The organism is Blautia sp. MSJ-19, assembly GCF_018918125.1.
Lineage (GTDB): Bacteria > Bacillota > Clostridia > Lachnospirales > Lachnospiraceae > Blautia_A.
In genome coordinates this window covers 1-57,671 of sequence record NZ_JAHLQA010000005.1, presented here as the reverse complement: position 1 = coordinate 57,671, position 57,671 = coordinate 1, and the positions used below count along the sequence as shown (strand labels likewise).

At 42.9% G+C, this 57,671-nt stretch carries 48 protein-coding genes and 1 other annotated feature (1 of these 49 running past the window's edge); of the genes, 3 read left to right on the top strand and 45 right to left on the bottom strand.

Annotated features, from left to right (window positions below; translation table 11 throughout):
• The 13 genes from KQI91_RS02575 to KQI91_RS02515 form a co-directional block, all read right to left on the bottom strand.
• Nucleotides 1-1,537: the 5' portion of a formate--tetrahydrofolate ligase gene (locus KQI91_RS02575; protein WP_216391313.1), read on the bottom strand. 149 nt of this gene lie to the left of the window's left edge; only the first 1,537 of its 1,686 coding nucleotides appear in the window; its start codon is at nucleotides 1,535-1,537; its stop codon lies beyond the left edge, outside the window.
• 60 nt (nucleotides 1,538-1,597) lie between these two features.
• A complete protein-coding gene (locus KQI91_RS02570) occupies nucleotides 1,598-2,299 on the bottom strand; it encodes a DUF3786 domain-containing protein (protein WP_216391312.1) in 702 nt (233 codons plus the stop codon).
• A gap of 90 nt (nucleotides 2,300-2,389) precedes the next feature.
• Nucleotides 2,390-4,318 carry a corrinoid activation/regeneration protein AcsV gene (gene acsV, locus KQI91_RS02565; protein ID WP_216391311.1) on the bottom strand — a complete coding sequence of 643 codons (1,929 nt, stop codon included), beginning with the start codon at nucleotides 4,316-4,318 and terminating at the stop codon, nucleotides 2,390-2,392.
• 145 nt (nucleotides 4,319-4,463) lie between these two features.
• On the bottom strand, nucleotides 4,464-5,252 hold the full coding sequence (gene acsE / locus KQI91_RS02560) for a carbon monoxide dehydrogenase/acetyl-CoA synthase methytransferase subunit (protein WP_216391310.1): 789 nt from the start codon (nucleotides 5,250-5,252) through the stop codon (nucleotides 4,464-4,466).
• An 81-nt stretch (nucleotides 5,253-5,333) separates the two neighbouring features.
• Nucleotides 5,334-6,680 carry an acetyl-CoA decarbonylase/synthase complex subunit gamma gene (acsC, locus tag KQI91_RS02555; RefSeq protein ID WP_216391309.1) on the bottom strand — a complete coding sequence of 449 codons (1,347 nt, stop codon included), beginning with the start codon at nucleotides 6,678-6,680 and terminating at the stop codon, nucleotides 5,334-5,336.
• A gap of 25 nt (nucleotides 6,681-6,705) precedes the next feature.
• Nucleotides 6,706-7,647: an acetyl-CoA decarbonylase/synthase complex subunit delta gene (gene acsD / locus KQI91_RS02550; RefSeq protein ID WP_216391308.1), complete on the bottom strand. Its 942-nt coding sequence runs from the start codon at nucleotides 7,645-7,647 to the stop codon at nucleotides 6,706-6,708.
• Nucleotides 7,648-8,063: 416 nt separating this feature from the next.
• Nucleotides 8,064-10,193: an acetyl-CoA decarbonylase/synthase complex subunit alpha/beta gene (gene acsB, locus KQI91_RS02545; RefSeq protein WP_216391307.1), complete on the bottom strand. Its 2,130-nt coding sequence runs from the start codon at nucleotides 10,191-10,193 to the stop codon at nucleotides 8,064-8,066.
• Between the two features lie 17 nt (nucleotides 10,194-10,210).
• A complete protein-coding gene (locus KQI91_RS02540; RefSeq protein ID WP_216391306.1) occupies nucleotides 10,211-10,984 on the bottom strand; it encodes an ATP-binding protein in 774 nt (257 codons plus the stop codon).
• A 24-nt stretch (nucleotides 10,985-11,008) separates the two neighbouring features.
• The gene (gene cooS / locus KQI91_RS02535; protein WP_216391305.1) at nucleotides 11,009-12,901 is read right to left on the bottom strand and encodes an anaerobic carbon-monoxide dehydrogenase catalytic subunit; all 1,893 of its coding nucleotides are present in this window, start codon (nucleotides 12,899-12,901) and stop codon (nucleotides 11,009-11,011) included.
• A 164-nt stretch (nucleotides 12,902-13,065) separates the two neighbouring features.
• Complete coding sequence (locus tag KQI91_RS02530) at nucleotides 13,066-13,836, bottom strand: ATP-binding protein (RefSeq protein WP_216391304.1); 771 nt, start codon at nucleotides 13,834-13,836, stop codon at nucleotides 13,066-13,068.
• Nucleotides 13,837-13,918: 82 nt separating this feature from the next.
• Nucleotides 13,919-14,845, bottom strand: coding sequence for a methylenetetrahydrofolate reductase (locus KQI91_RS02525; RefSeq protein WP_216391303.1), 927 nt, complete (start codon nucleotides 14,843-14,845; stop codon nucleotides 13,919-13,921).
• 71 nt (nucleotides 14,846-14,916) lie between these two features.
• Nucleotides 14,917-15,099, bottom strand: coding sequence for a CooT family nickel-binding protein (locus KQI91_RS02520; RefSeq protein WP_216391302.1), 183 nt, complete (start codon nucleotides 15,097-15,099; stop codon nucleotides 14,917-14,919).
• Nucleotides 15,100-15,194: 95 nt separating this feature from the next.
• The gene (locus tag KQI91_RS02515) at nucleotides 15,195-15,596 is read right to left on the bottom strand and encodes a cobalt transporter (protein ID WP_216391301.1); all 402 of its coding nucleotides are present in this window, start codon (nucleotides 15,594-15,596) and stop codon (nucleotides 15,195-15,197) included.
• Between the two features lie 406 nt (nucleotides 15,597-16,002).
• Here KQI91_RS02515 and KQI91_RS02510 point away from each other — a divergent pair, with 406 nt between their 5' ends.
• Nucleotides 16,003-16,830 (top strand): aldo/keto reductase, encoded by an 828-nt coding sequence (locus tag KQI91_RS02510; protein ID WP_253288338.1) that lies wholly within the window; start codon nucleotides 16,003-16,005, stop codon nucleotides 16,828-16,830.
• Between the two features lie 116 nt (nucleotides 16,831-16,946).
• Here KQI91_RS02510 and KQI91_RS02505 read toward each other — a convergent pair whose 3' ends face one another.
• From KQI91_RS02505 to KQI91_RS02490, 4 genes are read right to left on the bottom strand one after another with little or no spacing between them, the layout of a single operon-like run.
• Nucleotides 16,947-17,954, bottom strand: coding sequence for an NAD(P)H-dependent glycerol-3-phosphate dehydrogenase (locus KQI91_RS02505; protein ID WP_216391300.1), 1,008 nt, complete (start codon nucleotides 17,952-17,954; stop codon nucleotides 16,947-16,949).
• Nucleotides 17,955-17,967: 13 nt separating this feature from the next.
• Entirely contained in the window at nucleotides 17,968-18,618 is a 651-nt protein-coding gene (gene plsY / locus KQI91_RS02500) for a glycerol-3-phosphate 1-O-acyltransferase PlsY (protein ID WP_216391299.1), read from the bottom strand.
• Nucleotides 18,619-18,623: 5 nt separating this feature from the next.
• Nucleotides 18,624-19,949 carry a ribosome biogenesis GTPase Der gene (gene der, locus KQI91_RS02495; protein ID WP_216391298.1) on the bottom strand — a complete coding sequence of 442 codons (1,326 nt, stop codon included), beginning with the start codon at nucleotides 19,947-19,949 and terminating at the stop codon, nucleotides 18,624-18,626.
• Nucleotides 19,912-21,294, bottom strand: a complete 1,383-nt coding sequence (locus KQI91_RS02490; RefSeq protein WP_216391297.1) for a DUF512 domain-containing protein — start codon at nucleotides 21,292-21,294, stop codon at nucleotides 19,912-19,914. Before KQI91_RS02490 ends, der begins: the two co-directional genes overlap by 38 nt.
• 200 nt (nucleotides 21,295-21,494) lie before the next feature.
• Between KQI91_RS02490 and KQI91_RS02485 the strand changes: the two genes are divergently transcribed.
• Nucleotides 21,495-22,667 carry a ribose-phosphate pyrophosphokinase gene (locus tag KQI91_RS02485; protein ID WP_216391296.1) on the top strand — a complete coding sequence of 391 codons (1,173 nt, stop codon included), beginning with the start codon at nucleotides 21,495-21,497 and terminating at the stop codon, nucleotides 22,665-22,667.
• Nucleotides 22,668-22,732: 65 nt separating this feature from the next.
• On the opposite strand, the gene pgeF is transcribed toward KQI91_RS02485, so the two are convergent.
• From pgeF to KQI91_RS02395, 18 genes are all read right to left on the bottom strand, one after another.
• Nucleotides 22,733-23,590 carry a peptidoglycan editing factor PgeF gene (gene pgeF / locus KQI91_RS02480; RefSeq protein ID WP_216391295.1) on the bottom strand — a complete coding sequence of 286 codons (858 nt, stop codon included), beginning with the start codon at nucleotides 23,588-23,590 and terminating at the stop codon, nucleotides 22,733-22,735.
• A gap of 18 nt (nucleotides 23,591-23,608) precedes the next feature.
• Nucleotides 23,609-23,959 carry a YraN family protein gene (locus KQI91_RS02475; protein ID WP_216391368.1) on the bottom strand — a complete coding sequence of 117 codons (351 nt, stop codon included), beginning with the start codon at nucleotides 23,957-23,959 and terminating at the stop codon, nucleotides 23,609-23,611.
• 99 nt (nucleotides 23,960-24,058) lie between these two features.
• Nucleotides 24,059-24,814, bottom strand: a complete 756-nt coding sequence (locus tag KQI91_RS02470; protein WP_216391294.1) for a ribonuclease HII — start codon at nucleotides 24,812-24,814, stop codon at nucleotides 24,059-24,061.
• On the bottom strand, nucleotides 24,811-25,668 hold the full coding sequence (gene ylqF / locus KQI91_RS02465) for a ribosome biogenesis GTPase YlqF (protein WP_216391293.1): 858 nt from the start codon (nucleotides 25,666-25,668) through the stop codon (nucleotides 24,811-24,813). The genes KQI91_RS02470 and ylqF overlap by 4 nt, the downstream gene beginning before the upstream one ends.
• A gap of 7 nt (nucleotides 25,669-25,675) precedes the next feature.
• On the bottom strand, nucleotides 25,676-26,269 hold the full coding sequence (gene lepB / locus KQI91_RS02460) for a signal peptidase I (RefSeq protein ID WP_216391292.1): 594 nt from the start codon (nucleotides 26,267-26,269) through the stop codon (nucleotides 25,676-25,678).
• 77 nt (nucleotides 26,270-26,346) lie between these two features.
• Nucleotides 26,347-26,694, bottom strand: a complete 348-nt coding sequence (rplS, locus tag KQI91_RS02455) for a 50S ribosomal protein L19 (protein ID WP_055055598.1) — start codon at nucleotides 26,692-26,694, stop codon at nucleotides 26,347-26,349.
• A 118-nt stretch (nucleotides 26,695-26,812) separates the two neighbouring features.
• A complete protein-coding gene (locus tag KQI91_RS02450) occupies nucleotides 26,813-27,790 on the bottom strand; it encodes an OmpA family protein (protein ID WP_216391291.1) in 978 nt (325 codons plus the stop codon).
• Between the two features lie 12 nt (nucleotides 27,791-27,802).
• Nucleotides 27,803-29,434, bottom strand: coding sequence for a MotA/TolQ/ExbB proton channel family protein (locus KQI91_RS02445; protein ID WP_216391290.1), 1,632 nt, complete (start codon nucleotides 29,432-29,434; stop codon nucleotides 27,803-27,805).
• 246 nt (nucleotides 29,435-29,680) lie between these two features.
• Nucleotides 29,681-30,295 carry a histidine phosphatase family protein gene (locus KQI91_RS02440; protein WP_216391289.1) on the bottom strand — a complete coding sequence of 205 codons (615 nt, stop codon included), beginning with the start codon at nucleotides 30,293-30,295 and terminating at the stop codon, nucleotides 29,681-29,683.
• Nucleotides 30,295-32,712, bottom strand: coding sequence for a phenylalanine--tRNA ligase subunit beta (gene pheT / locus KQI91_RS02435; RefSeq protein WP_216391288.1), 2,418 nt, complete (start codon nucleotides 32,710-32,712; stop codon nucleotides 30,295-30,297). The genes KQI91_RS02440 and pheT overlap by 1 nt, the downstream gene beginning before the upstream one ends.
• Nucleotides 32,713-32,870: 158 nt before the next feature.
• Nucleotides 32,871-33,890: a phenylalanine--tRNA ligase subunit alpha gene (pheS, locus tag KQI91_RS02430; RefSeq protein WP_216391367.1), complete on the bottom strand. Its 1,020-nt coding sequence runs from the start codon at nucleotides 33,888-33,890 to the stop codon at nucleotides 32,871-32,873.
• 47 nt (nucleotides 33,891-33,937) lie between these two features.
• Nucleotides 33,938-34,164, bottom strand: a binding site (T-box leader).
• A gap of 40 nt (nucleotides 34,165-34,204) precedes the next feature.
• Nucleotides 34,205-35,104 carry a YihY/virulence factor BrkB family protein gene (locus tag KQI91_RS02425; RefSeq protein WP_216391287.1) on the bottom strand — a complete coding sequence of 300 codons (900 nt, stop codon included), beginning with the start codon at nucleotides 35,102-35,104 and terminating at the stop codon, nucleotides 34,205-34,207.
• Nucleotides 35,105-35,164: 60 nt separating this feature from the next.
• On the bottom strand, nucleotides 35,165-36,304 hold the full coding sequence (locus tag KQI91_RS02420; RefSeq protein WP_253288336.1) for a SpoIID/LytB domain-containing protein: 1,140 nt from the start codon (nucleotides 36,302-36,304) through the stop codon (nucleotides 35,165-35,167).
• An 85-nt stretch (nucleotides 36,305-36,389) separates the two neighbouring features.
• Nucleotides 36,390-37,445, bottom strand: coding sequence for an aldose epimerase family protein (locus KQI91_RS02415; protein WP_253288335.1), 1,056 nt, complete (start codon nucleotides 37,443-37,445; stop codon nucleotides 36,390-36,392).
• Between the two features lie 386 nt (nucleotides 37,446-37,831).
• Nucleotides 37,832-39,322 (bottom strand): threonine synthase, encoded by a 1,491-nt coding sequence (gene thrC / locus KQI91_RS02410; protein WP_216391286.1) that lies wholly within the window; start codon nucleotides 39,320-39,322, stop codon nucleotides 37,832-37,834.
• Nucleotides 39,323-39,451: 129 nt separating this feature from the next.
• Nucleotides 39,452-40,297 carry a cell wall hydrolase gene (locus tag KQI91_RS02405; RefSeq protein WP_216391285.1) on the bottom strand — a complete coding sequence of 282 codons (846 nt, stop codon included), beginning with the start codon at nucleotides 40,295-40,297 and terminating at the stop codon, nucleotides 39,452-39,454.
• 266 nt (nucleotides 40,298-40,563) lie between these two features.
• Nucleotides 40,564-41,787, bottom strand: coding sequence for an ABC transporter permease (locus tag KQI91_RS02400; protein WP_216391284.1), 1,224 nt, complete (start codon nucleotides 41,785-41,787; stop codon nucleotides 40,564-40,566).
• A 12-nt stretch (nucleotides 41,788-41,799) separates the two neighbouring features.
• Nucleotides 41,800-44,340, bottom strand: coding sequence for an HlyD family efflux transporter periplasmic adaptor subunit (locus tag KQI91_RS02395; protein ID WP_216391283.1), 2,541 nt, complete (start codon nucleotides 44,338-44,340; stop codon nucleotides 41,800-41,802).
• Nucleotides 44,341-44,633: 293 nt separating this feature from the next.
• Here KQI91_RS02395 and KQI91_RS02390 point away from each other — a divergent pair, with 293 nt between their 5' ends.
• A complete protein-coding gene (locus KQI91_RS02390) occupies nucleotides 44,634-45,233 on the top strand; it encodes a cytidylate kinase-like family protein (RefSeq protein ID WP_216391282.1) in 600 nt (199 codons plus the stop codon).
• Between the two features lie 502 nt (nucleotides 45,234-45,735).
• On the opposite strand, the gene KQI91_RS02385 is transcribed toward KQI91_RS02390, so the two are convergent.
• The 10 genes from KQI91_RS02385 to KQI91_RS02340 form a co-directional block, all read right to left on the bottom strand.
• On the bottom strand, nucleotides 45,736-46,827 hold the full coding sequence (locus KQI91_RS02385; protein ID WP_216391281.1) for a DUF362 domain-containing protein: 1,092 nt from the start codon (nucleotides 46,825-46,827) through the stop codon (nucleotides 45,736-45,738).
• Nucleotides 46,828-46,951: 124 nt separating this feature from the next.
• Entirely contained in the window at nucleotides 46,952-50,296 is a 3,345-nt protein-coding gene (locus KQI91_RS02380) for a DEAD/DEAH box helicase family protein (RefSeq protein WP_216391280.1), read from the bottom strand.
• Entirely contained in the window at nucleotides 50,286-51,422 is a 1,137-nt protein-coding gene (locus KQI91_RS02375; RefSeq protein ID WP_216391279.1) for a restriction endonuclease subunit S, read from the bottom strand. The genes KQI91_RS02380 and KQI91_RS02375 overlap by 11 nt, the downstream gene beginning before the upstream one ends.
• A gap of 38 nt (nucleotides 51,423-51,460) precedes the next feature.
• Nucleotides 51,461-52,429, bottom strand: coding sequence for a site-specific tyrosine recombinase/integron integrase (xerA, locus tag KQI91_RS02370; RefSeq protein WP_216391278.1), 969 nt, complete (start codon nucleotides 52,427-52,429; stop codon nucleotides 51,461-51,463).
• Between the two features lie 48 nt (nucleotides 52,430-52,477).
• Nucleotides 52,478-52,939, bottom strand: coding sequence for a hypothetical protein (locus KQI91_RS02365; protein WP_216391277.1), 462 nt, complete (start codon nucleotides 52,937-52,939; stop codon nucleotides 52,478-52,480).
• Complete coding sequence (locus KQI91_RS02360; protein ID WP_216391276.1) at nucleotides 52,939-53,397, bottom strand: DUF3990 domain-containing protein; 459 nt, start codon at nucleotides 53,395-53,397, stop codon at nucleotides 52,939-52,941. Before KQI91_RS02360 ends, KQI91_RS02365 begins: the two co-directional genes overlap by 1 nt.
• 12 nt (nucleotides 53,398-53,409) lie before the next feature.
• Entirely contained in the window at nucleotides 53,410-54,522 is a 1,113-nt protein-coding gene (locus KQI91_RS02355; RefSeq protein ID WP_216391275.1) for a restriction endonuclease subunit S, read from the bottom strand.
• Nucleotides 54,523-54,764: 242 nt separating this feature from the next.
• Nucleotides 54,765-56,267, bottom strand: coding sequence for a class I SAM-dependent DNA methyltransferase (locus KQI91_RS02350; RefSeq protein WP_216391274.1), 1,503 nt, complete (start codon nucleotides 56,265-56,267; stop codon nucleotides 54,765-54,767).
• Nucleotides 56,268-57,317 carry a Fic family protein gene (locus tag KQI91_RS02345; RefSeq protein WP_216391273.1) on the bottom strand — a complete coding sequence of 350 codons (1,050 nt, stop codon included), beginning with the start codon at nucleotides 57,315-57,317 and terminating at the stop codon, nucleotides 56,268-56,270.
• Nucleotides 57,318-57,460: 143 nt separating this feature from the next.
• The coding region (locus KQI91_RS02340) for a hypothetical protein (RefSeq protein WP_216391272.1) at nucleotides 57,461-57,671 on the bottom strand (211 nt) is incomplete at its 5' end.

Below are 57,671 nucleotides of genomic sequence, written 5' to 3'. Positions count from 1 at the left end.
CTTCGAAGTCTGTCGGTGCACCGAGTTTTGTCTGATCGTCTGTCAGGCTGTACTGTGTCTTAGCTACACAGATCGGGCAGTTGCCAAATCCAAGAGCTTCGAGCTGTTTTGCCTGTTTCTGAGCATTTGCTGTCAGGACAACTCTCTTACCACCGTAGATCTTCTGAACGATCTGGTTCAGTTTATCTTCGATGGAGCCTTCCAGTTCATATGCAAAGGAGAAGTCGTTTGGTTCTTCAACCAGACGAAGAACTTCTTCAGCAAGTTTGATTCCGCCTTCGCCGCCTTTTGCCCATACTTCAGAAAGGGCTACGTTTACGCCGAGTTCTTTACATTTTGCTTCTACCAGATCAAGCTCTGCCTTGGTATCTGTCGGGAATGCATTGATAGCAACTACGCAAGGAAGTTTGTATACATTCTTGATATTGCTTACATGTTTCAGAAGGTTCGGAAGTCCTTTTTCCAGTGCCTCCAGGTTTTCGTTGTTGAGGTCAGCTTTTGCTACGCCGCCATTGTATTTCAGGGCACGTACAGTAGCTACGATAACAACTGCGCTTGGGTGCAGTCCCGCCATACGACATTTGATGTCGAGGAATTTCTCAGCACCGAGGTCAGCGCCGAATCCAGCCTCTGTGATGGTATAATCAGCAAGTTTCATACACATCTTGGTTGCTGTTACGGAGTTACATCCATGAGCGATGTTTGCGAATGGTCCGCCATGAACGATTGCCGGAACATGTTCCAGAGTCTGAACGAGGTTCGGTTTCAGAGCATCTTTCAGGAGGGCTGTCATAGCGCCTTCTGCATGAAGGTCACCAGCTGTTACCGGTTTCTGTTCGGATACTTTACCATATGTATATCCGATGATGATTCTGGAAAGTCTTTCTTTCAGGTCTGTGATATCACTTGCCAGGCAGAGAACGGCCATGATCTCAGATGCAACAGTGATGTCATATCCGTCTTCACGTGGCATGCCGTTTGTTCTTCCGCCGAGTCCGTCTACTACGTTACGCAGCTGACGGTCATTCATATCTACACATCTCTTCCATGTGATCTTTCTCGGGTCAATGTTCAGAGCATTACCCTGGAAGATATGGTTATCGATCATTGCTGCAAGAAGGTTGTTTGCTGCACCGATCGCATGAAAGTCACCTGTGAAGTGAAGGTTGATGTCTTCCATCGGAACTACCTGTGCATAGCCGCCACCTGCAGCGCCGCCTTTCACACCGAATACCGGTCCGAGGGATGGCTCACGAAGCGCAACCATAACGTTCTTGCCAAGTTTCTGCATGGCATCTGCAAGACCTACAGTTGTAGTTGTTTTTCCCTCACCAGCCGGTGTCGGGTTGATTGCTGTCATAAGGATCAGCTTGCCATCCTTTTTGTCGCTTTCTTTCAGAAGATTGTAGTCAATCTTTGCTTTGTACTTACCGTACTGCTCCAGATACTTGTCGTCAATCCCTGCTTTTTCCGCGATCTTGGTGATTGGCTCCATTGTGCACTCCTGTGCGATTTCGATGTCACTTTTGAATCCCATAATGTTACCTCCTTTTTTATGTACATGTTCTTACAATACCTACGGATTGTTCCGTGTATTTCAGATTGTTTTCGCATAAGCTTTCAGTGATCCGATGATCACATCTCCCATGACAGCCATGTCTTCTGCCTGGAAGGATACCGGGAAATTATCCGAAAAGAGAATCTGTGAGGACGGAGGAAATTCATCATCTCCCTCCCACAGGATCATCTGCACCAGATATCCCGGAAAGATTTCAAGCTGATAAGCAATGTCACCGTGCTTTACCGGAACACAATGCATGTGTTCCATGATCGCCTGAAAATCTTTGATGCGGTTTCCGTAGGAAAAAGCCAGTCGTTTGATACATCTTCCGTCAAACTGTCTCAGATAGACCTCTCCCCACGGCATTTCGCGATAAGTTTTGAATTTACCGGTGCCGGCAGATGCGGCACCGTTCAGCAGAAAGCGAATCGTCAGAGTTCTTGCATAAACCATAGTTTCCAGCGGGTAAAACCCCATATCGTCTGCCTCGTGGCTGACCTGAAAATCCGGCCAGGAAATCTGATACGTTGTTCCGAGGAATTTCAAAGTAAAATACTTCTCCTCCTCATTATAGGAAATACCAAGTCGCTCGGCAATCCCTTTCGGATCAGCCTCCTGATACTGACTCAGATAATGTTCCCATGGGAGACGCTCTTTGCTGTCTTTTCCATATCCCAGTTTATCGCCTACAGATTCCATTTCTGCCGGATCAAATGTTGTTTTTACGTCAGAACTCATAATTCACCTCGAAAAATTTAAGTATTATGCAAATGCTATACCATGTGCAAGCATGAACAGCATTCATATTTTTTACCCTTGGATATCAAATTATCTTTGATGTACATTTGGAAACATGGATGCATCGGTATGTGGGATAAAGCATGCTCCCACGAATTCATCCATGTAAGTCGGAACCGTTGAAAGTTCCATATATGTCATGTTTGCTGCAAGATCATAGGTTTTCTTTTCTGCTGCTGTGGAAAGAAGCATCAGGTATGCGCCAGTCAGGGAAGAATTTCCGATATAGTGGAATTTCTCCAGTGGAACATCCGGGAACATTCCGATGTTGACTGCATTCTGCATATTGATACCGCTTCCGATACCACCTGCAACGTAAACATCATCGATCATGGACACATCAAAGTCCAGAGAAGAAAGCATGGTTCTGATTGCAGAGAAGATTGCTCCCTTCGCGCGGATAAAGTTATCAATGTCAACTTCTGTGATCTCAACATCTTTGGAAGAACCAGCTTCCTCCTCAAATGCGATCACATAGCTTCCCATTCCATAATGATCATGACGGATTCTCTTGCCTTCACGGACAAATTTGCCCTTCGGATTGATGATTCCGGTCATGTAAAGCTCACTGATCACATCAATGATACCAGAACCACAGAGTCCAACCGGCTTGGTTCCCGGTTCTCCAACTACTTTGTAAGTCGGCTCCATCGTTTCTTTATCAATGGTACATGCCTCGATCGCACCGTCCGTCGCACGCATACCGCAGCTGATATCGCCACCTTCAAACGCCGGACCTGCAGAACATGCACAGCTCATCATAAAATCAGAGTTGCCAAATACAAGCTCTCCGTTCGTACCAAGATCGATAAACAGAGAAAATTCCGGTCTGTTCCAGATCATACTTACCAGTGTACCTGCTGTGATATCTCCGCCTACATAGCTTCCGATATTCGGAGCCATGATAATGTGTGCATCTTTGTTAATTTCAATTCCAACATCTGACGCAAACAGAGAGTTTGTCTTAAAGAATGCCGGAATGTATGGTTCTGTACGCAGGTAATCCGCATTGATTCCTGCAAACAGATGATTCATTGTCGTATTGGATGCCACGCACATACGGTAAATCTGATTCTCCGGAAGATGGATGCTTCTGCACATCTCATGGATCATCGGGTTGATCGTCTCTTTGATCACAGCATCCTGCAATTTCTTGATTCCGCCTGGTTTCGTGGTCTCAATGATACGGTTGATAACATCCGCACCATAACGGATCTGTCCGTTACCAGAAGAACTCTTTGCAAGTATCTCACCTGTTGCCATATCAATAATGACAGCAGAAACAGTTGTAGTACCGATATCTACAGCCAGACCACCCATAATGACATCTTCTTTGCTGTCAAAGATGTCATACACAAACATATCATTCGGTGTCACACGAACAACACACTTCACTGAAAATTTACTTGCACGAAGTACATCCGGAAGTTTACGAAGAACAGCATACGGAACTCTGATCCGGTTAAGGTTCATAAATTTCCGAAGTGCCCTTGTCAATCTCTCAACATCCGGCATGGTGTCATCCAGAGATGGCTCTGCCATCTGAAGTTCAACCACTTCCAGGCTGTTTCTGAACTGAATTCCGGTTTCTTCGATCTGAGATTTTGCTTTTTCAAAAATTGCAATTTCTTCTTTAGAACTTAAGTCCGCCACTTTCATTCTGCTCTTGTAAGCAGATGCGATGTCTGGTACAAGCACTTCCACATCCGCACAGATTTTGCTCATACATGCCAGACGCCATCCTTTTTCAAATTCCTCATCGGAAATATGAAGAGTTTTCTTTGAGTCCAGTTCTCCGCCTTTTAACTGCACCCGACACTTTCCGCAGGCTCCGTTTCCGGAACATGGTGCATCGATTGCCACGTTCGCACCACGTGCAACCTCAAGCAGATTATCCCCCGCATTGGCAAATGCTTCTACCTCACTGCCATTTTCAAATGCAAATGTCACCTTAAACATGCGGTAACCACCTTTCTCGCCTCGTGAATATTCTTGTCTTTCAGCTGTGGCGTTGGGCGTCAGACTTATTAATATTTATAAAAAAGGCCAGAGGCCGCGAAGCCTCCAGCCTTTTTTTATCTACAGCCGTAAAAAGTCAGACTGATTAGATTTCCAGATAGGAATCTGCGTACAGGTAATTATTTTTGATGATATCGCAGGATTTGATTGTTTCCATCAGACGCAGGTCGTTAGGGTTAACGATTGCGGATGTAAGTCCCTGCATCATAGCCATAGCTACCATAGCGGAGTCCATGATCGGACGGATATGTTTTGGCATACCGTTGGAGTTGTTGGAAAGACCACCGGTGCTCTTCATTCCCATATCAGAGATCATTTTGATGAAGTCAAGAACTTCCATCTGTTTGTCCTGCATTCCTTTGATAACGAGGAATAACGGGTCGAACCACATATCGTTCTCAACGTCCATACCCTGTTCCATACCTCTCTCCATCAGAGTCTGCATGTACATCATACGTTCGTCGTTGTCTTTTGCGATTCCTTCGCCGTTGCAAAGAGCGATAACGATTGCATCGTTAGCTGCTGCAACATCAACATATCCGATTCTTCCAGCTGCATCAGCGGAGTTTACGATCGGTTTTCCTTTGGAACGGTTGTATACGGAAATACCAGCTTCGATAGCTGCAACGTTGGAAGTATCCAGTGCAAGCGGAACATTGTCGAAGTTGCCCTGCAGAAGTTCTACAGCCCATTTCATCAGTTCCGGTCCATCGTTTTCTGCTGGTCCGATATTTACATCGAGGTATGTAGCACCTGCATCAAGCTGCTGTTTTGCTCTTTTGAGAATCGGCTCAGGATCTCTCTCTGTGAATGCTTTATTTACTGCTGGTGCTGTTGTGGAAAGTCTCTCTCCAATAGTAACAAATTTTGCCATACCTGTGTTCTCCTTTACATGGTTTTTGATGTCTCAGGGAGAACGTCTCTCCCTGAGCATTGGTTTATTTTTATGCGGACATTATGCCTGCATATCTTTTAAGAATTTCACAAGCTGAACTGCTTCTCTAGGTCCTACGATGATCTCCCATCCCGGAAGTTTTGCTTCAAGGTCGCCCTTGAGAACTGCTACTTTACCCGGAATTACAAGCTTACGGCATTTAACCTTCGGTTCAACTTCTTCTTTGATGTACTCGGAAATGCTGGTGCTGGAGAATTTACCAGCTGCCCAGGATGTCAGTACGGAAAGTCCACCTGCATCGTTGATAACCAGGTTAAGCGGTACACCAGAACGTTCCAGTTCGCCGGAAACTACGAAGTATGTAAGAGCGAAGTCTACGGTTGTAACAACGAGGGAGTTCTCGTCTGCACCGTTGAGTGGGTAGATACCCGGCTCTACTTTCATCGGCTTCTGCGGGTCTGTGTATACGTTCTGACGAAGACCGAACAGTGGAAGTGCCTCTGCATATGTCATCTGCTCCATAACGATGATGGAACCATATTTCATTGTGAAGATGGAAGCAAGTGCTGCCTGTAAATGATAATCACCTTTGGCAAGTTTTACCAGGTTTACGATGGACGGATATCCAAATGTTCTGTCCTGGTCTTTCAGAGCTGCACGACGAACCTGTACAGTGTTTGCAAAGGTTTCTTTGATGTCTGCGCCTGTTGTGTCAAGAACAAGGTTCTTGTTGCCAAGTTTTTCAAGAGCTGCTACGGTATCGTAAAGCTCGTTAAGGTCTTTTCCAGATACTCCGAGAACTACGCCGGCTTCTGTAGCAACTGCATTCATTGCTTCATAGTTATCAGCGTTTGCTCCGTTAAGAACCGGTTTGCCATCTTTGCATACTTCAAGAGCAGCTTTTGCGATTTCAGGATCTGTACATCCAAGAACGAGAGTTCTTCCAAGTCCTTTTGCTTTTTCTACAAGTGCTGTGTATTTGGCAGCATCTGCGTCTGCGCTGCAGTTTACGTATACAAGTTCTACATGCATTCTTTCACCGATACGGTCATAGTCTACATGTGGGATTGCTGCAAGTTTAGCCTCAACTTCTGCATCATCCATGCATGTGCAAAGGGATACAGCGTATCTTGGTTTACTTACGAATGTTTTTTCATGTCTGAACAGAACAGTTTCTCCTCCGAGAGTGAATTCTGCATCACCTGTTCCGATCTTGATTGTCTTCATCGGCGGAGCAGTTGCCTCAGACAGGGAAGCCAGTGCTTCGTCAGACATATGTGGACACTGTTCAATTTTCATTGCGCCCTGTGCAACTTTCATAGAGAAAGCCATACATGTAGGACATCCACATTCCTTACAGTTTTTCTTTGGTGTTAATTTAAAAATCTGAATACCATTCAGTGCCATAGCTAATTTTTCCTCCTATTATTCCTTAAGCAAGTGCTTTGATCAGTTTGGAAATTGTCTTAACAGATTCCGGATGTCTTAAGATTACGGCATCAGAACCAGCAGCAAGGTCTGCTGCTGCAGTCATAACTTCCATATCGATTCCACGCTCGTCTGCTGATCCCCATTCAGGCATATCAGCTTCAGAAGCGGTTGCTTCTTTTACTGCCCATGTCTCTGCGGATACAGGAGTAATAATAGGCATCTGCAGCATATTGTCATTCTGGCCTAATGCTGCACCTTTGATACGGTCCATAGTAGAAACTACGTACTCATATCCATAACCAGCTGCTGCACTGCCGATGTTCATAACGATCTTCTTCGCATCAACACCAAGCTGTGTAGTAACAACGTTCAGCTGTTTTGCAAGGTTGATATCAACGGCTGATTCAGCACCAACGATCTGATTATAAGCCAGACCTGCTGCTGCACCGATTGCTTTGTAGTTTTCTTCTTTTTCGGAAAGAAGAAGTGCATTTCTTCCCTGAAGAACTTCTGCAACTTTCGGAAGAAGTTCCGCATCCTTCTCTACGTTCTTGCAGCCTTCTACAACGAGTGGACAGTCGATAGCACCAGCCACTTCTTTAACAACCTCGATCAGTTCTTCAACAGATTTGTTTGCTCCGTTCGGGTCTCCACCATCCAGGATCAGGGCAACGAAATCTGCACCTTCAATAGCTGCTGCTTTCTGAGCAATCTCAGCCATTGTAGTAGCACCTTCATAATAAGCTTTTACGCCTTCAGAAAATTCATCCAGTCCAAGGTCAGAAATTTCAACACCGATCTTTGGTGTATTTTCTGTTGGAGCATCAAAGCTATAGAATGGGAAAGAATTTTCTCCACCGATTGTCACAGTCTTGTCTCCGCTTCCGATTGTGACAGCGTTAATCTTTGCATTAAATTTCTGTGGTTTCTGATTAAACGGCATTTCTCATAAGCCTCCTCTTAATTATTAAAAAACTCGAAAAGTATTATACAACATAAAAAACCATGTTACAAGGGAACTTGGCTATTTATGTTAAAAAAATATCAAAAAATCGTAATGTAATTCTCCATGGGAAGGGGTAAACCCTGAATTTTTCCTGCAACCCGCTGTTTGCAACAGCTTTACGTTCTGAAAATATTCTGGTTCAAACGCATGTGCGCATCTTACGATGCTTCATGCTAAACCTTGAAAATCTCTCACAGCTCGTTGCTACGCAACTTTACGCTGTACAAGATTTTTCCAGATAAACCCTAAATTTTTCCTGCAACCCGCTGTTTGCAACAGCTTTACGTTGCAGTTCAAAACTCAGGGTTAACTCCCCAGGGAATGAATGCGAGCATTCATTCCCTTTGCGGGAGTTACATCATAGGATCCATTGCCAGAGCCGGATGTCCTTTTTCGGTCAGGTATTCAACCAGTGCTTCCGGATCTGTTGCTACTGTTTCATCACCGATCATATCAGTGAAGTTTTCGATTCCGTAGAGTTCCTGAGCTGTCTTGTTGAGACGTTCAGCAACGAACTCTTTCAGTTCTTTTGGCATCCATACGATACGTTCGATACCGCCTTCAGCCTTCATGAATTTCTTGGAGGAGATGAAGTGTTTTCCATGTCCCATGAATCCAGGAGTCTGAACACCACCACCTGTCATGGAAGCCATTTCAGGGAATGTCATTCCAAGAGGAGTCATGCCTGCATACTCACGGTTAGCAATAACTACACCGTTGGAGAATGGTTCGATACCGCAGATACACTCGAAGCATCCGCAGGATGTCATAGGATCCTGCATGATGGAGTACAGTGTAACGTGCTCCAGAGCACCCTGTGAGAATTTCTGAACTGCTTCATCAACGTCTTCGTAAGAACCAAGGTTCTCATCGATCGGACGTTCTTTTGTGATAACCTGGCAAGGTCCGTTCGGATCAAGCTGATGTGTAGCTTTTGCATCCAGCCATGAAACGGCACCGCAAAGTCCAAGTCTTTCTGGTGTTACGACACATACGTGGCTTGGAGAGAATGCCTGGCAGAGGATACAGCTGTAATATACATCTACAGATTCATCTGTCAGAGTATCAAGACGCTCATCACGTTTGTCGAAAATCGGAATTGCAACTTCGTGACGTACTCTTGTACATTCTGCCGGATCTGTATAGATAACAACTTCACATTTATCAACAACTGCGTCAAATTCATTTTTAACAGATGCGTAAAGAACTTCACCGATATGTTTGATCTTGAATCCTGCATTGAATGCATCAATGCTGATACGGATACGCTGCATATCACGCTGTCCTGTGTGGTATACACCTTCGATACAGTTGATGTAGTTGTGGAATTTACGCTCGATAACCGGTTCGAAGTCAGCCTGCATGTTCTTGCCGGCAACTTTAACAACATATGCGATGCTGTTCTTGCTTCCAAGTTCCATGTCGTCTACTTCCGGTCCAACTACTGTGATCTTGTGGTCTTCTACTTCAGAAGCATCACAGGTCTGTACAAGCTCTGCACAGTCTACACGGGAACCATCGAACTCAACCTGCATGTCTTTACGACGGATGATCTCACCTTCGAATGCGGATGCAAATGCAACCGGAATATCGATGTTTGTGATCTTGATCTTGATATCACGTGCTTCAAGAGATGTAGCATTGAATTTTTCTACGTCTTCCTGAACGATCAGGCTCTTTGGTACACGGAAGATATTTTCTGTTTCGTTTGTGATAACCGGGAATCCAAGTGCGATAGCACCAGCTCCACAAGCTACGATCACGTCATCCAGAGGTTTGAATGCGTTAACGAATGCCGGTACACGATCCATTGTGTATTTCATCAGTGTGCCTGCATCTCCAGGTGTTACGTTACCGAAGATCAGAGCTGCACGAAGTGCAACAGATACTACATGGATAACTGCTGTAACATCTTTGCCAAGCGGGATAACACGTACGTTTGCACCTGTCTTCATTCCAGCTTCTGCAACCTGGTCGATGATTCCGCCAACCAGTGTTACGAGGATACCCTGTGCCTGATAGCTCTTAACAAGAGCAACACCTTCTTCTGTTGTAGGAGCAGATCCGAGGATTACTGCTACACCAGGGATATCGCCTGTTACAAGCGGAACACCAAGTTCACGGATAACAGCATCTGCAAGATGTCCGTAGCATGGTTCTTCGTATGGTGTTGCACCATCGATATATTTCAGAACTTCGATGAATTCTGCACAGAGTGCTGTAGCAACACCTGACATGAATGCATCATTTAATCTTTTTTCTCTTGTCATAAGTGTTTTAACAACACCAAGAGCTTCTTTTAATTCTTTTAAAGTTGTAACTTTTGTTCCTGTTACAGCGTAGTAACATGGAAGGCTGTAAGCGGTGTTCGGGAAGCTGACAGCTTTGTCTTCGCCATACTGAGCAATTGCGCCATCAATAGCGCCCTCTGTTAAACCATATACAGCATCATTTCCGCCGAATACTCTATCAAATAAAGTCACTTTAATACCTCCTGTTTTTACAGATTTGAATTCTGATCAATCTTTTCTTTTATTTTTGTAATTTCAGCCGTTACAGTCTGGCTGAAATCGTAAGGGGATTTACCCTGACGGTCAGCGTCTATAACTTCTGTGTTGTAGTGGATCATTCCAAGAAGATCTTCTGCCGGAATCTTTGAACGGATGAATGCTTCATCGTCCTCATTCCTTACTTTGTTTGCCACAACTTTTACCTGGGCAACACCAAGATCTTTGGCAAGTCGTTTTACATTTTTGTAGGTCTGTACACTTCTCGCCCCTGGTTCAATCACTACTATAAATTCATCCATGCTTTCCGTGGTGCCGCGGCCCAGATGCTCCAGACCGGCCTCCATATCCAGAATCACCACATCGTCTCTGTGAATCACAAGATTATTGATAATCCGTTTCAGCATGACATGTTCAGGGCAGACACATCCGCCTCCACCCGTTTCCACGGTACCAAGGACAAGCAGTTTTACGCCATTGCAGGTTTTTCCGTAGGTATCCGGAATATCGTCTACCTTCGGATTCAGTTTATAAAACTGGTTCTGACTGTTGGCTCCGGTACGCTCCTCCACCAGTTTTCGCATCCGGGAGATCGGAACAATGGAATCCAGTGTTTCTTCATCAAATCCAAGTGCCAGACCAAGATTTGCATCCGGGTCCACATCTGCTGCAAGGACTTTTTTTCCTTCGTCTGCGTATAATCTGGCAAGTGTTGCCGCAAAAGTTGTCTTTCCTACTCCGCCTTTACCGGTTACTGCTATTTTCATAAGTTAATCGCGCCTTTCCCGCTATCAGATACCGAGAGCTGTTCTCTTTTCTTCGATTCTCTCGATCATCAGATCGCATAATTTATCAATATCTTTTTCTACTGTATAAGCAGCTTCTACCCAATCACGAACACCTTCGGTAAGAAGTCCTGCTACCTGATCAGATCCGGATACGTATGGATCTACTCCAAGGAAGGTATCAATACCTGTTGCTACTACATAGTTTCCGATGGAAACAGCTTTCTCAGACATCCATTCAGGAGCGCATCCTACTACCGGAAGCTGGGAAATATTAAGTCCGGAATCTTTTGCAAGTTCGGATGCAAGGATCATCATACGGCTGATATCTACGCAGGATCCCATATGTAATACCGGTGGGATGTCTGCAAGTTCACATACACGTTTCAGACCTGCACCGCAGAGATCTTTGGCTGCTTTGTCCATAAGGCCTGCCTTTGCAGCTGCCTGTGCGGAACATCCAGAAGCGATGATCACGATATCGTTTGCAATCAGTTTCTTCATCAGTTCAACATGTGCATAGTCAGGTCTGATCTTCGGGTTGTTACATCCAACCATTGCTACAGCACCACGGATAACACCGGATGTGATACACTCAAGGAGCGGTTTGGTTGTTCCTGTTTCATCTACCTGAGAGTTTGTTACACCGTCAAGTGTCTTAACGATTGCTTCAACAGAGTATCCAACAGTTGCTTTCTGTTTCATTTCCGGAATGTAAACAAGTTCTGGTTTTCTGTTCTTGAAGTTCTCGCATGCCAGTCTAACGATCTGACGAGCTTTTTCTCCAGCTGTTCCGGCACTGAATTCGATGAATTCAGAATCTGGCATCTGGCAGATCGGTGAAGTTGTGATGAATTTGGTATGGAAGCATTTGCTCAGAGGTCCTAATGCAGGGAAGATACACTGAACGTCAACAACGATTGCCTCGCAGGCACCTGTCAGAACAACGTTTTCCTGCTGCAGGAAGTTACCTGCCATCGGGATACCACGACGCATTGCTACTTCGTTGGAAGTACAGCAAACACCGGAAATAGTGATTCCCTTTGCTCCCATGGATTTTGCGTAGTCGATCATTTCTTTGCTGTCCGCTACTTCGCAGATCATCTCGGAAAGACTCGGATCATGTCCGTGTACTACGATGTTTACGTTCTCAGCATTCATAACGCCAAGGTTTGCTTCTGTATCGATCGGCTTCGGTGTTCCGAACATTACGTCAGAGAATTCTGTACCGCACATGGAACCGCCCCATCCATCAGAAAGTCCATTACGGAGTGCCTGACGAACCAGTGCTTCCGGTTTGGATGTGTTACCCATATGGGTCATATGCATTGCACAGGAAACCTCACGGTCAATTGCTCTTGGTTCAATTCCGGCTTCATGCCACAGATCCTGTGTATGCTGTGGTGCTCTCTTCAGCCATCTGGAAACACCTCTGATTTTTCCGTATTCTTCCTGCGCCAGGTCAGACATTTCATGAGCAAGATCATAGATATCTTTGCCTTCCGTCTCAACGCCCCATTCTTTTGCGATGCGGATCAGTTTCTCAGGATCTTTTACCTGATAGTCGCCTCCCTCTTTTGTATGTCCGAGGGTGATACAAATTTCACGTCCGTGATCAGAATGTGTAGCAGCTCCACCGGCTGTGAAACGAAGGAAGTTTCTTCCTACGATACCGTGTGCATCACATCCGCAGATTCCTCTCGGTGCCTTTGGTGTAATACGGCACGGACCCATGGAACAGATACGGCAACAGACACCCTGCTCACCGAACTTACAGTGTGGAGTCTGGTTTTTTACTCGAAACTGCCAAGCGTCTGCGCCTACCTTTGCGCCTGTCTCTAACAGTCTCTCGGTAGCAGCTTCAAATTCTTCCACTGTAGTTAATTTGAATTCACTCATTATAGACCTCCTTTAATCATACATGAACGATTCATGTATATAGCCTTTCTATAAATTTTTATATAATAACCCAAGCCAGCAGAACCCATCCCCGCCCATGGGTTATTTCTCGGTAAAAAAATTTGTTTAGTTTTCCTGCTGCCATATCGACAGCAGGAACTATTTTAAAGTTTTAACTTTGCAACGATTTCTTTTAAAGCAATTTTCACCGGGTTATCCTCTGGAAGGGATGCCGTCGGACGACCTTCACAGTCATATTCATAAACGGTTTCATCCTGAGGTACGACACCAAGGAGATGAAGTCCCTGGTTCTCGATTTCTTCTTTAATTCCATCGTTCAGTTCACCCTTTGGCGCACGGTTCACGATCAGTCCTACTGTCTCCGGATGCATATCACATTCATCGATCAGTTTCGCAATTCTGCCTACTGCCTGAATGCCTCTTCTGGAGCAGTCGCTTACAAGGATTGCTGTCTGCATGGAAGGAAGAACGCCTCTGCTGATATGTTCCATTCCTGCTTCATTGTCTACAACAATGTATGGATAATGGTTCTGATATTTGGCAAGCTGTGCCTGCAGAAGTCCGTTCACATAACAGTAACATCCCTTTCCCTGTGTTCTGCCCATGACGAGCAGATCAAAATCATCTTCTTCTGCCAGAGCATCCTCAAATCGAAGCTCTGCATAATCTGCTTTGGACATTCCCTTCGGAATAGGACTTTCTTTTGCAATCTCTGCCTGTGCAATCTCTTCACGAACATCGCCGAGAGTAGTTTCAACCTCAACTCCAAGGACTTCGTTCAGATTGGAATTTGCATCTGCATCTACTGCAAGGATCGGTCCTTTTCCCTGTTCGCAGAGATACTGAATCAACATTCCGCATAAAGTAGTTTTACCTACGCCGCCTTTTCCGGCGACAGCAATTACGTGTGCCATAATAAAGAGTGCCTCCTGCTAGCTAAATTTCAAGTTTTCATGTCGATTGTTCCGCTGCAATACAGCTCTCACAATCCTGGCATTATACCAGTGTACGCATACCAGATTCTTTGATGATCTCGCTTACGTCTTTCCATTTGTTCAGTGCATACAGATGGATACCTTCTACGCCGAGAGCGCGGTATTTGTCGATCTGTTTGATGGTGTATTCGATTCCGGCTTTCTTGAAGTCTTCTTTCTTCTGCTCAAGAGCATCGTCGAATGGTGCTTTGTCGAACGGGTTCGGGAAGATCCAGTATTTGGAGATCAGTCTGGAAAGTTCACGATCCATTACACAGCCGTTACGTGAAAGAGCCATGTTGATGGTAGCTGCCTGATCAAGGATCGGCATGATACCTACATCGATCGGCATTGTAACACCGGCTTTGCGGATCTTGTCCTGCCAGCGTGCGAACTGTTCCATATCCCAGCAAAGCTGAGTCATGATATAGTCTGCACCATTGTCCTGTTTCATCTTAAGAACAGAGACATCAGCATCAAGACTGCGACATGCAATATGTCCTTCCGGAGAACCTGCTACTGCGATTTCGAATTTATCGCCAAATTCTTTACGGATAAATTTAACAAGGTCTGTTGCGTAGTTGAAATCTCCGCCTGTGGAATTTTCTCCACGTGGGAAGTCACCACGAAGTGCAAGGATATGATCAACGCCTTCGCTTAAGTAAGTTTCCAGCTGATCTTTGATTCCTTCTTTTGTGTTCTTGATAACTGTGAAATGAGTTACCGGTACAGTGCCGGCCTTTTTAACCATCTGACATACTTCTCTGTTGGTACCAACGTTTCCGCCGCCGGCTCCGTATGTAACAGAAATGTATTCCGGTTTGAACTCACAGAGATGATCAATTGTTCCCGGAAGATTTTCCATACCCTTGTCTGTCTTCGGTGGGAAGAGTTCAAAGGAGAGGAGCTGTCTTTCTTTCATCAGTTCAGTTAATTTTACTGTTGCCATAATACATACCTCCACATATATGTTTTTTATCTAATGGGCCGTCATTACCGCCCTTAAGATCTGAGTAAAATTTATTCACAGCTGAGCTTTACAATGCTGTTTGCCAGATCCACCATGAGAATGTGGCCTTCTACCACTCTTTCATCTCCCATGATATCTCTGAGTACGATTTTGTTTCCGTCTACGTCGATTCTGGATACATTTTTGAAAATAACAGAATCGTCGCTTTCTTTATATACTGTTGCAAGACACATATTGCTGCCTCCTATGTTAATATAATACTTGTTTTCCAAGTTCAAATACCTTTACATGCAAGCATGAACGGCATTTCGGCCTTTGAAGTCTGGTATTATTGCATTTCTTCTTTAACTAATGTCAGTGCCAGTCCCAGGCGCATGTTGCCTTTCTGGAAGTCAGCAACTGCTTCTTTGATCGTCTTTGCCGAATTTCCAAGGCCCATTTTTTCAAGGTTATCTGCCATCTGGTCAAGTTCTGCTGCATGATGTTCATTGTGCTGCAGCATGTAGGTCAGTAATGCAATTGTCTCTTTCTTGCAGTCACCGCCCTCGCAGGATCCGCAGTGGTCTCCTGTTCCACAGTCTCCATGAGAATGTGCATGGTCTCCATCGCCATGAGTATGAGCATGTGTATGTGTCACACCATCTGCGTGAGTGTGCTCATGAGAATGCTCCGGTGTATGTTCATGTCCATGCTGGACAAGATTTCCGTTCTCATCTTTAATAAGATGCATATCAAGCTCCTTTCTCCGGTTCTACCTCCGGAACGCCTTTAAACAGGCGCACTTATGACAAGAATTTATCAATTAAATTCATTATACATCTTTTGTATGGGTTTATCAAGGATAACATAAGAAAAAATACACAAAAACTCCTGACATTCATTTATGTTTTTTCACACTTTTGTACGGTAAAGTGCTTTTAGACAGGTTTCTCTGCTGTTAGATAAATAACACATTTGTTTTTTAATTAACAAACAATTTTCTCTTATTTATTTGTCCGTTTTCTTTGGATTATCATCCGCAGATAACGCTTCTGGGATTTCTTGTATTACTTTTTTAACAAATTTGGTTTTCTTCTTTCATATTTATATGGTATAATAAACAAAAATTGTGATTCGAAAGGCAAGGAGGATTCATTTTGACAACTTCCGTATTTTTAAACAACGACAGAACCATGCCTCTTCTGGGTCTTGGCCTTTATAAAACAACTGACGCTGTCGAAGCTGAAGAAGCAATTGCTGCAGCGGTCCAGAACGGATACCGTCTTCTGGATACCGCTTCTGCATATAAGAACGAAGAATTTGTAGGACGTGGGATTGCCAAATGCGGCATTCCGCGAAAAGACCTTTTTATTACAACAAAGATCTGGAATAACGCACAGCGCCTCGGCGACGTCGAAGGAGCTTTTCAGCGCAGTCTGGATCGTCTCGGTCTTGATTACATTGATCTGTATCTGATTCACTGGCCTGTGCCGGGCTGTTTTCTGAACACATGGAAGGACATGGAGAAGATTCTCGAATCCGGGCGTGCACTTTCCATCGGTGTCAGCAACTTCGAAATACGCCATCTCGAAGAACTCCGCAGAGTTTCCGGTATCGTGCCGGCCGTCAACCAGATTGAATGCCATCCGCTCTGCTACCCAAAAGAACTGATCGAGTACTGTCAGGCAAACGGCATTCAGGTACAGGCTTACGCACCGCTCGCAAGAGGCGCCTATCTTGACAACGATGTTCTTTGTGTACTTGGCACAAAATATGCTCATACTCCTGCGCAGGTAGGTCTTCGCTGGGCTGTACAGAAAGGAATTTCTGTCATCCCGAAATCCGTTCATCCAGAACGCATTGCTTCTAATTCAAGAATTTTTGATTTCACGATCGATCAGGAAGATATGGATCTTCTGGACACACTGAACCAGAATTTTCACAGTGCTTCTGTCCCGGAAGATCTGAGAGATATTGTTTTTTAAGATTTGTTCCCAAAATCTCCAAACTATATTATACCCGCAAAAAAGCGGCCGGTCCATCACATTAGCGCTGGATCAGTCGCTTTCTTTTTATTTATTTTCTTATCTGCCTTCTCAGATTACCAGGGAAGCATCGGTGTCTCTACTTTTTTGTCACGGATCATCAGATCGCGAACCGCATCTGCTGCGGATTTATCTTCAAAAAGCACTTTATTGACTTCCATGATGATCGGCATCTCCACATCGTATTTTTCTGCCAGACTCTTGGCCGCTTTCGCAGAGTATACACCCTCAACCACCATCTTGACTTCATCCATTGCCTGCTGCATGGTATATCCTTTACCCATCAGATAACCAGCTTTGCGATTACGACTGTGTACGCTTGCACAGGTAACGATCAGATCTCCCATTCCGGAAAGTCCATAAAACGTTTCCATATGCGCACCCATTTTCGTACCCAGGCGTGCAATCTCCGCGATTCCTCTGGTAATAAGTGCAGCTTTTGTATTGTCACCATATCCAAGTCCATCCGCTGTACCTGCTGCAAGAGCAATCACATTTTTGAGGGAACCACCAAGCTCTACCCCAAGTATATCCGGTGTTGTATATACGCGAAATACCGGACTCATAAAAATCCCCTGCAGATATTCTGCCGTATCTCTCTTTGGTCCGCTGATCACACAGGTCGTCGGAATCCCTCTTCCCACTTCCTCTGCATGGCTCGGTCCGGAAAGCACATAGACTTCTGCTGCCGGAATTTCTTCACTGATGATATCCGTCATAGTCATCAATGTCTTTTCCTCAATTCCCTTTGCAACATTAACAATAATCTGTCCTTCCTTCACCTCCGAAGCCATTAATTCAGCAGTACTTCTGATGTAGGGAGACGGCACAGCCAGAACGATCACTTCTGCTGTTTCCACACAACTCTTTATATCTGCAGTCAAGTCAATATTTTCCGGGATATGTACCCCCGGAAGTTTGGAAGCAAGTTCTCTTGTTTTCTTCAGTTCATCCACTTCCTCCTGAAATCTGGACCAAAGGCGCACCTCATGCCCATTATTACTCAGAAGGATTGAAAGTGCAGTTCCCCAGCTTCCAGCTCCCAACACACTGATTTTCGCCATATATTCGCTACCTTTAACCTTTCTTTGATTTCCCGAGGAATACTTTGTTTTCTGTCCCGTTCACAAGACGAACGATATTCGCTCTGTGTCTCCAGAAAGCCAGAACAGTCAGGAACACCATCACTACATACATTTCCGTTGTATGACTTCTGTCCATGCCATAACCGCCCATCTCACCACGCACGATCATTGCGATCAGTGCAACCAGATAGCAGCTCAGAGAACACAGTGACACATAATGTGTACTAAAAAACAGTACAAAAAATACAACCGCACACAAAACGAATAATCTCCAGTCAAACGCAATCAGAAAGCCCACAGATGCTGCAATTCCTTTGCCTCCGCGAAATCCCAGAGTTACAGGGAAATTATGTCCAAGCACACAGCCGGCAGCTGCATAGATTGCAAGCAGAGGAAGTACATCCCCTGCAGATTTCTGGAAAATCAGCCGTACCGCTATGATGGCCAGTACACATTTCAGACAATCCCCCAAAAGCGTCATTGCTCCTGCTTTTTTACCAAATGTACGAAGAGCATTCGTTGTTCCGGCATTTCCGCTTCCATGCTCACGAATGTCGGTCTTATGCATTTTTCCAATAATATATGAAGTCTGAAACAGTCCAAAAATATAACCGATCAGAACACAGATCAAGCGTTCTATCATTTTAATCAGCTCTTTTCCCCGCGTTCACGGATAATAAATTTGAGAGAAGTTCCACGGAAGCCAAACGCATCGCGGACTTTGTTCTCAATATATCTCGTATATGAGAAATGCATCAGTTCTTTGTCATTGACAAAAATAACAAATGTCGGCGGTTTGACACCAACCTGTGTCATATAAAAGATCTTGAGACGTTTTCCTCTGTCAGACGGTGGCTGCTGCATGGCAATCGCTTCAGAAAGGATTTCATTCAGCACACCTGTCTGTACACGAAGCGTCTGGTTCTCAATGACTGCATCGATCGTCTCAAACAGTCTCGGCAGTCTCTGACCTGATTTTGCAGAAATAAATACCAGTTCTGCATATGGCATATATGCCAGAACTTCACGGATACGGTTGGTATGTTTATAAATGGTCTTATCGTCTTTTTCCACCGCATCCCATTTGTTGACCGCGATCACAACACCTTTGCCACGCTCATGCGCAATACCTGCGATCTTCGCATCCTGTTCGGTTACGCCTTCTGTCGCATCAATCACAACAACGACCACATCTGCCCGCTCTACCGCTGTGACTGTACGGATCACACTGTAACGTTCAATCTCTTCTTTGATCTTGCCTTTACGACGGAGACCTGCAGTATCAATAAAGATGTACTCTCTTTCTTTCCATTTTACTTTGGCATCAACAGCATCTCTGGTCGTTCCGGCAATATCAGAAACAATCACGCGGTCCTCCCCAAGAAGCTTGTTGATCAGGGAAGATTTTCCTACATTTGGTTTACCGACAACAGCAACTTTAGGGATATCGTCATCTTCTTCCATATCTGCATCTTCCGGAAATTCTTTGACTATCTCATCAAGCATATCGCCGATCCCTGTACGGTTGGCAGCGGAAATCGCTACTGGTTCTCCGATTCCAAGATTATAAAATTCATACACATCCATCATGTATTTCTGAACACTGTCAACCTTATTTACTACAAGAACAACTGGCTTTTTGCTTCTGCGAAGCATATCAGCCACTTTGGCATCGGAATCCACAAGTCCCTGCTGAACATCTGTAATAAACACGATAACATCCGCTGTATCGATGGCAATCTGTGCCTGTTCTCTCATCTGTGATAAAATAACATCTCCGCTGTCCGGCTCAATGCCGCCTGTATCGATCAATGTGAAAGACTTATCCAGCCATGTCACATCTGCATAGATCCTGTCACGGGTAACACCCGGTGTATCTTTTACAATAGATATCATCTCGCCTGCCAGCGCATTAAATAACGTGGATTTACCTACATTAGGCCTGCCCACTATTGCTACTACTGGTTTGCTCATACATTTGTCTCCTTATCTGTTTTTTATGTCCGATCGGATCCAGCACAGCTGAAACAAGATCTGCCCCATCCGGATCCACTACTATAATTTCTTTTCCAAGTTTCTCTGAAAGTTCTGTCACTGTAATGTCATCAAGAAATACATTCTCTCCGCTTCGCAGCATATTACACGGAATCAGAAGCCGGTCTCCCAGTTTTCGACCTGAAAGCTGTCCTATAAGATCCTGTCCTGTAACCAATCCGGAAACCGTAATCTTTTCACCAAAAAAGTCATTCCTGATCGCAATCACATCTGAAGTGATATATGGATATTTTTGCCGGATCGTATTCATGCATTTTTCTATATAAGGTGCCGCAAGCCTGCCGGTCGCAACCGTAACTGAAAGTCTGCGCTCATCTCCTCCCCGTTCTGCAACCGCCTGACGCACCTCTGTATCCAGAAGTCGCAGCATCCCAACTCCGTTTTCCAGCTGCAGATAACCATCATAACGTTCTTCCTCCGGGAATTCCTCTCCTGCCAGAATATACCATTCATCAGAAGCATGGATAAAGTGGATACCATGTTTCTCATACATGATCTTCTGCCAGCGATGAATCTGCTCCAGAACGATTCTCGCATCTTCCCGGGTAAATGATTCCAACGGATACAGGCCGTCACGGAATTTTGTCAGACCTACCGGAACCACTGATACGCTCTGCAGAATCGGTGCATACTCAGACATTTTCTGAAGGCTGTATTCCAGCTCCTCTCCATCATTAACTCCCTTGCAGAGAACGATCTGACCATTCATAGTGATCCCGGCCTCATACAGCTGGTCCACTTTTCGAAGTGCATCTCCTGCAAAACGGTTATGCAGCATTTTGCAGCGAAGTTCAGGGTTCATTGCCTGAAAAGATACATTAATGGGCGAAAGATGGTATTTAATCACTCGGTCAATATCCTCCTGACTCATATTCGTCAGAGTCACATAGTTGCCCTGCAGGAACGAAAGTCTGGAATCATCATCTTTGAAATACAGGGTTTCTCTCATCCCCGGCGGCATCTGATCGATAAAGCAGAACATACAGTGATTGCTGCAGGAACGATAATCATCCATCAGACCATTCTCAAATTCGATTCCGAGATCTTCGTCATAGTCCTTCTCAACTTCCAGTTCCCATATCTCCCCGTTTGCCTTTTCGACCAGTAATTCTATATATTCATCATTCATGAGATAGCGATAGTCAAAAACATCCTCCACCGGCTGGTGGTTAATCTCTGCCAGCACATCTCCTGGTTCCAGTTCCAGTTCTTCCCCGATACTTCCTGTAAGAACCTTGGAAATCACATGTTTCTTTTTTTTCATAGAAATCCTTTCTGACCTTACCATATCCGAGTCTGTACATGAAATACGTGTGAAACACCTCGACACGCAAAATGACTCAGATGATACTATCATAACAATTCTGTAGGCAAAAATCAATAAATTCCTTGACGGGATTTAGGGCAAATGTTATAAATGTATTAGGACTCAGTTTGAAAAACATACCACTTAGGAGGAATATTATGCCAAATATAGAGTTACTTGAAAAATCAACTCCTGTCGCACCTGTCCGTATTGCAGCACTTGCCGGATGTCAGGATCTGGCCAAGGAGGTTGACAAGAAACTTGTAAAATTCCGCAAAGAACTTGTAAGTAAAAAGAAACCAAGTCAGATTCCGCAGGGTTACAGTCTGCCATCATTCCTGGTTGACTCCGAGATCATCCGTTTTGGTACCGGCGAAGGCAAGGGTCATATCAAAGAATCCGTTCGTGGTGCAGACCTCTTTATCATGGTTGACATCACCAACTACAGCCTTACCTACAAAGTATGCGGTCACGAGAACCACATGTCTCCGGATAATCATTTTCAGGATCTGAAGCGCATCATTTCTGCTGCAACCGGCAAAGCACATCGAATCAATGTCGTTATGCCATTCCTGTATGAAGGCCGTCAGCACCGTCGTACCAAAAGAGAATCCATGGACTGCGCACTGATGCTTCAGGAATTAAGAGATATGGGTGTTTCCAACTTTATCACTTTTGACGCACATGACCCTCGTGTTCAGAATGCGATTCCACTGAATGGTTTTGACAACTTCTTCCCAACTTACCAGTTCCTGAAAGCTCTGGTAAAAGAGGTCAAAGATTTCAAACTGGACAACGACCATCTGATGATCATCAGCCCGGATGAAGGTGCAATGTCAAGAGCCGTATACTTTTCCAATATTCTTGGAGTAGATATGGGTATGTTCTACAAACGCCGTGATTACTCTACCGTTATCAATGGCAAGAACCCAATCGTTGCTCATGAATTCCTGGGCGACTCCGTAGAAGGCAAGGATGTTGTTATCATCGACGACATGATCGCATCTGGCGAAAGTATGCTGGACGTTGCCAAACAGATCAAGGAACGCAAGGCAAAACGTGTATTTATCTGCACCACTTACGGTCTGTTTACCGAGGGACTTGCAAAATTTGACGAATATTACGAAAAAGGCTGGATCGACAGAGTTATCACAACCAACCTGAATTACCGTCTGCCGGAACTGCTCACCAAACCATATTATATTGAGGCAAACATGAGCAAATATCTTGCAAGCATCATCGATATCATCAATCATGATGTTTCCGTAGAAAAAGTTCGTTCCAACAACGAAAAGATCATGGAACTGATGGAAAAAGTAAATAAACGCTAATTTAAAACGGGAGTTTCCTTCTGAGGGAGCTCCCGTTTTGCATATATCTTATTCTGACCTGTATTTTATTTTCTGCAAATTCCAAGAAAAGCCCCCAGATTTCCTCTTTTGCCATGAGATGCACGATGAGAAAACAAAAATTCCGGATTGCAGCAGGTGCAGATCCCCGGCATGGAAATATGCGCTTCTTTTATGCCTGCCTCCAGCATGATGATTCGATTCGCTTCCCAGAGATTCAACTGATATTTTCCATTTTCTTTTTTGTAAAACAGATCATCCCAGTATTTTCTGGCAAATGCATGCTGAAACTCCAAAATCACATCTTCGCTGACCTCATAACAATCCTGGCAGATAGAAGGACCAATTGCCGTATAAAGCTCCTCCGGCCTTGTTCCATATTCTTCACGCATTTTTTCAATCGTTACTTTTCCGATTCCAGCCACCGTGCCACGCCATCCTGAATGAGACAGGCCAATCGCATGATGCACCGGGTCCACAAAATACAGCGGCACACAGTCCGCATAAAACGTTGCCAGAACCAGCCCCGGTACATTTGTGATCATTCCATCCACATCTGTGTACGGTCTCGGCCTCATAATTCCGTTGCCCCGGTCATTTTCTGTCACCATACGGACATTTGCTGTATGTGTCTGATCCGATGTGACAATATCTTCCATTTCAAAACCAACTGCCACCGCAAGCCTCCGATAGTTTTCATAAACCGCAGTGTCTTCATCTCCTCTTGTAAAACTAAGATTCATAGAAGAATAGATTCCCCTGCTCACGCCTCCAAGTCTGGTACTGAATGCATGTATAATATCCGGAAACTGTTCGAATGCCGGATAACTCAGCCATGTAACGCCTTTCTTCTCTTTTACCTGCATGTGAGGTCTTGTCCCCTCACTCCACTTGATTTCTGTCATCTTCTGCTCCTTTGCCTTCTATCTGCAGTAGTCAAATGCATTTTTTATCCACTGGACTTCTTTGCCGTCAATTGCCACTACATCAAACCTGCACGGCGGCTCTCCATACCCGTATCGCAACAGAAAAAAGCCTGCCGTCTGACTGATCCGCTTCTGCTTGTGCCAGTCTACCGCCGCTGACGCATTGCCCTGTCCTTTCCCTCTGCGATATTTCACTTCTACAAACACCAGATACTTCCCGTCTCTGGCAATCAGATCGATTTCTCCACTTTTACAGCGAAAATTCCTGGCAACTATAAAAAGTCCCTGTTTTTCCAGAAAGGCAGCCGCCATTTCTTCATAGCGACTGCCTATTCTACGTTTGTTAATACCCAGTTCTGTTCTCTCTTTTCCTGGTTTTGTGTCGGTATCTTTTGTAAAGACTATAAAAGAAATTTATCACACAGCAATCCAGAGTATATAACCGTCTTATACGAAGTGTGTAATAAAGCTTGCGCGATGAATCGGCGTCGGACCGTATTTCTGAAGTGCCGCAATATGTTCTGCCGATCCATATCCTTTGTTGGAAGCAAAGCCATATTCCGGCATGGTCTTATCGTATTCTACCATGAGTCGGTCTCTCGTCACCTTCGCCACAATGCTCGCCGCCGCGATTGATGCACTCTTTGCATCTCCCTTGATGATCGGCACCTGCGGAATCTCAATTCCCGGAATCGTAACCGCATCGTTCAGAAGCAGCTGCGGCATAACAGCCAGACGACTTACCGCCTGTCGCATAGCCTCATAAGTGGCCTGCAAGATATTAATCTCATCAATGCGTGCCGGACTCGCCATGCCGAGTCCCACTGCCACGGCTTCCCTCATGATCACATCATAGAGTTCTTCTCTTTTGTATGCGGTCAGTTTCTTTGAATCATTCAGATACAGAATGTGATGATCCTTCGGCAGGATCACCGCACATGCCACTACCGGTCCGGCAAGCGGTCCTCTTCCCACTTCATCAATTCCACAGAGATATCCCAGATGTTCGTATTTGTGCTCATACTGCATCATCTGCTCCATACGGGCTCTTTCCTTCTCCAGAGCAGCCAGTTTCTTCTGATACTGCTGTACCAGTTTCTGCACACCACTTCTGGTATCTGATGAGTAGCTCTCGCAGAGTTCCTTCCAGTCGTTCTCTCCGGACATTGCGAACATTTCCTTTATTTCACCAATCGTTTTCATTCGCTCTGCTCCTGCTCTGCCCATTCCATCGTGATCCGTCCGATCTTGCCTCCACGAAAATCATCAAACAGGATACCGGATGCTTTTACGTAATCCAGTTCTTCACCTTTTTTGAGACATCCACGTGCTTTGGCAATCTCTCCAAGGATCTCAACTGCCGTACCTTCTTCAGAAACACCATAACGTTTTTCCAGAAGTCCGGTATAACGGTCTTTCAGATATTCGATCAGCCAAAGTGCCAGTTCTTCCATATTCAGAATATCATCTTTGATCGATCCAACACATGCCAGACGGATTCCGACCTGCTGATCTTCGAATTTGGGCCACAAAATTCCAGGTGTATCCAGAAGCTCTACATTTTTGTTCAGACGAATCCACTGTTTCCCCTTGGTTACGCCTGGTCTGTTTCCGGTCTTTGCGCAGGCTTTCCCCGCAAAAGTATTGATAAAAGTAGACTTGCCGACATTTGGAATCCCTGCAACCATCGCACGGATCGGACGGTTCTTAATACCACGTCTGCGATCACGCTCAATTTTTTCTTTGCAGGCCTCCTGAATGACATTCTGGATCGTTTTCATTCCGGCTCCATTTCGAGAATCCACCTTAACTACGTGAAATCCTTTTTTCTGGAAATATTCTTTCCATGCTTCATTCTGTCTCTCATCTGCCAGATCCGCCTTATTCAGCAGGATCAGTCTGGACTTATTCTGTCCAAGCTGATCAATGTCCGGATTCCGGCTGGAAAGAGGAACTCTGGCATCAACCAGTTCTATGATCAGATCAATCAGTTTCAGATCTTCCTGCATCTGTCTTTTTGCCTTGGTCATATGACCAGGATACCACTGTACGTTCATATATTACCTAACCTTTCGTAAATCCAAGTTTTTCAAACGGAGAACAGGTGAACCAGATTTTGCCCACAATATATCTTTTGCGAACCATACCGATATCAGCATAACGACTGTCCTCACTGTTGTTTCGATTATCTCCCAGAACAAAATACTCTCCGGATTCCAGAGTTACTCCACTGGCTGCCAGTCCCGGATTCGAAATCATCGGAAAATCTTTTCCCTCATTGTATGCCTCTCCATTGATCAGTATCCGGCCTCCGGAAATCTGCACGGTTTCTCCCGGAAGCGCAATCACTCTGCGGATATGCAAAGCTGCATCGTCACTGGCACTTGTCCGGAACACGATCATATCTCCTCGTTTTGGAGATGAAAATTTGTAAACAGCTTTATTTATAAAGAAACGATCTCCAACGGAAATCGTCGGTTCCATAGAACTCTCCTGCATCGTAACAGGCTGAAACATCATGATTCCAACTACTGCCGCAAATACCAGTGTTACGACCACCTGAAACACCCATCGCATGAATGTACGGACTTTCTGGTTTTCCAGTTTTTCTTTTGCTCCCAGAACTTTTGGATGTTCTTTCCAGTTTTTTATATCCATAACTGTTCTCCCATAATGGAAAAAGAGGGACAATAGCTGTCGTTATTGTCCCTTCTTTTGAAACCTTTGAAATTTTCTTATCTAACGCGTTCTTTAACTTTTGCAGCTTTACCTACGCGGTCTCTCAGGTAGTTCAGCTTAGCACGGCGAACTTTACCCTGACGGATAACTTCTACTTTAACAACGTGTGGGGAGTGAAGCGGCCATGTCTTCTCTACACCAACACCATTGGAGCTCTTTCTTACTGTGAAAGTTTCTCTGGTGCTTCCACCCTGTCTTTTCAGAACTGTTCCCTCGAAGATCTGAATTCTTTCGCGGTTTCCTTCTTTGATCAGTGCGTGTACTCTTACTGTGTCTCCTACACGGAATTCCGGTACTTCTGCTTTTAACTGAGCAGACTCGATGTTTTTAATGATGTCGTTCATTTTATATTCTCCTATTCTTATCTGGATGTTCTTAATACATTGACCTGTAACAGAGGACCATCTTTTTTTACAACGTTATTGATTATACTATACAATCCATGCCTTTGCAAGCAGTTTTTTAATTGTTTGCCGTGTTTTCTGTGTCCTCTGCGCTGTCCGTACTGCTGAGAAGCTGGTTTAATTCTTCGATCATTTCTTCATCTTTCAGGCGGAATTTAACTTCCACTCGTCTGGAAGCATCTTTATCTACATTTCCATTTGCGTCCAATACCGGATTTGCCATGGAATGACCATTAACAGTCAGATATTTTTCCAGATTTGCTGACTGTGTGGAATCCAGAAAATTCCCCTGAATGTCCAGAAGATACTGCGCCACTGCCAGCGACCTTTGCTGAGACAGCTGCAGATTGTAACTGTAATCGCCATCTGTGTCTGTATAACCATCAATAATGATCTCTGCAAGATACTTCATATAGTCATCCTGCAGAAGGACTTTGCAGTAGATCGGAAGGATCTGCTCCAGTGCCTGTTTACCGGCATCGGTCAGTTCCGCCTGATCATAATCAAACATAACACTTGCTTCCAGTGTCAGTGCTCCGGTCTGTGCATCAATATCTACATTGATATTATTTTTGGAAAACTCATTTTTGAGAGCTTCAATCACATCTGCCTTCACACCGATGATCTGGTCAATCTGTGCCTGCTGATCTTTTAGCTGTGCTGTTTTTTCATCCAGTGCAGTCTGCTGTGCATTCAGCGTAGTCTCCTGCTCTTTCAGCTTGGCCGCCAGTGCTGCCAGCTGTTTTTCCTGCTCTGCCAGTTTTTCATCCTGTGTCTTTAACTGGGCGTCCTGACTCTGCAATGTTTCATCTTTTTCGTCCAGGGCATTCTGTTTATCCAGAAGTTCCTGGGTATATTCTTCCTGAAGCGCGATCTTTTCATCTCTCTCCTGAAGGCTTTCATTGTAGCTTTTCTGCGCCTGAAAAAGAGTCACACACATGATCAGCACAAAAAGCAGCAGAACACCCGCCATCATATCGGAATAAGAACGCCAGACATTAAATCCATTGCCTTCTGATTTTTTCTTCCTGCGCATCTGTTTCTCCTTTTATCTGAATAAACCGAATTTGCCTTTCTGTACACCTTTGGAAAGTTCTCTGATATTTCTGGAAATCTCTTCCAGAAGTTCCTGCTGCTGTTCTCCCTGCATCTGTATCGTTTCCTGAAGTTTTTCCAGTGTCTCATGCTGAGAGAGCTGTCCTGACGTAAGCTGTACATTGCTGCCGCTTCCATTGACAGAAATATCTGTCAGAAGTCTTCGTACCTGTTCCATAGTCTTACAGGAAAGTTTCTGATACTGTGCAAACTCCTGCAGTTTGGAATCAAATTCTTCGATCACCCTGCGATTAGACTTCGCCACATCCACATTGCCTTTGCCGGTTTCGGAAACCCGCTCCATCCCCTGTGCCGCAGCCTCCACATATTTCTGCATGGTCTGGTTGCAGGCAACCCAGAACTTGGCTGATGAAGTCTCTGCTTCTTTGAGATAATCAGCAAGATGCTGATAATCTTCCTGCTGCTGTTTCTGGATTTTTTGATTGTCCAGCATGATCTGATTTGCAGAAGTAATATATTCCTTCTGAAGTTTTCCTGATTCTTCCAGCATTTTCTGCATGGAATGCTCATGTTCTGCATAGGCCTCCGTAAACTGCCGGCTCATAGCCTGATACAGGTTTGTCGTATAATTGGTATTATCCGTCTGCGCATCTTTTAACTGATTCAGTGCCTTGCCAAAATCTGCAAACTGTGCCTGAAATGAAGTATTCATTTCTTTCAGGAACACGTTCAGGATTTCTCTGACCGCATCTTCCTGGCATTTTGTCACAGAAGAGACCAGCGTATCCAGAGAATCATTCATTTTTTTGAAGGTTGGCGTAATGACCTTTTCAAAACTGTCTGCCATTTTTACAGAAAACTGCTCTGCCATCTGATTCATGGCTGCTGTCTGGTTTTTCTGGCTTGCGACCAGAAGATTCATAGATTCGGTCTCTGCACTCGGCATTACATATGTATGAAACCTGTCCAGAAACATCTGCAGATTCTCTGTCAGTGCGGAATATTCACTTTTCATTCCGGATGTATACACGATAGAAAATGCAATGCCATAAATAGATGTAAGGAACGCAACTTTGATACCGTCTACCAGAGAAGACACTGAACTTGTCATTGCCTCATAGTTCGCCGGCTGGAAATCTTTGAGTCCCCATACCAGACCGACAAATGTTCCCAGAATACCGATGCTGGTAAACAGATCCGGAGCCATTTCCAACAGGCGTTTGTGGACATGCAGATCCAGGTCATCTTCATTGATATATTCTTCAATATCCACGATTCCTTCCTGACTTTTGGCTATTCCATCTGTAAATGCCTGCATTCTTGCATCCAGATAGCGATTGTGAAAGATTCCATTCAGCGCAGCGATTTTGTCCGGTTCCACTCTGCCCGGCTCCTCAAACGTATTTTCCAGTTCTTCCGCTGCATCCGACAGAGCCTGCGAAAGGCGATTCATACGGAACATACCTCCAAACAGACCAATCACATACACAACAGCTATGATTGCAAGAAAAACAAAGTTATAAACCAGTACGCTCATTGCATTGTTTCCTACATAAAGTGTCATCCCGAGTGCTGCCGCAAGTACCAGCAGAAACAATGCCACGTTTGCGATCTTTTTCTTCATAGCAAACCTCCTTGTCATACATTATTTGAAATTTCTGTCTTTACCAGACAAAAATCTCTGATTTTATACAATTTTTGTATTTTCTATCATATCATATCATTTTTTTACGAACAAGCTGTTTTCTGTACTTTACCCAGTTCTCACAAAAAATTCACAAGTGACTGCGACTGCAATATTTTCACTGTTTATCGCACAAAACAGGCAGTTCCCGTTTCGGAAACTGCCTGTGTATTTTATCTTTTATTTTTATGCATATACTCTGTCATCTTCGAGAAGAACCGCTTTTCCGTCCGTAACCTCAACTACATTTACACTGCAGTTTGGAGGGACAAAACCGTGCCAGAAGTCTTCCGGATCGTTATATACATTATGAAGAAGTGCTCTTACTGCACATCCATGAGATGCGATCAGAATCGTCTTGTGCTGAAGAGACGGATCATGAGTGATCTCATCCCAGAACTCTTTTGTCCGTGCAAGAATATCCTGAATATTTTCGCCATTCTCCGGTCGTTCAAACTTCCATGGATCCGTAAAAAACTTCTCCATCTGTGAATCCAGATATTCACGCGCATCATTCATGCACACGACACCTTCCAGTACACCGAAGTTGATCTCCTGAATCCTTGCATCCACTTTCACCGGTACTTCGGCCGGCTGTTTCTCAAGGATCAGTTCGGCTGTCTTTCTGGCTCTTATAAGCGGACTGGTGATGCAGAGATCAAAAGGAACGTTTTTTAACGCTTCCCCTGTCTTCTCCGCAAGAGAGATTCCATTTTCGGCAAGTGGGATATCTGCTGCTCCCTGTACCTTGTGGAGTTTGTTCCACACAGTCTCTCCATGCCGTACAACATAAAGTTTCATCAGCTTCTCAGCTCGATTCCAAGGTCTGTCAGACCATTCAGGATCTTCTTCATTGCTGCTGTGATCTCAGCCTCTTCAAGAGTCTTTTCGTGATCACGGAATACTACAGAATATGCCATGGATTTGAATCCAGGCTTGATCTGTGCTCCCTCATAGATATCAAAGAGCTGATAAGATTCCAGGATCTTTCCGCCTCTCTGTTCAAGGACATCCTCAATCTGTCCTGCAAGTACGTGTTTCGGAACAACCATACTTAAATCACGGGTAACTGCCGGATATTTTGCGATTCCTGTGAATTTGTGGTTGAATCCGCAGAACTCAAGAATATCCAGAATATCGATAACTGCAATATAAGTTCTCTCTCCGATTCCATAGTTGTCTGCAACGATTGGATGAACCTCTCCAAGATAGCCGACCACTTTGCCTTCGTAGCTGATATTTGCCTGTCTTCCCGGATGCAGGTAAGTCTTGTTACTGTCCGGTGTATAGTGAACTTTTTTCTTCATTCCGGATTTTTCGAAGAATTCTTCAATAACACCCTTCATGTCAAAGAAATCACCTGCGCCGTACATACCAAGTGTAAAGTGTACTCTCTCGTCCGGAAGTTCTGTCAGCGGCAGTGCTTTCGGCAGATATACTTTGCCGATCTCATACAGGCGGACACCTTTGTTTCTTCTGTTGTAGTTTGTTGCCAGAGAAGAAAGCATACCATGCAGAGTTGTTGTACGCATGATGCTGTAGTCCTCTCCAAGTGGATTGCTGATCGTGATTGCTTTGCGAAGATCACTGTCCTCAGCAATACGAAGCTTATCAAATACCTTCGGACTTTCAAAGGAGTATGTCATTCCTTCTGAGAAACCGCAGTATTCAGCAATGTCTCTTGCCACATTCTCGATGCGGAGTTTGAATGGAAGCCTTCCTGTAGTAGCTTCTCCTGTCGGAAGTGTAGTCGGGATCTTATCATATCCGAAGAATCTTGCAACTTCCTCCGCCACATCTGCCATGCAGTGGATATCCTGACGGAAAGTCGGAGCTACGATCTCATTTGTCTCCGGATCCAGAGTCAGTTCTACTTTTGCAAGGTATGCAAGCATTTCTTCTTTTGTAAGGTCTGTTCCGAGAAGTGCATTGATGCGTTCCGGCTCAAACGGTACTCTGGAAGGTTCTCTTGTCTCGTTGCAGATATCTACGATTCCGCCTACAACTTCACCTGCTCCCAGTTCTTCCATGAGCTGGCATGCACGGTCGATTGCTTCTTTTGCATTGTTCGGGTCAAGACCTTTTTCGAACTTACCGGATGCATCGGTACGAAGTCCGATTCTCTTGGAAGAGAGACGGATGTTTGTTCCGTTGAAGCATGCTGCCTCAAAAAGTACTGTGTGTACATTGTCTGTGATCATGGAGTTTTCACCGCCCATGATTCCGGCGATGCCGACTGCCTTCTGTCCGTCACAGATCATCAGCACCTGATCATCCATCTCACGTTCCTGTCCATCCAGTGTTACAAATTTTTCTCCGGCTTTCGCACGACGTACAACGATCTCTCTGCCTTCGATAGTATCCAGATCGTATGCATGCATCGGCTGGCCATATTCTTCCATAACATAGTTTGTGATATCAACAAGGTTGTTGATCGGGCGAATTCCATTGGAAGCCAGGCATCTCTGCATCCATTTCGGAGATGGTCCGATCTTGACATTTTTGACAACTCTTGCTGTGTATCTCGGGCAGAGTTCCGGATCTTCTACGGTAACTTTGATGTAGTCCGATGCTTTTTCATCATTTCCTGTTTCTTTTACCACAGGAGGAACGAATTTCTTGTCAAAAGTAGCTGCTGCTTCTCTTGCGATACCAAGCACACCGTAGCAGTCTACACGATTGGATGTGATCTCATATTCAAATACAACATCATCAAGGCCAAGTGCTTTGATTGCGCTCTCACCTACGACCGCATCTTCCGGGAAGATGTAGATACCGTATTCCGGTGCTTCCGGATACATTTCTCTTGTGCTTCCAAGTTCTTCGATGGAGCACATCATACCACAGGACTCAACTCCTCTGAGTTTGCCTTTTTTGATCTTGATCCCGCCAGGAGTCATTTTGCCGTCATGTCCGCCTGCAACACGTCCACCATCCAGAACAACCGGTACTTTATCTCCTTCTTTGACATTCGGGGCACCTGTTACGATCTGGACAGTTTCTGTTCCGATGTTTACCTGGCAGATGATGAGTTTGTCTGCATCAGGGTGTTTCTCTATTTTTTCGATCTGACCGATCACGATCTTGTCGAGATCTGCGTCCAGTTTTTCGAAGCCTTCCACTTTTGTTCCTGACAGTGTCATGGCATCTGTGTATTTCTGGGCTGTTACATCCAGATCCGGCACATACATTTTAATCCAGGACATTGATGTATTCATGTTTTATATCCACCTTTCGAATTTTTCATAATAGACTCTGAAATCCAGCCGCTGGCGCGTCTGCCGATCCACCTGCGGTGGCTCTCAAAGATTTCATCGTTAAACTTGCACAGAAAGTAAATACTCGCTTCGCTCGTGCTTCCTTTCTGCTGTGCAAGTTAAAACTGTTTCAAAAATCTAACGTCATTCTCATACAGAAGTCTCATATCATCGATCTCATATTTGAGGAGTGCGATACGCTCAAGGCCTACACCAAATGCGAATCCTGTGTATTCATCCGGGTCGATGCCGCACATTCTCAGCACATTTGGATGAACGGTACCGCAGCCGAGGATTTCAATCCAGCCGGAACCCTTACAGAAACGGCATCCTTTGCCCCCGCATTTAAAGCAGGAAACGTCTACCTCTGCGCTTGGCTCTGTGAATGGAAAGTGATGTGGTCTGAATTTTGTCTTTGTCTCTGGTCCGAACAGTTCCTGTGCAAACTCCTGAAGAGTTCCCTTAAGGTCTGCGAATGTGATGTTCTTGTCAATAACCAGACCTTCAATCTGATGGAAGGACGGGGAATGTGTTGCATCCACTTCGTCAGAACGGAATACTCGGCCCGGTGCGATCATACGGATCGGAAGTTTGCCTTTTTCCATAGTACGTGCCTGTACCGGGGAAGTCTGGGAACGAAGAAGGATAGAATCATTGATAAAGAATGTATCCTGCTCGTCTCTTGCCGGATGATCTTCCGGAATGTTCAGTTTGGTAAAGTTATAATCCGCATATTCTACTTCCGGACCTTCGACTACTTCATAGCCCATTCCGATAAAGATACGTTCTACTTCTTCCAGTGCAATACTGTTCGGATGACGATGTCCGATCATTGCCTTTTTGGCCGGCAGTGTCACATCAATGACTTCCGCTTTCATTTTTTCTTCACGGACAGCCTCTTCCAGTTTCTTTCTGGTCTCTTCCAGATGCTCTTCGATCTTTGCTCTTGTCTCATTTACAAGCTGTCCTACCTTCGGACGATCTTCCGGGGCAACATCTTTCATACTCTTTAAGATTGCTGTCAGCTCACCTTTTTTGCCAAGGTAAGCTACTTTTACTTCATTCAGTCTTTCCGGACCATCTGATTCCTCGATCCGTTTTCTGGCTGTTTCTGCCAGTTCCTGAAGTTTTTCCTTCATATCCATGATTTTATTCTCCTTTTTTTAACATAAAAAATCCGCCCCTGAAAAGGGACGGAATTATAACCGCGGTACCACCCTGTTTCCCACAGACATACATCCATGAGCACTTGGTTATGCTTAACGCGCATCCACGTCACTTCCTACTGTACAGTTCAGAAATGAGGCTCCGGCGGGAAATTAAGAAACTGTCTGAACTTAAGGGGGCTTACAGCCGCTGACTCCCTCTCTCTGTAAGAAAACAATCTCCTGAAAACGCCTTCACAGCTTATTGCTTATGATAACTGTTCAATTAACTGAACAGCCATAACCTGTTATTTACTATGCCACAGTGCCCAAAAACTGTCAAGCAGTTTTTTTATTCCCTGCCACAAAGACATCTGTGCCTGACGGAATTCTTTCTCGAAATAAGCATTGATTTCTGCACCGTACAGAAGAAGATTCATGCACACATACAGCCACAGCATGACCATGATCAAAGCAGAAAGGCTTCCGTACATATTGCTGAAATTCGGAAAGAATGTAAAATAAAGCGAAAAGAAATACGAAAACAACGACCATGCCACTGCAATGATAAATGCTCCCGGCACCTGGCTCTTCAAAGATGCTTTTCTGTTTGGCAGATATCTGTACAAAACAAGAAATACCAGAAACAGCACCACAAATACCAGAAATGTCTTTGCGCTTAAAAGTCTTCCAAGCATTCTCCCAAGAAGGGGCGCATGAATCACAAGTGCTGCATGGATACGGTTACCCATAACCAGAAGCAGGAGACTTATGATGATCGCGATCACAAATAAAAGCATATACAGCATAGAATACAACCGGTTCGTCAGCCAGTTTCGTGTTTCTTTTACATGATAGATCACATTAAGTCCCGCAATCAGAGACTGCATGCCCTTGCAGGAGGACCACAGTGCAAAAACACCCGAGATCGGCACGACCGTTGCGCTTTTGGTAAATACCTCTGCAATGATCTTAAGTACAAAATCCTGCAAATTCAACGGAACAAATCCTATGATTGCCTGCCGGAGCATACGATATGTCAGCGGTGTATACTGCACCAGTGCAGTCAGTACCAGTACAAATGGAATAAACGACATGATCAGAAAGTATGCCGCCTGTGCAGCGTAAGCACCAATATGATCTTCCTGCATTCGTTTTACGAATCCCAGAATCAATCCTATGGTACTTTTCTCTGTTTTCTTCCCCATATTTTTTCTCCTGATAATCATCTAAGCTTCTGTTTATTCTACCATGAAATCCCTGCCCTGTCATCCCAGATTTTCTATTGTGACATTTTGGAAAAAATAATCCAGAATTTCTCTGTAAGTATATCCCTGTTCTGCCATCCGGTTTGCTCCTGTCTGGCTCATCCCTACTCCATGTCCATACCCTTTTCCAGAAAGGACCAGCTTTTCTCCGGGACTGTTTTCCAGCTCAAAATAAGCACTTGGCAAAAGCACACCTCCTGTTGTCTGCATCCCGTTTTTTTCGGTAATCTCACAATCTGTCGGTGCGAGAAATTTCCGGATCTCATATTCATTATTTATCTCGAAAGAATCTGTATCTGTGACAATTTCAAGTTCTGTTGCCGCCCCGCTTTCACTGCGCTTGGTTACTGTAACCGCTTTCAGTTCTGTGCCCTGTCCTGCCCGGTCTTTTACCCGCTCCTCGATCATTGTCCACGGCTCTTCCACACTCCAGCTGCTCCATGGTTCTTCTGCATCAAACGTGCAGGGAACACTTTTTAAAAATCCCGACGCTTTTGCTGCTCCCCATATTTCATCCGTACTGGTCACTCCCGCAGATGTCGAAAAATAATACGCTTCTATCGGTTCTCCGTTCTGACAGAGAATCTGTCCGGTCGTTTCTCTGACTGCTTCTGTAGAAGACGCTTGTGGTTCCACGTTCCCATAAACCTGAAAACTGACGCTGTCATCCACATCCGCATCGCCCTCCTCCACACGATATTCCTGAATCTGTTTCCACGCATATGTTCTTGCACAGACTGCCTGTGCTTTCAACGCTTCGCTGGCATATCCCGCCGGCATCTCACTCGGCACGACACCCGTAAGATATTGTTCCAGCGTCAGCTCATTCACCAGCACCAGTCCTTCTTTTCGTGGAATGATTTCCATGCTTCCACTATAGACCGGATTGCCGTACTGTCTCTCGGTCGACATGATACGTATTCCATCTTTTTGTGCAGGAATCCGAACCGTCGTCCCCTGTCTGTTCAGTTCTTCTGCCTGATATGTCCGTTCCTTTCCATTGTACGCAATCCTGACTGTTTCATGATAGTATGAACGGAACTCTGTCGTTGTCAATAACACCCGTATAACGGGATCTGCTGCCTGTACTTTCTGTGCATATCCGGACAACAAGCTTCCACACATCCATATTGCCATCATAAATTTTCCAATAAAAAATCCGCCTCTCTTCATACTGCATTATATGAAGAGAAACGGATACATAACCAATTAATTTTTTCAGGCTTTATTTTTTTACAGAAAAGCTGTAGATTGTCTCAGAATAATAACGTTCTCCTGCCTCCAGTATCGGGGAATGGAAATTCTCCACATTTACGGCATTTGGCTCTACCTGTGTCTCCAGACAGAATGCCTCTCGTTTGTTGTAAACATGTCCGTTCTTTCCATGCTCCTGTTCTACAAAGTTTGCTGCATAGAACTGCACACACGGGCAGTCACTGCATACAGTCATCATAATTCCTGTCTTGTCAGACCAGGCATTTGCGATTTCTCTTACACTCGCTTTATTATAACCGTCTGTCACATAATTGTGATCATAACCACCTGTAAGCTTGAGTTGCTCGAAATCTGCCTCAATTTCATCTCCAATTCTGTGTGCTTTTCGGAAATCCATCGGTGTGCCCTCTACCGGAGCATTTTCTCCAAGAGGAATTGAGCCTTCACCAACTGGTGTATATGCATCTGCATGAATCGTCAGGTACTGATCCATTGCACTGCCGCTTCCTTCTCCCGCCAGATTGAAATAAGAATGGTTTGTCATATTTGCAACGGTTGTCTTGTCAGATACACCGCCATAGACGATACGAAGTGCATTTTCCTCGGTCATCTCATATGTAACAGAAACATTAAATTCTCCGGGAAATCCATTCTCTCCATCCGGACTGATTCTGGAAAAGGTCACTGCATTTTTATTCTCTTCTATACTTCCGGCTGTCCACAGTTTTTTCTCGAATCCGTTCGGTCCACTATGAAGATTGTTCGGTCCCTCATTTGGTGTAAGGAGTACTTCTCTGCCTTCCAGGCTGAAACGTGATCCTGCGATACGGTTCCCGCTCCGTCCGATCGTTGCACCAAAGAAACAACCGTTTGTCTCATATCCTGCCAGATCATCATACCCCAGCACTACGTCTGTCAGTCTGCCATCCCAATCCGGCACACAAAGTCTGACCAGAATCGCTCCATACTGTGAGACCTCAGCATATGCTCCGGATTTGTTTTCCAGATGATAGAGCAAAACTTCTTCTCCTGATGGCAATGTGCCAAATGTTTTTTTTGTTACCATAATTCTTCCTCCCAATACCGAACGCCATTTTCACTCTGTACTTTCTGCGTTCCTATATTTAAAAAAAGAGCCATATCTCTATGACTCATTTCTTGCTATTGACACATAATATTTCTACAGGTTCCAGGATGCCGTTCCCTTCCATCTGACGCCTAGCCTAAGCCAGGATGGGTGTCCGCAACTGAGGATCTGCCTACCACAACGAGAGGTCTGACATCACCGCAGCAATCTAGGATTCCCTATTTGTCAATGTAGGTTCAAATAAAAAAGGGGCCTCGCACATCCCAGAAGTGTTCCTGTGCGTTCTTTCTTTTTTTATTGTACTCTATTGTATGTAATTTTTCAATATCTAATACTGGAAAAAATTTCAGTATCTTTTTTCTTCATCAGTGGATTCCAAGAATCTTCTTTACAGTATCCGGCATATCCGGTGCATCCACTACAGTGTCATGAAGTACAGGAGCTGTACGGATCTCCTCAACTGCCTTCGGAACCTTTACGCCGGAGATTTCAGACAGTCTGTCTGCAAGAGCAAAATCATCCATCTCTTCTGTTTTGTCTGCAATTGCATCCATAACGCTTCTTGTAAATTTGTAAGGACTTGCAGTTGATGCGATCACCGTCACTGTATGATCATCGGTATCTGCAAGATATTTTTTGTAAACACCTGCTGCAACTGCCGTATGAGGATCGATCACATAATCGCTGTTCTGGTAAGTCGCATGGATAGCATCTTTTGTCTCTGTCTCACTGCAGTAATTTCCGTAAAAGTCTGCCAGTCCTTTTTTCATTTCTTCTGTGATCGTGTATTCTCCACCCTCACTCAGTGCCTGCATCAGCTCTGCACACTTCTCTGCATTCTCGCCGGTCAGACGATAGATAAGGCGCTCCAGATTGCTGGAGATCAAAATATCCATAGATGGAGATGTTGTCAGAATAAACTCTCTCTTTCTGTCATAGGTTCCTGTACGGAAGAAATCAAACAGTACTTTATTTTCATTGGAAGCACAGATCAGTTTGCCGATCGGAAGTCCCATCTGTTTTGCATAGTAGGCTGCAAGGATATTTCCAAAATTACCGGTTGGAACTACTACATTGATCTTTTCTCCTGCCTTGATGCTTCCCTTGCCGACCAGTCTGGAATATGCATACACATAATACACGATCTGTGGCACCAGTCTGCCGATATTAATAGAGTTTGCAGAAGAAAACTGGAATCCTGCCTCATTCAGCTCTGCTGCGAGTGCATGATCATTAAACATCTTTTTGACAGCAGTCTGTGCATCATCAAAGTTTCCTGTGATGCCGACTACATAAGTGTTGTCACCTTTCTGTGTGACCATCTGTTTTTCCTGGATCGGGCTGACACCGTGCTTCGGATAGAATACGATGATCTTTGTTCCCGGTACATCTGCAAAGCCAGCCAGTGCTGCTTTACCAGTATCTCCGGAAGTAGCAGTCAGAATCACAATATCATTGCTGACATGATTCTTTCTGGCTGCGGTTGTCATCAGATGCGGAAGGATAGACAGTGCCATATCCTTGAATGCGATCGTTGCGCCATGGAACAGTTCCAGAAAATACGCTCCGTCCGCTTCATGCAGCGGTGCGATCTCTTCTGTGTCAAATTTTGCATCATATGCATTCGCAATACAGTTCTTCAGTTCTTCTTCTGTAAAGTCTGTAAGGAAACGGCTCATCACTTCATACGCAGTCTCCTGATAAGTCATCTGTGCAAGTTTCTCTGCCGGCACATCCAGTTTCGGAATCTCAGTTGGAACAAACAGTCCTCCATCTTCGGAAAGTCCCTTTAAAATTGCCATGGAAGCTGTTACTGTTTCTCCTTTTCCTCTTGTGCTTTTATATAATACCTGCATGTATCCTTCCTGCCTTTCTTCTGGATTTCATTCATTTTTGGTCACAGTATACCACGTTGCCGTGTAAAATTCCATAGGAAATTCTATAAAAAAATGGAGGAACTTTATTGCTCCTCCAAATTTATATTTTTAATTCTTTGCTTCCTCTGGATATGTATAGAATTCATGTACGCCGTGCTTGAACAGTCTGGTAAGATTTTTGTCAAACCACTGTACATTTCCCTTCGCCGCCGCTGATCTCTGAATAAAGAACAGAGCTCCTTCAGAATAATCCACACCTTCAAGTGCCTGCTTCACAGCTTCTTTCGTTTCATCTGTAGGAACGACCTCAGAAATTCTTCCATCCGCAACCGGAGAAAACTGTGCCACTCCATCTATATACTGCCAGATAACATCCGTCGCATTATCCGGAAACTCCGCATATTTGACACGGTTCATGATCACATTCGCTACCAGTATCCTGCCCTTTAAGTCTTCTGTACCGGCTTCTGCCTCTACGATCTGCAGAAGATTCTCATAATCTTCATCAGACATCAACTTGGCAGATGAAGACATCGATACAACTTTTTCATCGAAAGTATCTATGGTCGTTGCCATGGATTCGCTGACATTCATCTCCACCGCACTGCTGGTCACCTTCTGCACGCGCTGTCCGACAATGACATCATCACAGGAAATCCCGATCCGGTTCACAGTCATACCTGCAGACGGTGTTGCATTTACACCGGAAACTACTCCGGCAATTCCTGACGGGAGTGTATATCCACCGTCCTCGTACATCATACTGCTTTGGTCCTCTGCAGCCGCATATACCTGATTCTGTCTCTCACTTCCGATCAGCTTGCATCCACCGGAAACTGCCAGCACTGTCAGTGCACAGACACTCAGTGACACAAACCCATGTAAAGAAGAATTCTGCTCTCTGCCGCCTTTCTCACTGTCGTTATGAATTCCTGTCAATCTTATTTTTCTCATACTTAAACATTCCTTGCATTTTCATTATGTCTTTTTTTCTTAATTTATTTCTTTTGTAACATTTCTGTAATGCATAAGCAAATTATATTTAATAAGCCCAGATATGTCAAGTAATTTTTTTCCAGTACTGTTTTCCTGACAGAAATTATTATAGTGTTTTGGGGCAAAAAGGGTCAAGTAATTTCGTCCGACATTCCTCTCCTGCATCCGTTTATCTTTTGCATTTCCGATGTCATTTCTTCATTTTTTACAAAAATGTGACATTTTTATCCTGTATATCGAAGCGCTTCTATCGGTTTCTTTGCGGCAGCTTTTCCTGCCGGATAAAGTCCGAATACAATACCAATCACCCCTGAAAAGATTACCGAGATCCATACTACCCTCATGTCCATCTGGAACTGCATCGAATCTACAAATATTCCTGCCGCCTTCAGGATCAGCCAGGAAATTCCGATTCCTGCCATGCAGCCCATAAAGCTGACCATCAATGCTTCAATCAGAAACTGAAGCATAATCATTCCTTTCTTTGCTCCGATCGCTTTGCGGATACCGATTTCCCTGGTACGTTCCGTCACAGAAACCAACATGATGTTCATGATTCCAATCCCGCCAACCAGAAGAGAGATTGCTGCAATTCCGCCAATCATCAGCGACATTGTATTGTTGACACTTGTCATAGTGTCCATTATCTGGGACTGGTCTGTCACGGAAAATGCATCTTCATCCTCTCCAAAACGATCCATCAGAAGTTCTGTGAGTGCCGCTTCTGCATAGTCCAGTGTTTCACTGTCCGTCGCTGATGCATAGAACTGTGTAATATCCAGTATATTATCTGCAATCCTGGTCATTGTGGAAAAAGGAATATAACCTTCCAGGGTGACTGTACTGTCTGAATCATCATCTGAGCTGCTGCTCACAAATCCTGTATTTCCAGTCAGAGAAGAACTGCTTTCTTCACTCAGGACACCGACGATCAGAAAACTTCTCCCATTCAGTGCGATCGTTTCTCCTGTGACATCAGCTCTTCCCATCAGTTCCACCGCAGTATCATAAGTAAGCACTACCACATACGTATGATTTTCAATATCCGCATTCATCAGAAACCTTCCATATGCAAGTTCCATTTCCTGAATCTGCGCATAACTTCCGTTCGTTCCGATCAGAGTCATTGTATCACTGGTATAACCGTTTTTTGCAGTGACACTGGTTCTGGATACCGGCGCAACTGCCTGGATTTCATCCGGTTCAGCAAAATCTGACATCTCACTTAATCGCAGTGGATTCTCTTTGTCATCCGTGATACTCACAGTCAGATAGCTTGCTCCCATACCGGAAATCTCATCCGTCACAGAATCTGTCGCTCCATCCGCTATAGACACCAGTACGATCAGCGCAACCACTCCGATGATGATTCCAAGCATGGTAAGAAACGTACGTAATTTGTTTACCGTAACAGCATGCCATGCCATGTTTACCGACTGCCAAAACATCCGCTCACCACCTTACATTCCCGGGCCGCCCTGTCCGCCGTCAGGACCTCCACCTGCATTTCCGTCCGGGCCGCCGCCGGAATTTCCGTCAGAGTTTCCACCAAATCCTGACATATCCGGCATATCTCCAGAAGGACCACCACTCATATCCGGCATTCCATTACTGCTGCTGTTTGTCTGACTGCTTTCTGAACGCATATAATAAACGGTATCGCCTTCTTCGAGTCCATCTGTGATTTCTACGGTATTTCCATCTGTCAGTCCTGTCTGTATCTCTACTTCACCGGAAAGTGTTCCGTCCGCTTCCTGTTCTGTATACACAAATGTTCTGTCACCCTGTTCCTGCAACGCATTCATCGGAAGTGTCAGCACCTGGTCTCTTTCGTCTATTGTGATCGTTGCAGACGCATTCATTCCCTGTTTCATTTCATCATCTCTCGGAATCGTGATCTCTACAGTATACTTGGCAACACCTCCACTGACACTTGCCGTACTTCCTATTTTTGTCACTTCACCTTCAAACTCTTTGTCTTCGATCGCATCAAACGTAACAACTGCTGTCTGTCCTTTTTCTACAGAATTGATATCCAGTTCATCGACGCTGACTGACAGGCACATATTTTCATCCGGTGAAATCGTAAAAGCAGTTACATCTGTACTATACTGACTGGATTCTGTTTTTGAACTGCTCTCCGAAGAATCCGAAGTCTCTGTACCCTGTTGTGCAGAAGTACCACCGGACCCCGAAGAAGAAGCTGCTGTCTGCCCTGTTCCTCCTGCATTTCCGGATGCTGTGTTATCGGAACTGTTCTGTGTGCTATTGGATGCGGTTCCTGTATTTTGGTTATTTTCTGACGACACATTGCTCTGGCTGCTATTATTTGTGCCTCCATTTTCTGTTGTAGTTCCTGTATCTCCACTATTATTGGTTTTACTGTCATCATTTTCTTTTTTATCGTCAGCATTATCCGATGCAGTCTGTGGAAAAGCAATCTGAAATTCCAGTGTCTTGCCATTATCCGTCACCTGTATGCCGGATATTGTCCCAATCGCAGTCCCCTGCACACTGTCCGTATTAAAACAGTAACCATCCGATGCAGAAAGGAGAACCAGTGCCTGATAAGCAGTATCTGCTGCAAAAGTACTGTCGTTTGGATTCCATGTAATCACACCCCTGTAGCTTCCATCAGAAGCATTGATCTCTGTGATCGGCGCCGCACCTTTAACCGGTGCCGTGATCACTGCCTGGCTGCTGTCAGAAGCACCTTCATTCACTACTGTAAAACAGATTTCTGTATCAACCGGCATCACATCTGCTCCTTGCCCGTCAGAAGAACTTTCTGCTTCACCTGATGTAATTACTGGTTCTGAAAAGGTCTGTACATCGGCTTCATTAGTTCCGTCATCAAATGAAAGTTTCTGAAACGAAATTCCATTGTTCCCCGCTGTATTATTTACAGCCCTGGTATATGCCATCTGAGAAACCCCTGTGTTTCCAGATGTCCCCGATGACGTTGAAGTATCTGTTGTCTGACTGGTACTGACATTCACATCCTGGATCGTCCCATCCTGATCCGCCGTAATCTGCGGATTTTTTGTCAGACTCAAAAGTTTTTTCAATGTTGCAGTCCTTGCTTCTCTGGTTGCCATCAGTTCTTCATATTCCGAATCACTTTCTGCCCCGTTCAATACCAGCAGTTCTTCACCTGATGTCACTTTCTCGTTCTCAGATACCGATACAGAAGCTACCGTTCCCGTAGTCCCTGTTATTTCAAAAGCTTCGTGAATATAAAGATTTCCGCTTCCAATCGTATTTCCGTCTGCATCTGTGACAGTGACTGTATCACCCAATGTCGTTCCATTATCGGTCACAGTCACGATACAGGTATTTTCTTCAGTGCTTTCCACTGTTCCAGACACGCTGCTTCCATCTGAAAGAGTAACCGTCACAGTATCTCCTGCGGTCACACCGGTCACGCTCTCAAGCTTCACCGCCATAAGCCCATCCAGAGAAAGTTCCATCAATGCCCCTTTATCCACCATAACATCCGTGACTTCTGAATCAGATGCTACATAGATTGCCTTGACTCTTCCGGAAACAGTACTGCTGACCGTATTGGCTGTACTGTCGCTCTGACATTCACTGATTTTTTCATCCAGTTCACTGATTTCTTCCTGTACTGTTTTCACTGCACTCAATACAGAGGATTTGTCCACTGACGCAAGTACCGTCCCTGCCGAAACCTGATCTCCGCTTTCAACATAAACCTCACTTACTGTCAACCCCGAAGGAATCGTAACTGCCTGTGCTTCATCCAGCTCCAGGTTTCCGGTTCCTACGATCGTATTGGAAATATTTCCAAGTGTTACCTCTGTGCTTTTGGCTTCTTTTGTTTCCGGGTGATCACCGTTCTGTTTCTGTGTCTTACTGTAAACAACGGTTCCTGCTGTCCCCAGCACTGCCACAGTAACTACAGCAGCAATCACTTTCTTTTTTCTGCCTTTTTTCTTATTTCCTTTGGATTTATTTTCTTTTTGCCTCTTTCCAAACATCCTTTTCCTCCAGATTTCTATGTGAACCTTCTTGTTCACACTTCCTTGAAATTCTCTGTTTCTGGTAATTACTTTACCGAAAAGTTGTGTTGACTTCTTGAGAGAACTGTGAAAGGCAAATGAATTAACCTTAAAGATACCTTAAAAGAAGTGTGCATCGTTGTTTATTCGTCAGATATATTGATATTGTATATATTATTTTAAAATAATTTTATTTTTTTATTGAAATTATCTAATAATTATACTATGATAAAGACAAATAAAAAATCTATTCTTTGAGAGGAGGAACCTATATGAGTAAACGCATTATTACAATCAATCGTATGTATGGAAGCAACGGACGGATGATCGGAAAAGCTCTTGCCGAAGAAATGGGAATCGGATTTTATGACCGGGAACTGATTGAAATGGCAAGCAATCAGAAGCAGGTTCCGCTTCATCAGTTTGCAGAAGTTGACGAAAAACGTCCAAGTCCATGGGGATTTCCGATTGACAATGAACTTCAGATTGGTGTAGACCGCTATCCTATTCCGATGAATGATGTTCTGTTTGGTATCCAGCGGGAGATTATTCTTTCACTGAGTGATAAAGAGGACTGTGTTATTGTCGGCAGATGCGCAAATCACGTTCTTTCAGGAAACAATATCCTGCGGGTATTTATTTACGCACCATTTGATACGCGTGTTAAAACAGTTATGGGGCGACTTGACCGTGAAGAAAAGAGTGCAAGAAAACTGGTCAAAAGGATGGATAAAGAACGACGTGCTTATTACGAATTTTTCACAGATCAGAAGTGGCTGGATATGGGGCAGTATGATCTGTGTATTGACAGCAGCAAATTCAGCCAGGAAGAAATCGTGCAGATTCTGAAAGAAGCTGCGGAAAAGAAATAGGAAGGGATGCAGGTAACGAACTGTAAAAGATAATTGAGCATATACTTCACGAAAGAGCCCTGTAACAGGGATACCTCGGACGGCTTCTGCAGATGTCTGCGGTATTTCCTGTACAGGGTTCTTTCTGTGTATAGAATGTTTGTAATTAATAGCTTACAGTTCTTGAACTTTGGATATCAGGGAAGATAAAACAGATACGACTCAATAAGCTGTTTCATAGAAAGAGTCATATTTTCAATAGCATCCTGCATCGAAAAAGGAAACTCAGCTCAAATCGCCGCCTCTTAATTGGCTTAATGGAAATATCAGCATCGAGAAATGATCCTGTCATGTAATCGATGCCACTGCTTCCATATAATAGACATGTCAAGCATCGGAAAATTGAGGCTTTCTGATTCTCGCCGCTTATAGCTCCATACACCAGGCATATCAAGCATCGCGAATTAAAGCTTTCTATATGCTCGTTGTATTTTGCCTGAATTCGCGCTGTTCTTTGCTCACTTTACTTCGAAATATATTCTTTCAGGAATTCATAAATCTGGTTTTCGGTCGGCGGGCAGCCTTCTGCATGATGTTTGAAGTTTCTGGTGCAGTGTCCAACTCCGAGTTCTCCGCTCTTTCCTCTGTATCCCTGTCCGATACAGATTTTTTCGTGCAGTTTTTCCAGAAGTCCCTCCTGTTTGAGCATATCCAGTGCCGGAATGAGGTAACCGTAACATGCACTGCAGGAATCTACTTCCTCGACAGCATCGGCTACTTCTACCACTTTGCGGCGTTCCGGGATGTTCTGCTGAACATTTTCGCCCAGTACACGGATGTCCGCTTTGGAAATATCAGAGCAGCCAACGCCAAGTTCACCGGCAAGTTTTACATACGGAACATCGGATATTTTATAATGAAGCTGCTGACAGACGTAAGCATCTACCAGTACCGGGTCCATGGCCGTCCAGATACGATTCATAACTACCGGATTTCCGCCATCCTCAAAATCCAAATCACCGCAGATATTATCAACTACAATAAAATCCTGATGGATACCCGTGTTTAAGTGTGCGATTGGTTTGTGCAGACCCATCGAATGAAAATGACGTTTCTCCGTATTCGGAATCAGTCCCTTCATATTTTTGAGTGCACAGGTAATCTTCGTCTGGCAGTGTCCTTTCATAACCGGTACATTGATCAGGAAATCAACATCCTTTACGCTGTTACAGATCTTAAGTTCCAGGCCACTGCAGTCCTTTGTGAAGCTCTTGTCCTTCTGTGTGTCGTAGAATTCCACGTCATAATCATCACAGATCTGCTGATAACCGCATACTTCAAATACATCCGAAGTACGGTCACCTACCCAGGAACCCTCAAGAATCATCATCCTGCGGAAGCCATGTTCCTTCAGGTATTCCAGAATTCCGGCAATGATCTCTGTGTGTGTCGTTGCACCATTGGACGGATCAGATGCAGAAACCATGTTTGGCTTGATACCAACCATTTTGTTCTTATCACCGATCAATTCTTCCAGATTGCTCTCTTCCAGAAGTTCCTTTGTAATCTTTTTGTATTCTGTACCACTCTTTATAAAAATCTGATTTTTTTCCATAAAGGTTTCCTCCTGTCTTATGCATCATAGATACAAATTCTCTTTTTACAGGATAACGCATTTGAAGGAAATGTGCCAGTTAATTATTTTAAGAGCGGGCGTAGTTTTTCTGATACTTTCTCTCCTATGCTGCGGCATTGGCATTTATTGTTTCTATTACTTTCCTGATTCCCAGCCAAACATTCAAATCAGTGAATACTTCTGCTACGCTTCCTCTGTCAGTAAACGGTGACTCCAGAAGAACAGAAAGATCTTTCATCATTCCATTATGAACAATATATTCCACGATCTGATTCACAAAGTAAATCTGTCTGCTGTCAAGATTTGTGCCTGTAAGATATTCGGAAAACGCTTCTTTGGCGGCATTCATATCCAGTCCTACAATTTCACGGACGAATTCACCAAGTGGTTTGCTTCCAAATTCATATTCATAATCCTGCTTTGTGCCAACTTCACGCCAAAGTATCTCTTCTAACGATGCAAGGTCTCCTGATGTCAGAGGCTGGTTGGTCTTTAATTTGGCAATTGCAATATTATCCTGATGTTGCCGGATATAATACTCTGCTTTTGCCTTATAATTCTTCAACTCATCATTTTCAAGCTCAGCCTCTTTCCACTCCATAGAAAGCAACTCATCTGTAAAATTAGTTACATATTTAATTGTTCCTTTCGGAATATATTTCATTAAATCACGAAGTTTCTCCCTGATTTCTTCAAATTCATTAATTCCGGCATTATCAACATAATCTGTATTGAGAATTTTATTAATCAATTCTGACTGTGCCTGTATTTCAGGAATATTAGCCACATTTGCAATTCCTGCCACTTTTTTACGCAAGTCGGTCCGAGCTCTTGAATACTTCTTTCCAACTAAGTAAGCCAATTCAATTCCATACATAAGCGCATCAAATCGAACAGCACTTGCCTCATCTCCATCCGGCAATATCAAAGGGGCAACTTCCTCTCTGACAATCAAGGTATCTTCATACGTAAGCGCATTATAGTTTGATTCTAAAGAATACAAATCTACATATTTCAAATGCTGACGAACTGCAAAATTATCCCTCGGTAGTTCCTGTACTTTTTCACTCATCTGCTTTACCAATGCCTTACGGTATTCAATCAGTCTGTCTATCTGATATTCCATATCCTGAAGTTTATAAGATATTTCAAATTTCAGATTAAAAATCGCACCCTGAAGTGCTATCATATTTGCAGTCGCTTTTCCTTTATTCATGCGGAAAAATTCAAAATTTCCACAGAAATCAAAAATATAAAATTTCTGCTTATCCTCTCCGTCAAGCAGGCCAGGACAAAGCCTAGTACCTCGTCCTATCATCTGCCAGAATTTTGCTTTACTCATCACTTTCTTGAAAAATACCAGATTCAGAACTTCCGGCACATCAATACCTGTGTCCAGCATATCAACAGAAATTGCAATCTGAGGCATTTTCTTCGAATCAGAGAACTCGTCAATCGCACTCTGCGCATAGGTCATATAATTATCAATTACTTTCGCATAATCTGGAAGATGTGGATACTCTTTATTAAAAACTTCCAGTATCTTCTCAGCATGATCATGATTCTTTGCAAAAATAATAGTCTTGCCAAGTTTCTGTCCATAATCAATCTTAATGCCATCTGTCATTAAGATATTTAAAACCTGTTTTATAGTATCCTCATTGAATATCCATGTGTTAAGCGCTGACGAATTTATTGATTCCGGCAAATTTCCATGTTCATCCTCAAAAGTTCCCTCATATGCTTCCTTATCTTCTTCTGACAGTTCATCATATACAATTCCCTGTTCTATAAATTTAAGCTTCGACTCAACAGAAACATAGTCAACAAGATATCCGTCTTTTACAGCCTGCGCCAGATCATATCCATATGTCGGAACACCATTTTCCAGTTCAAAAATCTCATATGTATTTTTATCAATCTCGTCTTTTGGAGTGGCTGTAAGACCGATCAGCGGTGCATCAAAATATGAAAAAATATCTCTGTACTTGTTATAAATTGATCTATGAGCCTCATCACATATCACAAGGTCAAAATGGCCGCATGTAAATAATTTTCCCTCATTATCATTTACTGTATCAATACAGTTCATCATTGTCTGATAAGTCGAAAAAACGCAATGGGCATTATAATTGTCTTTTTCCTCAACAAGATTTGTGCATGACAAATCAGGCAGCATATTCACAAAACTTCTTTTTGCCTGTGTGACAAGCGAATTTCTGTCAGCGAGAAAAAGAATATTTTTTATCCAGCCTGCCCTTAACAAACACTTACATAATGCGATAACAGTTCTTGTCTTTCCGGAGCCTGTTGCCATAACCAGCAACGCTTTTCTGCGATTCTTTTCTTCAAAGCTGTCACATACCGCTTTAACTGCTGCTTCCTGGTAGTAACGTCCTGCTATGTTTTTATCTACTGTAACGTGTTTAAGGCTTGTTCTCATACTCAGTAGATTAAACCATTTTTCCAGGTCTCTTTTTGAATAGATAACTGCACACTTTCTCTCTGGATACTGACCATCAATAATATGCGTATCAAATCCATTTGTAAGGAAAATAACTGGCCTTCTTTTATATTTTTGTTCCAGCAGATTCGCATAAAGTTTTGCCTGCTGCCGTCCCTTTGAAACGTCCACACAGGTTCTTTTCGCTTCGATGATTGCCAATGGGCGATGCATATCATCATAGAGAACATAATCAGCAAAACCAGTTTCTGATTTATTTGACATTCCAGGAAGCTCTACTTCATTGATCCAGTCTTTTCCTTCTGTCCATCCTGCATCCATAAGCATAGAGTCAATGTACAGCTTTCTGGTCTTATATTCTGACAAATCAAGTGGTTTCGGAACATAAGTCTGCTGCTGTTCCTGCCTGCGGGCAGAGAGTTCTTCTTTAAGTGATGCATTTTCTGCAATTAATTTCTGTAAATCAAGTTCCCGCTTCGCAGACAACTCCTGTTCTTTTACCAGCTCTGCTTTTATTGCATTTGCTGCTTCTTTTGATTCCTTTGCCTTCTTAATTCGAGAGGTAATGATTGTTTTGTCAAAAGAACGTTCTTTGTATTGTTTTGAATAGCAGCATGCAACGTAATCTAAATAAATAAACAGATTTTCCAGACAAAGCATCGCCTCGTCTCTTCCCAGTTTTTTGTTGCTATGAGCAGCGTTATTCCCGCTCCTGCGGATATAATTCATACGCTTCCACAGATCTGGACCAATCATTTGTCGGAATTCTTCGGTATTCATCAGACTTTGCAGGTTGTCCTGGTATGGCATTTCAAGCCCGGAATCCACAGAATACATCCACTTTATCGCAAACTCCATGGCTCTGCGGCTGTTGAGGATACTTGCCTCAGGATCTATGAGAATAATCTTTTCTGCTGATATAGCAACGTTTGCGAAGGTTGAAAATTGGGGATCGTTTTTTAGGTAGTCAAAATTAGTTAGCATAGGATAGAACACCTCCTTGTGAATAATTTTTTAGTATGGCAACTTTTGATTTGTCTATGGCACAAACAAAATCTGCAAATTGATTTTGAAGTTCAAATGGTGCCACTGGTACTTCTATTGACTTGAATTTTTCCATTGAAACATTAAACATCGAACCACTTGTTCCAGTTGATGCTGCTGAAAATTGTTCTCTAATACACTTGCTGCTTAACACATATTTCATATAAAACACATTAACATTCTCTTTAAACTTAATTTTCCATAATTTATCTGGTAAGATTAAATCTGGATAATCTTCTGCAATAATGGCAGTTGCTCCAACCATTTCGCGAGTATTCGCCCTACTAAAAATTAAATCTCCTTTTTCTGGAAAAATATATTTTTTTATATTCTTTTGATTATCTAAAACTTTGCACTCATCTGGAATAAAATATCCTTTTGTAACGGCACTGACTTTTAAAACAGCAACCTCATTTTCTTTTTTTGCCCTTTGTGTTCCATTACCACTCCAACCCGCTTCACAACTTTTAAGCAATTTTTCAATTTTACACATTTGATATTTGCTCGGATTTAATTTTATATCCCCAAACATCTCGACAAATCGGGCTTTAATAAGATTGTCTAAATTAATAAGCTCTTCTTTTCTCCTCTTGATAATAAATTCAGTTTTCTGTAAAATACTTACAATACTCTCTTGCTTCGATAAATCTGGACATTCAATTTCCAATTTCGCCAAATCCTCTTTATTAAATCCCGCCTGTGCCGCTCTTGAACCGACATTTAAGATTTTGTTTTGAAAATATGTTGATTTTAAGTAATAATACAAATATCTTTTTTGAATTTTTCTCGTGTTAGGGATAGTGCGCATTATTGCCACATTATATGCTCCAGACAGTCCTGTTAGTATTTTTCCAATTGACGCTCCGTATCTTGCTATCAAAATATCATCAGCTTCGCAAATTTTAGTGCTCTTGTTTATCTTAATATATTCCGGTCTCACTTTTTCACTTTGAGTAAAATCACGTATTTGAAGCATACGAACATACCCTTCTTGTTTTTCAAAAGACCACTCATCCTTTGGTGGTTGCGAACCACCTTGAAAATCACAAACATCCATTAATTTCATCACTTATCATCCCTACAAATCCGAAGTTGCATATTCCATCAACTCATATATTTTTGGTGGGATGATTTTACGTTGTTTTGGTTTACCATTGCATACTGCATCGTTGTGTCAATCTGGGAATGCCCTAATATTTTCTGTACCTGCTCGATTGGCATTCCTTTATCTATCGCTCTTGTCGCCATTGTTCGCCGGAATTTGTGCGGATGTATCCTTTCTAGTTCCAATCTTCGCCCCAGCTGGCGCAACCGAATTTCTACCCCGCTGATTTTCAGCCTATCATGTGGCGCGTCTAAAGTTACAAATAATGCTGGGTTAGAATCTTCGCGTTCTGCAATGTAACGCATCAGATGTACTTTAGATTTTGCATCAAAATAAACTCTTCTTTCTTTGTCTCCTTTTCCATAAACAACGCATTCTCGGCCTTCTAAGTCAATATCATCTATGTTCAAATTAACCAATTCTCCTACACGAATTCCTGTAGAATAAAGCAAATCAATAATTGCAAGATCCCTGATTTCCATACAGTTGTCACGAAGTTTTTCTATTCCCTCATCTGTAATAACGCTTTTTACAACAGTTTTGGTCCTGATCTTGTGAATTCTTCGCATAGGGCTCTTCAAAATATAATCTTCTTCCTCCAACCAAGAGAAAAAACTTGATATATTTCGCCGTATATTATCAATCGTAACATTGGAGCACTTGCTGTTTTTCTGATAATCAGCCAGATATGCTCTAATTTCTTCTGTTGTGATCTTTCTGACAGATGTTTTTATCTGAGAAAGCAAGTGTTCTACAGTAACTTTGTAATACTGTAATGTTCTGTCAGAACAGCCTTCTATTTTTTTCGCATCCAGAAACATTTTCAGGAAATCCTCATTGGGAATTTCCACTTTACTTGCTGTATTCTCCGAAAATGTCTTCAGAATGACTTCTTGAAGTTTCTTCATCTGCGTTATTGAGAGATATTCGGACATTTCATTCAGTATTTTTACAATTTTATCTTCCATGCTGCTATACTCCTTTCGAAATATACCAGCATCCTTCAACCATTTTATTTAAAGCATTTTATTTTCTTTATATGATTCAAATATATACGAAGGATTTTCGTAATACACACTACTGTTATAATCGTCAATCTTGGCACTGATAAACGAATTATATACTTTAATCAATGCATCAATAATGCTTATATTTTCGTACTTTGCCACTTGTTTTATGAGACGTTTATATACTTTTCCGATATCCCAATGAGATGGAATTGAATATTTGCATTCTCCAACATTATCAAATGTACCAATGCTTATTTGTGCCTCTTCTATGAAGTCTTCACTTACTCGATCAATGTTATCGCAATGGTAAACATCTGCAAGATCATATATCTTCTCTAAGCGTTTTTTACCAAGTTGATTTACAACATCTGCACGGATATTCTTTGTCTTTCTCGCGATATAATCAATCAAACTACAGGTAAAAAACAAGTCGTTATCCTTTTGTGTTTCCCTTCCAATCCCTATCATCAAAGCACCTCACAATCTCGATATTCCAAACATTTCAATGCTGCATCTGTACAGAATACAATCTGGTGTGTCGGATATTTAAACTTGGCAAGCACCCAGAACTGTTCTCGTGTAATTACACCATCCATGTAATCTGAAATAAAGTTATAAATCTGATCATCTGCCATAGCTCCAATGACAATATCATAGTCATGATCTTGTCCACTTCGGCAGGCGATAATAAAATCAAGCCATTCTTCTGTCATTTCCTTAAATTCTTTTATTTTTAAATTAGAATTCAGACGCACATTATAGATGGAAACTACTTTTGTATTGTAACGTCTCGCCCATCTTTGTGCCTGTTCTTTAATAATGGTACAGTAAAATCCTGTTCCAAAATCTTTTGTATTGCGTCCTTTTCGTATTTCCGGTTTTTCTACCGGCTGATAGCCGCCATGATATACTGTCATCATTGCCATCTATGAATCACCTCACCCAAAATACTGTTGCATAAGACTGTCAAATAGTTTCTGTGTCTCATCGAGAGCTTTCTGCACTGCAACTTTTGATTTGTCTATGGCACAAACAAAATCTGCAAATTGATTTTGAAGTTCTATTGGTGGAACATGTATATAAATCTGTTTTAATTTCGTAACATTCACTCCTGCCATTATTGCTCCTGAACTCACCAATTCTATTTGTCTTGTAACTGCTCCACTAAAATGTAATTGACACATTATAAACAAAGGATTTACTCTTTTACAGTCTACTCTGATTCTCAAAACATCAGAATGAATAATTCCTTTTTGATAATTATTAGGGAAAAGCGCACATTTTCCAACATTTCCTTTTCTCGACATTGCAATATCACCTGGAATAATTGTATACGCCTTTAACTGTTCAGCTTTCTCCTCCGTTAAAAAATGTGTTGGTTTAGTCAAAAACGCCGCATTGATCTGTGGGATTTCCCATACAGCAATTCCAGATTCTACATACTCATCCTTGTTTAGTTGAGTACCAAATGGTCCACATTTTATATCATCTTTATCTGCACAAACATCTACAAGTTTACTTTTACCCCATAAGCACTCTGGATTAGCTAAATCCCCAAACATCTCGACAAATCGGGCTTTTATGAGATTATCCAAACTGTTAATTTCCTTTTTACGCATTTCTAAAAGCTGACTTGTCTTCTCCAAAATATAAGCTATTGTTTTCTGTTCATCAATCGACGGTAATTTAATCAATGCATCTGTGAGGTTTCTCAGTTTAATATACTTTATCACCCCACCAATGGCTTGTTTTCTCAGTTCTTCAATATATCCTTCCATAAAATAATACAAATATGGCATATATAACTTTCCACTACCATTGTCTTCAATTATGTATGTTCGCTGATAAGCATCAAACTTTCCATTGTAATACTTGACATTCAAATCACCATTACCAGCTACCAAAACACATTCGCAATCATAAGAATATGTTGATATTTTTAACGGTTCTCTTGAACAAGTAAAAAAAGGATATCTCCCATCTTCAGAAGATGCATTTGCATCAAGTTTACCTGTCTTTATTTTTGTTAAATTTTCTATTTTTACTTTCATTTATCAATCCCTACAAATCCGAATTTGTATTTCCTTTCCTTTTATTCATAAATTTCCTCCAAAATCTTGACATACAATTTAATCATGTTATCATTAACAATAGTCAACTTGTGATGGATTAAAGCTGGGTTCCCGAATGGGAGTAGACATCTTAATGTTTAGAATCCTTTGCTCCTGGGGTTGACTATTTCTTTGTCAATTTTTGTTTCAAATCACTGATTACTATACTGTTATCTTATCCATTAAAGATTCAGCAATCTCTCCAGCTCATCCATCTCTTTCCCAATCTCCATCTCAATCTCGCGGATATTAGCCATAATTTCAGATGTCGGTGGATATTCGACTGGTATATACTCTATTTCTTTGTATTTATTGATACTCAGATCATAATCGTTCTCAACGATATCCTGTTTCGGAACCATGAAGGATTTGTCTGTACGTTTTCTGTCTGCTTCTTTATCTAAATTCCGGAATCTCTCAATAATATCTGGAATATCATTTTCTGTAGTTGGGATACGTTTATCATCCAAGCTAAATCCGTCTGCTGTCATGTCATAAAACCACACGTTATCTGTTCCACCATGTTCTGTTTTTGTAAATATAAGAATAGCTGTTGATACTCCTGCGTATGGTTTGAACACACCAGAAGGCATTGAAATAACTGCTTCCAGTCTCTGGTTTTCCACGATTTCTTTTCGAATGCTTTTATGGGCTTTGGATGAGCCAAACAGAACACCATCTGGAACGATGCAGGCACATCTTCCTCCTATCTTCAACATACGAAGGAACAACGCCAGGAACAGTAATTCTGTCTTTTTTGTCTTGCAGACTTTAAGTAAATCTCCTGATACAGACTCTGCATCAAGACTTCCCTTGAATGGCGGGTTTGCAAGAATCAATGAATACTTATCCTTGTCCTGATTCTGATCAGACAAGCTGTCTCTGTATTCAATAAATGGATTATCAATTCCATGTGTCATCATATTCATGGCTCCGATACGAAGCATTGTTCTGTCCATATCATATCCGTGGAACATGTGATTCATATAATGATCTTTTTTCTGTTTGTCAAAGAAAATTTCTTCCTTCTTCTTTTCCTTTAAATATTCTCCTGCTGCAACCAGAAATCCCGATGTTCCACAGGCTGGATCGCAGATTACTTCATCGCTTGAAGGATCCATCATTTCTACCATCATGCGAATAATATGTCTTGGAGTTCTGAACTGCCCATTCAGTCCCGACTGTGCAATTTTTGACAAAAGATACTCGTACACATCTCCTCTTACATCTGCTGTCTGAATTTCATTCATCATCTTATAGATTTCGTCTAATGAATCTACTACCTTCGATAAAACGAGTGGTGTTGGCAATTTAAAAATTGCATCATCCATGTATTTAGAGTACGCACTGTTCTTATCACTGTGTAACGTTTTTATAAACGGAAATACCCATTCCTGTATTACGGAGTACATTTTATCGGCAGGAAAATCATGAAAGACGGACCATTTAAGCTGTGAACCGTCAATCGTTCTTTCTCCAATTTTTACTTCATCCGAAAAAATGCTCTGATACGAAAGCCCAAGCATTGCACTTTCCTTTGCTCTTGTGTTGTCTGCATCGTCCAGATCATGAATAAACATCAGATAAGTAATCTGCTCAATTACTTCAAGTGGATTCACCAAACCACCAGAAGCAAAAATATCCCATAAACCGTCAATTTTATTTTTTAATTCGCCTGTAATCATTTAGTTTTCCTCTTTCCATATATACTTTGTATAGCGGCCTCCGCCAATTTTTTGTATTTCTCCGTTCTTCAGTAAATCTGCCAAAGCTCTCTGTATTGTTGTATCACTTATATCTGGATTCATTTCCATCAGCTCAGACTTTGTAATCGTTCCTATATGATATTTGATTATCTCACGAATACGATCTGTTTTGGATAAGCCTGAATCCGTCAGCAATTTTACTCTGGATTCAAACTCTTTATAAGCCTTTACAATAACGCCCAGCATATAATTCACAAAAGGCTTATAGTCATTCAGATTTTCATGCCAGTTCATGGAACTTTCCTGAAGCACTTCGTAGTAAGTTTCTTTCGATTCTTCAATGATCTTTTCAATACTGATGTATTTACCCACAATAAAACCTGACTGATATAGTAAAAGTAACGTGAGTAGCCGACTCATTCTTCCATTTCCGTCATTGAATGGATGAATGCATAAAAAATCCAGAATAAACATAAAATCCAACAACAATAAATCCGCCTCATCCTTTGCCTCGTAAAATGCTTTGCATAATTCATCTATTGATGGTGGTGTTTCCCAGGCAGCTACTGGTTTAAAACGAATGCGTTCAGTTCCATCCATATCTGTTTCTCGAATAATATTATCTGAAGTTTTAAATATTCCCCCATCTACACTTCCGAGAAATTTGTATAAGTCTCTGTGTAATTGCAGAATATAGTTGGCATTTACAGGAATATAGTCATAGTTCTCATGAATTGTATTCAACACATCTCTATATCCTGCTATTTCGGATTCATCACGATTCCGTGGAGTTGTTTTTGCCTGTACCAGATTCTTCAATCTGTCGTCCGCTGTTGAAATACCTTCGATTCTATTTGATGCCTCTGTACTCTGAACCTTAGCGATTTCTACCAGTTCATTAAGTTCATCTTTGTGCGCTTCTATAAATAATCTCTGTTCTCCCTTATACTCATGAATAAGAGTAAGTTTTTTAACTATTTCCGGGGTTAACAATTTCTGCCATTTTTCTCTGTAATTATAATCTCTCATTCAATCACCCATTAATTTTATTCTAATCATTCTATATGACTTCCTTAATTATATTCATAGTACACTAATTCAATTTCGTCGTCAATATTTTTAATTTAGTCATTTTTATGTATTTTGACTAAATTAAATTATAAATGACGTAATTAAGCCTGTTCCCCCACCAGCATAAATGTTTTCTCTTCGCATCGAAAATACAACCTTTCCTTCCGTCCGATGTCAATATCCACAAAAAAAAGGTTATGCCCGTATAATGGTGTAAATTGAATATTAAAAATAAATAGAGCCAAATGCTCTCCCTTTAGGTATAATAAGTTCACCACAAACAAAATTACCAAGGAGGATTCACAAATGGCT

Coding starts and splice junctions, on each gene's coding strand:
- KQI91_RS02570 (WP_216391312.1), bottom strand. CDS start 2,299: ATGAGTTCTGACGTAAAAACAACATTTGATCCGGCAGAAATGGAATCT.
- acsV (WP_216391311.1), bottom strand. CDS start 4,318: ATGTTTAAGGTGACATTTGCATTTGAAAATGGCAGTGAGGTAGAAGCA.
- acsE (WP_216391310.1), bottom strand. CDS start 5,252: ATGGCAAAATTTGTTACTATTGGAGAGAGACTTTCCACAACAGCACCA.
- acsC (WP_216391309.1), bottom strand. CDS start 6,680: ATGGCACTGAATGGTATTCAGATTTTTAAATTAACACCAAAGAAAAAC.
- acsD (WP_216391308.1), bottom strand. CDS start 7,647: ATGCCGTTTAATCAGAAACCACAGAAATTTAATGCAAAGATTAACGCT.
- KQI91_RS02540 (WP_216391306.1), bottom strand. CDS start 10,984: ATGAAAATAGCAGTAACCGGTAAAGGCGGAGTAGGAAAGACAACTTTT.
- cooS (WP_216391305.1), bottom strand. CDS start 12,901: ATGAGTGAATTCAAATTAACTACAGTGGAAGAATTTGAAGCTGCTACC.
- KQI91_RS02530 (WP_216391304.1), bottom strand. CDS start 13,836: ATGGCACACGTAATTGCTGTCGCCGGAAAAGGCGGCGTAGGTAAAACT.
- KQI91_RS02525 (WP_216391303.1), bottom strand. CDS start 14,845: ATGGCAACAGTAAAATTAACTGAACTGATGAAAGAAAGACAGCTCCTC.
- KQI91_RS02520 (WP_216391302.1), bottom strand. CDS start 15,099: ATGTGTCTTGCAACAGTATATAAAGAAAGCGACGATTCTGTTATTTTC.
- KQI91_RS02515 (WP_216391301.1), bottom strand. CDS start 15,596: ATGCATCTTATTAAAGATGAGAACGGAAATCTTGTCCAGCATGGACAT.
- KQI91_RS02505 (WP_216391300.1), bottom strand. CDS start 17,954: ATGGCGAAAATCAGTGTGTTGGGAGCTGGAAGCTGGGGAACTGCACTT.
- plsY (WP_216391299.1), bottom strand. CDS start 18,618: ATGATAGAACGCTTGATCTGTGTTCTGATCGGTTATATTTTTGGACTG.
- der (WP_216391298.1), bottom strand. CDS start 19,949: ATGAGCAAACCAGTAGTAGCAATAGTGGGCAGGCCTAATGTAGGTAAA.
- KQI91_RS02490 (WP_216391297.1), bottom strand. CDS start 21,294: ATGAAAAAAAAGAAACATGTGATTTCCAAGGTTCTTACAGGAAGTATC.
- KQI91_RS02485 (WP_216391296.1), top strand. CDS start 21,495: ATGCCAAATATAGAGTTACTTGAAAAATCAACTCCTGTCGCACCTGTC.
- pgeF (WP_216391295.1), bottom strand. CDS start 23,590: ATGACAGAAATCAAGTGGAGTGAGGGGACAAGACCTCACATGCAGGTA.
- KQI91_RS02470 (WP_216391294.1), bottom strand. CDS start 24,814: ATGAAAACGATTGGTGAAATAAAGGAAATGTTCGCAATGTCCGGAGAG.
- ylqF (WP_216391293.1), bottom strand. CDS start 25,668: ATGAACGTACAGTGGTATCCTGGTCATATGACCAAGGCAAAAAGACAG.
- lepB (WP_216391292.1), bottom strand. CDS start 26,269: ATGGATATAAAAAACTGGAAAGAACATCCAAAAGTTCTGGGAGCAAAA.
- rplS (WP_055055598.1), bottom strand. CDS start 26,694: ATGAACGACATCATTAAAAACATCGAGTCTGCTCAGTTAAAAGCAGAA.
- KQI91_RS02450 (WP_216391291.1), bottom strand. CDS start 27,790: ATGCGCAGGAAGAAAAAATCAGAAGGCAATGGATTTAATGTCTGGCGT.
- KQI91_RS02445 (WP_216391290.1), bottom strand. CDS start 29,434: ATGAAGAAAAAGATCGCAAACGTGGCATTGTTTCTGCTGGTACTTGCG.
- KQI91_RS02440 (WP_216391289.1), bottom strand. CDS start 30,295: ATGAAACTTTATGTTGTACGGCATGGAGAGACTGTGTGGAACAAACTC.
- pheT (WP_216391288.1), bottom strand. CDS start 32,712: ATGAATACATCAATGTCCTGGATTAAAATGTATGTGCCGGATCTGGAT.
- pheS (WP_216391367.1), bottom strand. CDS start 33,890: ATGAAGGAAAAACTTCAGGAACTGGCAGAAACAGCCAGAAAACGGATC.
- KQI91_RS02425 (WP_216391287.1), bottom strand. CDS start 35,104: ATGGGGAAGAAAACAGAGAAAAGTACCATAGGATTGATTCTGGGATTC.
- KQI91_RS02420 (WP_253288336.1), bottom strand. CDS start 36,304: ATGATGGCAATATGGATGTGTGGAAGCTTGTTGTCCGGATATGCACAG.
- KQI91_RS02415 (WP_253288335.1), bottom strand. CDS start 37,445: ATGGTAACAAAAAAAACATTTGGCACATTGCCATCAGGAGAAGAAGTT.
- thrC (WP_216391286.1), bottom strand. CDS start 39,322: ATGCAGGTATTATATAAAAGCACAAGAGGAAAAGGAGAAACAGTAACA.
- KQI91_RS02405 (WP_216391285.1), bottom strand. CDS start 40,297: ATGAGAAAAATAAGATTGACAGGAATTCATAACGACAGTGAGAAAGGC.
- KQI91_RS02400 (WP_216391284.1), bottom strand. CDS start 41,787: ATGTTTTGGCAGTCGGTAAACATGGCATGGCATGCTGTTACGGTAAAC.
- KQI91_RS02395 (WP_216391283.1), bottom strand. CDS start 44,340: ATGTTTGGAAAGAGGCAAAAAGAAAATAAATCCAAAGGAAATAAGAAA.
- KQI91_RS02390 (WP_216391282.1), top strand. CDS start 44,634: ATGAGTAAACGCATTATTACAATCAATCGTATGTATGGAAGCAACGGA.
- KQI91_RS02385 (WP_216391281.1), bottom strand. CDS start 46,827: ATGGAAAAAAATCAGATTTTTATAAAGAGTGGTACAGAATACAAAAAG.
- KQI91_RS02380 (WP_216391280.1), bottom strand. CDS start 50,296: ATGCTAACTAATTTTGACTACCTAAAAAACGATCCCCAATTTTCAACC.
- KQI91_RS02375 (WP_216391279.1), bottom strand. CDS start 51,422: ATGAAATTAATGGATGTTTGTGATTTTCAAGGTGGTTCGCAACCACCA.
- xerA (WP_216391278.1), bottom strand. CDS start 52,429: ATGGAAGATAAAATTGTAAAAATACTGAATGAAATGTCCGAATATCTC.
- KQI91_RS02365 (WP_216391277.1), bottom strand. CDS start 52,939: ATGATAGGGATTGGAAGGGAAACACAAAAGGATAACGACTTGTTTTTT.
- KQI91_RS02360 (WP_216391276.1), bottom strand. CDS start 53,397: ATGGCAATGATGACAGTATATCATGGCGGCTATCAGCCGGTAGAAAAA.
- KQI91_RS02355 (WP_216391275.1), bottom strand. CDS start 54,522: ATGAAAGTAAAAATAGAAAATTTAACAAAAATAAAGACAGGTAAACTT.
- KQI91_RS02350 (WP_216391274.1), bottom strand. CDS start 56,267: ATGATTACAGGCGAATTAAAAAATAAAATTGACGGTTTATGGGATATT.
- KQI91_RS02345 (WP_216391273.1), bottom strand. CDS start 57,317: ATGAGAGATTATAATTACAGAGAAAAATGGCAGAAATTGTTAACCCCG.